The organism is Streptomyces sp. NPDC001717 (assembly GCF_042892775.1).
Classification (GTDB): domain Bacteria; phylum Actinomycetota; class Actinomycetes; order Streptomycetales; family Streptomycetaceae; genus Streptomyces.
On record NZ_JBIAUK010000015.1, the window covers coordinates 112,676 to 168,365 of the forward strand.

Annotated in this window: 53 protein-coding genes (2 of these 53 cut by a window edge); 32 read left to right on the top strand and 21 right to left on the bottom strand. The window is 73.2% G+C overall.

The annotated features are described in order from the left end of the window. From ACFYZL_RS23830 to ACFYZL_RS23875, 10 genes are all read left to right on the top strand, one after another. Positions 1 to 608, top strand: partial view of a riboflavin synthase gene (locus ACFYZL_RS23830; protein ID WP_384746375.1) — the 3' portion only. Its footprint begins 4 nt before the window's first position; 608 of the gene's 612 nt are visible here — the last part of the coding sequence; its start codon lies off the left edge, out of view; it ends in the stop codon at positions 606 to 608. After that, the gene (locus ACFYZL_RS23835; protein ID WP_384746374.1) at positions 605 to 1,258 is read left to right on the top strand and encodes a nicotinamide riboside transporter PnuC; all 654 of its coding nucleotides are present in this window, start codon (positions 605 to 607) and stop codon (positions 1,256 to 1,258) included. The genes ACFYZL_RS23830 and ACFYZL_RS23835 overlap by 4 nt, the downstream gene beginning before the upstream one ends. Continuing rightward, positions 1,255 to 2,544 carry a bifunctional 3,4-dihydroxy-2-butanone-4-phosphate synthase/GTP cyclohydrolase II gene (locus tag ACFYZL_RS23840; protein ID WP_384746373.1) on the top strand — a complete coding sequence of 430 codons (1,290 nt, stop codon included), beginning with the start codon at positions 1,255 to 1,257 and terminating at the stop codon, positions 2,542 to 2,544. The genes ACFYZL_RS23835 and ACFYZL_RS23840 overlap by 4 nt, the downstream gene beginning before the upstream one ends. Before the next feature lie 51 nt (positions 2,545 to 2,595). Then, positions 2,596 to 3,081, top strand: coding sequence for a 6,7-dimethyl-8-ribityllumazine synthase (ribH, locus tag ACFYZL_RS23845; RefSeq protein ID WP_007262951.1), 486 nt, complete (start codon positions 2,596 to 2,598; stop codon positions 3,079 to 3,081). A 58-nt stretch (positions 3,082 to 3,139) separates the two neighbouring features. After that, positions 3,140 to 3,421 carry a phosphoribosyl-ATP diphosphatase gene (locus ACFYZL_RS23850; protein WP_365172582.1) on the top strand — a complete coding sequence of 94 codons (282 nt, stop codon included), beginning with the start codon at positions 3,140 to 3,142 and terminating at the stop codon, positions 3,419 to 3,421. 56 nt (positions 3,422 to 3,477) lie between these two features. Next, complete coding sequence (gene hisG / locus ACFYZL_RS23855) at positions 3,478 to 4,326, top strand: ATP phosphoribosyltransferase (RefSeq protein ID WP_384589234.1); 849 nt, start codon at positions 3,478 to 3,480, stop codon at positions 4,324 to 4,326. Between the two features lie 57 nt (positions 4,327 to 4,383). After that, positions 4,384 to 4,848 (top strand): PH domain-containing protein, encoded by a 465-nt coding sequence (locus ACFYZL_RS23860; RefSeq protein ID WP_384746372.1) that lies wholly within the window; start codon positions 4,384 to 4,386, stop codon positions 4,846 to 4,848. 200 nt (positions 4,849 to 5,048) lie between these two features. Then, positions 5,049 to 6,518, top strand: coding sequence for a hemolysin family protein (locus ACFYZL_RS23865; RefSeq protein ID WP_384746371.1), 1,470 nt, complete (start codon positions 5,049 to 5,051; stop codon positions 6,516 to 6,518). Beyond that, a complete protein-coding gene (locus ACFYZL_RS23870) occupies positions 6,515 to 7,588 on the top strand; it encodes a hemolysin family protein (RefSeq protein WP_384746370.1) in 1,074 nt (357 codons plus the stop codon). Before ACFYZL_RS23865 ends, ACFYZL_RS23870 begins: the two co-directional genes overlap by 4 nt. 93 nt (positions 7,589 to 7,681) lie before the next feature. After that, positions 7,682 to 8,059 (top strand): hypothetical protein, encoded by a 378-nt coding sequence (locus ACFYZL_RS23875; protein WP_384746369.1) that lies wholly within the window; start codon positions 7,682 to 7,684, stop codon positions 8,057 to 8,059. 87 nt (positions 8,060 to 8,146) lie between these two features. Here the strand turns inward: ACFYZL_RS23875 and ACFYZL_RS23880 are convergent, their stop codons facing one another. Next, positions 8,147 to 10,063 (bottom strand): AAA family ATPase, encoded by a 1,917-nt coding sequence (locus ACFYZL_RS23880; RefSeq protein WP_388681480.1) that lies wholly within the window; start codon positions 10,061 to 10,063, stop codon positions 8,147 to 8,149. A gap of 368 nt (positions 10,064 to 10,431) precedes the next feature. Further along, positions 10,432 to 11,109, bottom strand: coding sequence for a uridine kinase (locus ACFYZL_RS23885; protein WP_388681483.1), 678 nt, complete (start codon positions 11,107 to 11,109; stop codon positions 10,432 to 10,434). 120 nt (positions 11,110 to 11,229) lie between these two features. On the opposite strand from ACFYZL_RS23885, the gene ACFYZL_RS23890 reads away from it, so the two are divergent. The 3 genes from ACFYZL_RS23890 to ACFYZL_RS23900 all read left to right on the top strand — a co-directional run bounded on the left by ACFYZL_RS23890 (position 11,230) and on the right by ACFYZL_RS23900 (position 13,470). Further along, positions 11,230 to 12,603, top strand: a complete 1,374-nt coding sequence (locus ACFYZL_RS23890) for a peptidase C39 family protein (RefSeq protein WP_384746366.1) — start codon at positions 11,230 to 11,232, stop codon at positions 12,601 to 12,603. 84 nt (positions 12,604 to 12,687) lie between these two features. Next, on the top strand, positions 12,688 to 13,122 hold the full coding sequence (locus ACFYZL_RS23895; protein WP_384746365.1) for an SPW repeat protein: 435 nt from the start codon (positions 12,688 to 12,690) through the stop codon (positions 13,120 to 13,122). A gap of 195 nt (positions 13,123 to 13,317) precedes the next feature. Next, the gene (locus ACFYZL_RS23900) at positions 13,318 to 13,470 is read left to right on the top strand and encodes an SCO1431 family membrane protein (protein ID WP_384746364.1); all 153 of its coding nucleotides are present in this window, start codon (positions 13,318 to 13,320) and stop codon (positions 13,468 to 13,470) included. 15 nt (positions 13,471 to 13,485) lie between these two features. On the opposite strand, the gene ACFYZL_RS23905 is transcribed toward ACFYZL_RS23900, so the two are convergent. Together ACFYZL_RS23905 and ACFYZL_RS23910 are read right to left on the bottom strand one after the other, a co-directional pair. Continuing rightward, the gene (locus ACFYZL_RS23905) at positions 13,486 to 14,475 is read right to left on the bottom strand and encodes a DUF6114 domain-containing protein (RefSeq protein ID WP_388681486.1); all 990 of its coding nucleotides are present in this window, start codon (positions 14,473 to 14,475) and stop codon (positions 13,486 to 13,488) included. Continuing rightward, positions 14,466 to 15,110 carry a DUF6230 family protein gene (locus ACFYZL_RS23910; protein WP_384746397.1) on the bottom strand — a complete coding sequence of 215 codons (645 nt, stop codon included), beginning with the start codon at positions 15,108 to 15,110 and terminating at the stop codon, positions 14,466 to 14,468. The genes ACFYZL_RS23905 and ACFYZL_RS23910 overlap by 10 nt, the downstream gene beginning before the upstream one ends. Positions 15,111 to 15,198: 88 nt before the next feature. Here ACFYZL_RS23910 and ACFYZL_RS23915 point away from each other — a divergent pair, with 88 nt between their 5' ends. The 5 genes from ACFYZL_RS23915 to ACFYZL_RS23935 all read left to right on the top strand — a co-directional run bounded on the left by ACFYZL_RS23915 (position 15,199) and on the right by ACFYZL_RS23935 (position 21,749). Then, positions 15,199 to 15,867: a TetR/AcrR family transcriptional regulator gene (locus ACFYZL_RS23915; RefSeq protein WP_384746362.1), complete on the top strand. Its 669-nt coding sequence runs from the start codon at positions 15,199 to 15,201 to the stop codon at positions 15,865 to 15,867. Positions 15,868 to 16,057: 190 nt separating this feature from the next. Then, positions 16,058 to 17,230: an acyl-CoA dehydrogenase family protein gene (locus ACFYZL_RS23920; protein ID WP_384581224.1), complete on the top strand. Its 1,173-nt coding sequence runs from the start codon at positions 16,058 to 16,060 to the stop codon at positions 17,228 to 17,230. 7 nt (positions 17,231 to 17,237) lie between these two features. Beyond that, a complete protein-coding gene (locus ACFYZL_RS23925) occupies positions 17,238 to 17,636 on the top strand; it encodes a GNAT family N-acetyltransferase (RefSeq protein WP_384746361.1) in 399 nt (132 codons plus the stop codon). Positions 17,637 to 19,423: 1,787 nt separating this feature from the next. Continuing rightward, complete coding sequence (locus ACFYZL_RS23930) at positions 19,424 to 20,557, top strand: hypothetical protein (RefSeq protein ID WP_388681491.1); 1,134 nt, start codon at positions 19,424 to 19,426, stop codon at positions 20,555 to 20,557. A gap of 100 nt (positions 20,558 to 20,657) precedes the next feature. Next, complete coding sequence (locus ACFYZL_RS23935) at positions 20,658 to 21,749, top strand: phosphotransferase family protein (protein ID WP_384585772.1); 1,092 nt, start codon at positions 20,658 to 20,660, stop codon at positions 21,747 to 21,749. Between the two features lie 63 nt (positions 21,750 to 21,812). Here the strand turns inward: ACFYZL_RS23935 and ACFYZL_RS23940 are convergent, their stop codons facing one another. Continuing rightward, complete coding sequence (locus ACFYZL_RS23940) at positions 21,813 to 22,271, bottom strand: hypothetical protein (protein ID WP_384757839.1); 459 nt, start codon at positions 22,269 to 22,271, stop codon at positions 21,813 to 21,815. A 217-nt stretch (positions 22,272 to 22,488) separates the two neighbouring features. On the opposite strand from ACFYZL_RS23940, the gene ACFYZL_RS23945 reads away from it, so the two are divergent. From ACFYZL_RS23945 to fxsA, 4 genes are all read left to right on the top strand, one after another. Beyond that, a complete protein-coding gene (locus ACFYZL_RS23945) occupies positions 22,489 to 22,929 on the top strand; it encodes an Lrp/AsnC family transcriptional regulator (RefSeq protein WP_328303565.1) in 441 nt (146 codons plus the stop codon). 138 nt (positions 22,930 to 23,067) lie between these two features. Continuing rightward, positions 23,068 to 24,696 (top strand): amidohydrolase, encoded by a 1,629-nt coding sequence (locus tag ACFYZL_RS23950; RefSeq protein WP_388681494.1) that lies wholly within the window; start codon positions 23,068 to 23,070, stop codon positions 24,694 to 24,696. Between the two features lie 301 nt (positions 24,697 to 24,997). Beyond that, on the top strand, positions 24,998 to 25,807 hold the full coding sequence (locus ACFYZL_RS23955) for a polyprenol monophosphomannose synthase (RefSeq protein WP_384585778.1): 810 nt from the start codon (positions 24,998 to 25,000) through the stop codon (positions 25,805 to 25,807). A 115-nt stretch (positions 25,808 to 25,922) separates the two neighbouring features. Then, complete coding sequence (fxsA, locus tag ACFYZL_RS23960; RefSeq protein WP_384757833.1) at positions 25,923 to 26,519, top strand: FxsA family membrane protein; 597 nt, start codon at positions 25,923 to 25,925, stop codon at positions 26,517 to 26,519. A 141-nt stretch (positions 26,520 to 26,660) separates the two neighbouring features. Here the strand turns inward: fxsA and ACFYZL_RS23965 are convergent, their stop codons facing one another. The 3 genes from ACFYZL_RS23965 to ACFYZL_RS23975 all read right to left on the bottom strand — a co-directional run bounded on the left by ACFYZL_RS23965 (position 26,661) and on the right by ACFYZL_RS23975 (position 29,578). Next, positions 26,661 to 27,035, bottom strand: coding sequence for an RNA polymerase-binding protein RbpA (locus ACFYZL_RS23965; RefSeq protein WP_007262928.1), 375 nt, complete (start codon positions 27,033 to 27,035; stop codon positions 26,661 to 26,663). 312 nt (positions 27,036 to 27,347) lie between these two features. After that, positions 27,348 to 28,739 (bottom strand): MFS transporter, encoded by a 1,392-nt coding sequence (locus ACFYZL_RS23970; protein ID WP_384757613.1) that lies wholly within the window; start codon positions 28,737 to 28,739, stop codon positions 27,348 to 27,350. 68 nt (positions 28,740 to 28,807) lie between these two features. Further along, positions 28,808 to 29,578: a glycerophosphodiester phosphodiesterase gene (locus ACFYZL_RS23975; protein WP_384757610.1), complete on the bottom strand. Its 771-nt coding sequence runs from the start codon at positions 29,576 to 29,578 to the stop codon at positions 28,808 to 28,810. 192 nt (positions 29,579 to 29,770) lie between these two features. Here ACFYZL_RS23975 and ACFYZL_RS23980 point away from each other — a divergent pair, with 192 nt between their 5' ends. Then, on the top strand, positions 29,771 to 31,273 hold the full coding sequence (locus ACFYZL_RS23980; RefSeq protein ID WP_384757607.1) for a PLP-dependent aminotransferase family protein: 1,503 nt from the start codon (positions 29,771 to 29,773) through the stop codon (positions 31,271 to 31,273). 12 nt (positions 31,274 to 31,285) lie between these two features. Here ACFYZL_RS23980 and ACFYZL_RS23985 read toward each other — a convergent pair whose 3' ends face one another. After that, positions 31,286 to 32,917 carry a hypothetical protein gene (locus ACFYZL_RS23985; protein ID WP_384757604.1) on the bottom strand — a complete coding sequence of 544 codons (1,632 nt, stop codon included), beginning with the start codon at positions 32,915 to 32,917 and terminating at the stop codon, positions 31,286 to 31,288. Positions 32,918 to 32,986: 69 nt separating this feature from the next. Continuing rightward, complete coding sequence (locus ACFYZL_RS23990; RefSeq protein WP_136210723.1) at positions 32,987 to 33,181, bottom strand: hypothetical protein; 195 nt, start codon at positions 33,179 to 33,181, stop codon at positions 32,987 to 32,989. Positions 33,182 to 33,484: 303 nt separating this feature from the next. On the opposite strand from ACFYZL_RS23990, the gene ACFYZL_RS23995 reads away from it, so the two are divergent. Both ACFYZL_RS23995 and ACFYZL_RS24000 read left to right on the top strand, forming a co-directional pair. Next, the gene (locus ACFYZL_RS23995) at positions 33,485 to 33,901 is read left to right on the top strand and encodes an ankyrin repeat domain-containing protein (RefSeq protein WP_384757600.1); all 417 of its coding nucleotides are present in this window, start codon (positions 33,485 to 33,487) and stop codon (positions 33,899 to 33,901) included. A 320-nt stretch (positions 33,902 to 34,221) separates the two neighbouring features. Continuing rightward, positions 34,222 to 35,619: a HEAT repeat domain-containing protein gene (locus ACFYZL_RS24000; protein ID WP_384757597.1), complete on the top strand. Its 1,398-nt coding sequence runs from the start codon at positions 34,222 to 34,224 to the stop codon at positions 35,617 to 35,619. A 179-nt stretch (positions 35,620 to 35,798) separates the two neighbouring features. Here ACFYZL_RS24000 and ACFYZL_RS24005 read toward each other — a convergent pair whose 3' ends face one another. From ACFYZL_RS24005 to ACFYZL_RS24025, 5 genes are all read right to left on the bottom strand, one after another. Then, positions 35,799 to 36,821, bottom strand: coding sequence for a hypothetical protein (locus tag ACFYZL_RS24005; RefSeq protein ID WP_384757750.1), 1,023 nt, complete (start codon positions 36,819 to 36,821; stop codon positions 35,799 to 35,801). Beyond that, complete coding sequence (locus ACFYZL_RS24010; RefSeq protein ID WP_388681508.1) at positions 36,818 to 37,396, bottom strand: RNA polymerase sigma factor; 579 nt, start codon at positions 37,394 to 37,396, stop codon at positions 36,818 to 36,820. Before ACFYZL_RS24010 ends, ACFYZL_RS24005 begins: the two co-directional genes overlap by 4 nt. A gap of 73 nt (positions 37,397 to 37,469) precedes the next feature. Further along, a complete protein-coding gene (locus ACFYZL_RS24015; RefSeq protein ID WP_384757744.1) occupies positions 37,470 to 38,336 on the bottom strand; it encodes a biotin-dependent carboxyltransferase family protein in 867 nt (288 codons plus the stop codon). Further along, positions 38,333 to 38,950 (bottom strand): allophanate hydrolase subunit 1, encoded by a 618-nt coding sequence (locus tag ACFYZL_RS24020; RefSeq protein WP_384757741.1) that lies wholly within the window; start codon positions 38,948 to 38,950, stop codon positions 38,333 to 38,335. Before ACFYZL_RS24020 ends, ACFYZL_RS24015 begins: the two co-directional genes overlap by 4 nt. After that, complete coding sequence (locus ACFYZL_RS24025; protein WP_384757751.1) at positions 38,947 to 39,714, bottom strand: LamB/YcsF family protein; 768 nt, start codon at positions 39,712 to 39,714, stop codon at positions 38,947 to 38,949. The genes ACFYZL_RS24020 and ACFYZL_RS24025 overlap by 4 nt, the downstream gene beginning before the upstream one ends. A 225-nt stretch (positions 39,715 to 39,939) precedes the next feature. Here ACFYZL_RS24025 and ACFYZL_RS24030 point away from each other — a divergent pair, with 225 nt between their 5' ends. Continuing rightward, the gene (locus ACFYZL_RS24030) at positions 39,940 to 41,445 is read left to right on the top strand and encodes a hypothetical protein (RefSeq protein WP_388681512.1); all 1,506 of its coding nucleotides are present in this window, start codon (positions 39,940 to 39,942) and stop codon (positions 41,443 to 41,445) included. Between the two features lie 190 nt (positions 41,446 to 41,635). On the opposite strand, the gene ACFYZL_RS24035 is transcribed toward ACFYZL_RS24030, so the two are convergent. Then, entirely contained in the window at positions 41,636 to 41,767 is a 132-nt protein-coding gene (locus ACFYZL_RS24035; protein WP_384757735.1) for a hypothetical protein, read from the bottom strand. Here ACFYZL_RS24035 and ACFYZL_RS24040 point away from each other — a divergent pair. Together ACFYZL_RS24040 and ACFYZL_RS24045 are read left to right on the top strand one after the other, a co-directional pair. Beyond that, a complete protein-coding gene (locus tag ACFYZL_RS24040) occupies positions 41,756 to 42,679 on the top strand; it encodes a hypothetical protein (RefSeq protein ID WP_384757732.1) in 924 nt (307 codons plus the stop codon). The two genes, ACFYZL_RS24035 and ACFYZL_RS24040, sit on opposite strands and share 12 nt — an antisense overlap. A gap of 55 nt (positions 42,680 to 42,734) precedes the next feature. Next, positions 42,735 to 47,462, top strand: coding sequence for a hypothetical protein (locus tag ACFYZL_RS24045; RefSeq protein WP_388681516.1), 4,728 nt, complete (start codon positions 42,735 to 42,737; stop codon positions 47,460 to 47,462). A 185-nt stretch (positions 47,463 to 47,647) separates the two neighbouring features. Here ACFYZL_RS24045 and ACFYZL_RS24050 read toward each other — a convergent pair whose 3' ends face one another. Next, positions 47,648 to 48,121, bottom strand: a complete 474-nt coding sequence (locus tag ACFYZL_RS24050; RefSeq protein WP_384752933.1) for a hypothetical protein — start codon at positions 48,119 to 48,121, stop codon at positions 47,648 to 47,650. Between the two features lie 379 nt (positions 48,122 to 48,500). On the opposite strand from ACFYZL_RS24050, the gene ACFYZL_RS24055 reads away from it, so the two are divergent. Genes ACFYZL_RS24055 through ACFYZL_RS24070 form a run of 4 tightly spaced genes read left to right on the top strand, consistent with a single transcriptional unit; the run spans position 48,501 to position 52,779 of the window. Then, positions 48,501 to 51,245: a nitrate- and nitrite sensing domain-containing protein gene (locus ACFYZL_RS24055; RefSeq protein WP_384752927.1), complete on the top strand. Its 2,745-nt coding sequence runs from the start codon at positions 48,501 to 48,503 to the stop codon at positions 51,243 to 51,245. Then, positions 51,242 to 51,679 (top strand): roadblock/LC7 domain-containing protein, encoded by a 438-nt coding sequence (locus ACFYZL_RS24060; protein ID WP_384585812.1) that lies wholly within the window; start codon positions 51,242 to 51,244, stop codon positions 51,677 to 51,679. The genes ACFYZL_RS24055 and ACFYZL_RS24060 overlap by 4 nt, the downstream gene beginning before the upstream one ends. 10 nt (positions 51,680 to 51,689) lie before the next feature. Continuing rightward, positions 51,690 to 52,169, top strand: a complete 480-nt coding sequence (locus tag ACFYZL_RS24065) for a DUF742 domain-containing protein (protein WP_384752924.1) — start codon at positions 51,690 to 51,692, stop codon at positions 52,167 to 52,169. Then, a complete protein-coding gene (locus tag ACFYZL_RS24070; RefSeq protein WP_384752922.1) occupies positions 52,150 to 52,779 on the top strand; it encodes an ATP/GTP-binding protein in 630 nt (209 codons plus the stop codon). Before ACFYZL_RS24065 ends, ACFYZL_RS24070 begins: the two co-directional genes overlap by 20 nt. Positions 52,780 to 53,049: 270 nt before the next feature. Here the strand turns inward: ACFYZL_RS24070 and ACFYZL_RS24075 are convergent, their stop codons facing one another. The 4 genes from ACFYZL_RS24075 to ACFYZL_RS24090 all read right to left on the bottom strand — a co-directional run. Beyond that, entirely contained in the window at positions 53,050 to 54,243 is a 1,194-nt protein-coding gene (locus tag ACFYZL_RS24075; protein WP_384752920.1) for a lipid-transfer protein, read from the bottom strand. After that, positions 54,240 to 54,695 carry a Zn-ribbon domain-containing OB-fold protein gene (locus ACFYZL_RS24080; protein ID WP_388681522.1) on the bottom strand — a complete coding sequence of 152 codons (456 nt, stop codon included), beginning with the start codon at positions 54,693 to 54,695 and terminating at the stop codon, positions 54,240 to 54,242. Before ACFYZL_RS24080 ends, ACFYZL_RS24075 begins: the two co-directional genes overlap by 4 nt. 63 nt (positions 54,696 to 54,758) lie before the next feature. Beyond that, positions 54,759 to 55,097 (bottom strand): Mpo1-like protein, encoded by a 339-nt coding sequence (locus ACFYZL_RS24085; RefSeq protein WP_384585822.1) that lies wholly within the window; start codon positions 55,095 to 55,097, stop codon positions 54,759 to 54,761. A gap of 13 nt (positions 55,098 to 55,110) precedes the next feature. Next, positions 55,111 to 55,690, bottom strand: the 3' portion of a protein-coding gene (locus tag ACFYZL_RS24090; protein WP_388681525.1) for a M15 family metallopeptidase. It continues 110 nt past the right edge of the window; only the last 580 of its 690 coding nucleotides appear in the window; its start codon lies off the right edge, out of view; the stop codon is at positions 55,111 to 55,113.

The window sequence follows — 55,690 nt, forward strand, 5'->3', positions numbered from 1 at the left end:
TCACCGGAATCGTCGAAGAACTGGGCGAAGTCGTCGCCGTCGAGGAGCTCCAGGAAGCCTCCCGCTTCCGCCTGCGCGGCCCCGTCGTCACCGAGGACGCCAAGCACGGCGACTCCATCGCCGTCAACGGCGTCTGCCTGACGGTCGTGGAGACCGGCGACGGCGAGTTCACCGCCGACGTCATGCAGGAGACCCTCAACCGCTCCAGCCTCGGCGCCCTGACCAAGGGCTCCCGGGTCAACCTGGAACGCCCGATGGCACTCGGCGGACGGCTCGGCGGCCACCTGGTCCAGGGGCACGTGGACGGCACCGGCGAAATCCTCTCCCGGACGCCGTCGGAGCACTGGGAGATCGTCAAGGTCGCCCTCCCCGCGAACCTCTCGCGCTACGTCGTCGAGAAGGGCTCCATCACGGTCGACGGCGTCAGCCTCACCGTGGTCGAGGCCGCCGCCGACTGGTTCACCATCAGCCTCATCCCCACCACCCTCGCGCTGACCACCCTGGGCATCAAGCAGCCCGGCGACCCGGTCAACCTCGAGGTCGACGTCCTGGCGAAGTACGTCGAGCGGCTGCTCGGCAAGGACAAGGACCAGGAGGCCGGCCGATGAACGCCGTGGATTGGCTGAACTCGGAGGCCTTCACCGCCTTCGACCAGCACATCAAGTGGTCCGACATGATCGGCAACACGATCGGTCTGATCGCCCTCGCCCTCGGCTGGCGGCGCTCCATATGGACCTGGCCCGCCCAGTTCCTCTCGGGCGTCATCCTCTTCGTCGCCTTCGCCGCCGGTCACCTGTCCGGCAGCGCCGGCAAGCAGGTCGTCGTCATGCTCGTCGCCGCCTGGGGCTGGACGCAGTGGAGCCGGGGCCGGCAGCAGGCGCAGGACGGCACGATCGCCGTCCGCTTCGCGACCTGGCGCGAGCGCGGCGTCCTCGTCGGCGCAGCGGCCGTCGGCACCGTCGCCGTGGCCCTGCTCTTCACCGCCTACCCGGCGCTGTCCTGGGACCCCTGGCCCGACGCGTACATCTTCGTCGGCACCGTCGTCGCGATGTACGCCCAGTCCCGCGGCATGGTCGAGTTCTGGTTCGCCTGGCTCCTCGTCGACGTGGTCGGCGTGCCCCTGAACTTCGCCAACGGATACGCCTTCTCCGGCTTCGTCTACGTCATCTACGGCGCGCTCGTCCTGTGGGGCATGCGCGACTGGTGGCTCCGCTCTCGCACCGCCCCCGCCCCGGCCCTGGAAGGAGCAACGGCATGACCAGCCTCAAGCCCGTGCCCGACATCCCCGAAGAGACCTTCCGCCTCGACCCCGTCGAGCAGGCCATCCGCGACATCGCGGCGGGCCGCCCGGTCGTCGTCGTCGACGACGAGGACCGCGAGAACGAGGGCGACCTCGTCATCGCCGCCGAGAAGGCCACCCCCGAGATCATCGCCTTCATGATGAGCGAGTGCCGCGGCCTGATCTGCGCCCCCATGGAGGGCGACGAGCTGGAGCGCCTCGAACTGCCGCAGATGGTCCAGCACAACACCGAGTCGATGAAGACCGCCTTCACCGTCTCCGTCGACGCGAGCGCCGCCCACGGCGTCACCACCGGCATCTCGGCAGCCGACCGCGCCACCACCCTGCGGCTCCTCGCCGACGGCGTCAGTGGCCCCGGCGACTTCGTCCGCCCCGGCCACATCTTCCCGCTGCGCGCCAAGCCCGGCGGCGTCCTGGTCCGCAACGGCCACACCGAGGCCGCCGTCGACCTCGCCCGCCTCGCGGGCCTGCGCCCGGCCGGCGCCATCGTGGAGATCGCCGGCGAGGACGGCGTCATGCTGCGCCTGCCCGAGCTGATCCCCTTCGCCCGCAAGCACGGTCTGACGATCATCTCCATCGAGGACCTGATCGCCTACCGCCGCTCCGCCGAGCCGACCGTGCGCCGCGAGGCCGAGGTCAGCCTGCCGACCTCCTTCGGCGAGTTCACCGCGTACGGCTACCGCTCCACCGTCGACGGGGTCGAGCACGTCGCCCTCGTCCACGGCGCGATCGGCGACGGCGAGGACGTCCTGGTCCGCATGCACTCCGAGTGCCTGACCGGCGACATCTTCTCCTCCCAGCGCTGCGACTGCGGCCCGCAGCTGCACGCCTCCATGGAGCGGATCCAGGCCGAGGGCCGCGGGATCGTCGTCTACCTGCGCGGCCACGAGGGCCGCGGCATCGGACTGCTGTCCAAGCTGCGCGCGTACGAGCTCCAGGAACGCGGCCGCGACACCCTCGACGCCAACCTCGAACTGGGCCTGCCCGCCGACGCCCGCGACTACGGCTCCGGTGCGCAGATCCTCGCCGACCTCGGAGTCCGCAGCGTCCGCCTGCTGACCAACAACCCCGACAAGGCCGACGCCCTCGTCCGGCACGGCATCACGGTCACCGACCGGGAGTCCATGCCGGTGGAGGCGGGCGAGCACAACCTGCGGTACCTGCGCACCAAGCGGGACCGGATGGGCCACGACCTGCCCTGGCTGGACGCGGCAGTGCCCGTGTCCACCTGCGGCAACCAGTAAGAACGCACCACCACCCGTACGTACATCCACGAACCACCGAGGAGCAGAGCTGTGAGCGGCAAGGGCGCACCCGAACTGAGCGTGAAGAACTGCGGAGACCTCCGAGTCGCCGTGATCGCGGCCCAGTGGCACGAGAAGGTCATGGACGGACTGGTCGACGGCGCCCTGCGGGCCCTGCACGAGCTGGGCATCGACGAGCCCACCCTGCTGCGCGTCCCCGGCAGCTTCGAGCTCCCGGTCGTCGCCAAGGTGCTCGCGGGCCGCGGCTACGATGCCATCGTCGCCCTCGGCGTGGTCATCCGCGGCGGCACCCCGCACTTCGACTACGTCTGCCAGGGCGTCACCCAGGGCCTGGTGCAGGTGTCGATCGACACCGGAGTCCCCGTCGGCTTCGGCGTACTGACCTGCGACAACGACGAGCAGGCGCTGGACCGCGCCGGACTCGAAGGGTCGAACGAGGACAAGGGGCACGAAGCGGTCACCGCCGCCGTCTCCACCGCCATGACCCTGCGGACCGTCAGCGAACCCTGGCGGTAGTCCACGGAGTGAACCCTGGCGCCGGGGGCGCCGGGTGAACCCGTACTCTAAGGGCATCATGGCGAACAAACCCCCTAAGAGCTTCGAAGAGCTCTTCACCGAGCTCCAGCTCAAGGCCGCCAACGGCGACCCGAGCACCTCCCGTACCGCCGAGCTCGTCGGCAAGGGCGTCCATGCCATCGGCAAGAAGGTCGTCGAAGAGGCCGCCGAGGTCTGGATGGCCGCGGAGTACGAGAGCAAGGACGCCGCCGCCGAGGAGATCTCCCAGCTGCTCTACCACGTCCAGGTGATGATGGTGGCGCGCGGGATCTCCCTCGACGACGTCTACGCGCACCTCTGAGCCAGGCACGCACACCCCGCCCGCACCCACGTATCCCACGCACCAAAGGAAGCCCCATGCTGCGCATCGCCGTCCCCAACAAGGGTTCACTCTCCGGACCGGCGTCGGCGATGCTCCATGAGGCCGGCTACCGCCAGCGCAAGGAGTCCAAGGAGCTCGTGGTCGTCGACCCCGAGAACGGCGTGGAGTTCTTCTACCTCCGCCCCAAGGACATCGCGATCTACGTCTCCTCGGGCAAGCTCGACATCGGCATCACCGGCCGTGACCTGCTGCTCGACTCCGGCGCCAGTGCCGAGGAGATCCTGCCGCTGAACTTCGGCCGGTCCACCTTCCGCTACGCCACCAAGCCCGGCACCGCGAAGGGCCCCGAGGACTTCCACGGGATGACGATCGCGACCTCGTACGAGGGAATCGTCGCCAAGCACCTCGCCGAGAAGGGCATCGACGCCTCCGTCGTCCACCTCGACGGCGCGGTCGAGACCGCCATCCAGCTCGGCGTCGCCCAGATCATCGCGGACGTCGTCGAGACCGGCACCAGCCTGCGCAACGCCGGCCTGGAGGTCATCGGCGAGCCGATCATGACCTCCGAGGCCGTGGTGATCCGCGGCAACGGCACCGACCCGGAGAACCCGCAGGCCCAGCAGTTCCTGCGGCGCCTCCAGGGCGTCCTGGTGGCCCGCAGCTACGTGATGATGGACTACGACTGCCGCGCCGAGCACCTGGAGCGCGCCGTCGCCCTCACGCCGGGTCTGGAGTCGCCGACCGTCTCCCCGCTGCACAACGAGGGCTGGGTCGCGGTCCGCGCCATGGTCCCCGCCAAGGAAGCCCAGCGCATCATGGACGACCTGTACGAGCTCGGCGCGCGCGCGATCCTCACCACCTCGATCCACGCCTGCCGGCTCTGACGGCACGGCACCGCACCGCACCGCGATCCCGTAATTCCAGAAGGCGCTGAAGCACACATGAGCGAGCCCGTCGCCCAGCCCGTACCGCCCGTCCTGCCGGTCACCTTTCGGCCCAACCGCACCCGGGCGGTGCTGCTGAGCGTCGGGCTCGTCATGTTCACCACCATCTCGGCCATCGCCGTCCTGCTGGAGAAGCTCGGCCCGGGGGAGCGGATCAGCTTCGTCTTCACCGCCGCGCTGCTGAGCTCCGTACTGCTCCTGCTCAGCCGCCCCAAGGTGGTCGCCGACGAAGCCGGCGTCACCGTCGTCAACCTGACGACCAAGCGCCGCCTGGAGTGGGCGCAGATCCTGCGCGTCAACCTCCGCCCCGGCGACCCGTGGGTGTTCCTCGACCTCAGCGACGGCACCAGCCTGCCCGTCCTCGGCATCCAGCCCGGGGTGGCCAAGGCCAAGGCCATCGGCGACGCCCGCGCCCTGCGCGCCCTCGCCGAGACGCGCGGAACCGGTACAAACGACCACTGAGCGCACGAAGGCTCGTCGCTGCGTCCCATTGCGGCCAGGATCTCAATGACTACCCTGGTGGCGGGGCGCAGCCGTGCGCTCCGACACCGGCCCCGGGACCCCGGGCCCGCCGGTCACCTGCGACTTGAGGAGTGACTCCCTCCAGCAATGGACGGATCGTCCGGTAGTACCCGCGCCGCCCTCCCCACGGAGGCGGCGGCATGACCATCCCGCTACTCCTGCTCGTGGCGGCATTCGCCCTGATCCTCGCCAACGGTTTCTTCGTGGCGGCCGAGTTCGGCCTCGTCACCGTCGAGAAGCCCGAGGCCGAGCGCGCCGCAGCCGAAGGCGACCGCCGTGCCCGCACGGTGGTCGAGTCCCTGCGGGAGCTGTCCTTCCAGCTCTCCGGCACCCAGCTCGGCATCACCATCACCTCCCTCGTGGTCGGCATGCTCGCCGAGCCCGCCCTCGCCGCACTGCTGTCGGGGCCGCTCGGAGCGACCGGCCTGCCCAAGGGAGCCGTCTCCGGCGTCGCCGTCGTCATCGGCATGCTGCTCGCCTCCGCCGTCCAGATGGTCGTCGGCGAGCTCGTCCCGAAGAACTGGGCGGTCTCCCGACCGCTCCAGGTCGCACGGTTCGTCGCGGGTCCCCAGAACACCTTCTCCCGCGCCTTCCGGCCGGTCATCGCCGGCCTCAACGCCGTCGCCAACCGGCTCGTACGGGCGCTGGGCGTGGAGCCCGCCGAGGAGATGGCCTCCGCCCGCACCCCGGGCGAACTGGTCTCCCTGGTACGCCATTCGGCCCAGGCCGGCGCCCTCGAACAGGACACCGCCGACCTCTTCGTACGGACCCTGTCGCTGGGCGAGCTCACGGCCCAGCACGTCATGACCCCCCGGGTGAAGGTCAGCGCCCTCCAGCACACCGCCACCGCGGCCGACGTGCTCAACCTGACCCGGGCCACGGGCCTGTCCCGCTTCCCGGTCTACCGCGAGCGCATCGACGAGATCACCGGCGTGGTCCACCTCAAGGACGCCCTCGCCGTGCCCGAGGCCGACCGCGCCCGCACCGTCGTCGCGCGGATCTGTGTCGCCCCGCTCCTGGTACCGGGCTCCCTGCCCGTGCAGCCGCTGCTCGAAAGGCTGCGCAGCGAGCAGCCCATGGCCGTGGTCGTCGACGAGTACGGCGGCACGGCCGGCGTGGTCACCCTGGAGGACATCGTCGAGGAACTCGTCGGAGAGGTCCGCGACGAGCACGACCTCGCCGAGGACGACAGCCCCGAACTGGCCGCCGTACCCGCCGAGGACGGCCGCCCCTCCTGGGAGGCCGACGGCAGCTGCCGGGTCCAGACCCTGCGCCGCATAGGCCTGGAGGTTCCCGAAGGCCCGTACGAGACCGTCGCCGGACTCGTCGCCGACCTCCTCGGCCGGATCCCCGCCCCCGGGGACCGTGCCGAGCTCCCCGGCTGGAAGCTGTCCGTCCGTCAGGTCGGCCGCAACCGCGCCGAACGCGTGCGGATGGTCCGCGTCCTGCCGGCGCCCGCGCCGGCGGGCCAGGCGGGTCGGCCCCACCCGGCCGGATCCGCCCCGGCGGTCCCCGCCGACCGGACCGCGGGAGTCGGGGCCGGGCGCACCGACCTGGCCGCCGCCTACGCGGGCGGTCAGCCCGCCGAGACGGAGGCGGTCGCCCGGTGAACGCGCTCCAGCTCCTCTTCGCGCTGCTCCTGGTGCTCGCCAACGGCTTCTTCGTCGGCGCCGAGTTCGCGCTCGTCTCCGTACGGCGCAGCCAGATCGAGCCCCTCGCGGCCGACTCCAAGCGGGCCCGTCAGGTCCTCCACGGGCTGGAGAACCTGCCCCGCATGATGGCCGCCGCGCAGTTCGGCATCACGGTGTGCTCGCTCACCCTCGGCGCGGTCGCCGAACCCACCGTGGCCCGGCTGCTGGAGCCCGTCTTCCACGCCGTCCACGTCCCGCAGGGCCTGATCCACCCCCTCGGCTACGCGTTCGCGCTCGCCGCGGTGGTCTTCCTGCACCTGGTCATCGGCGAGATGGTGCCGAAGAACCTGGCGATGGCCGCCCCGGAGAAGACCGCGCTCTGGTTCAGCCCGGGTCTGGTCGCCTTCGCGCGGCTCTGCGGCCCGGTCACGACCGCGCTGGGGGCCTGCGCCGCACTCGTCCTGCGGTGGTTCGGCGTCGAGCCGAAGGACGAGGTCGAGGCCGTCTACACCAGCGCCCAGCTCGGCCGGCTCGTCGAGGACTCCCGGCAGGCCGGGCTCCTCGAACCGGGCGAGCAGGAACGCCTGGAGGACGCCCTCGAACTGGGCAGCCGTCAGGTCACCGACGTCCTCCTGCCCCCGGGCAGGCTGGTCACGGTCGGCCCCTCGGCCACCCCGCGCCAGATCGAGCAGCTGACGGTCCGCACCGGCTACTCCCGCTTCCCCGTCCGCGCCGACAGCGGCGCCTTCATGGGCTACCTGCACGTCAAGGACGTACTGGACCTGGAGGAACGGGAACGGGCCGTGCCGCAGCGGGTCTGGCGCAGGATGACCACCCTGTGCTCGACGCTCCCGCTGGACGACGCGCTCAGCGTCATGCGCCGCGACGCCACCCACCTGGCCCAGGTGGCCGACCCGTCCGGTCGGGTCCTCGGCCTGGTCGCCCTGGAGGACGTCCTGGAGATGCTGGTGGGCGAGGTCCGCGACCCGGCCCACCGCGTTCCGGCCGGCCGCCCGGGACTCCGCCCGGAGGGGGCGCTGACCGGCTGACGCCCTGCCCGAACCCGCCGTCCCCCCAGTGGGGCCGGCGGGTTCGGCGTACGGGTGCCGGGGTACGGACCGTACGGGGGAGGGGGTGGTCGGATGTCCGCCGAGCACGGCGAGACGGCCGCGAGGATGGTGGCCCTGCTGAGCGAGGACCCGGAGGTGGCCTCCCCGGTGGCCCGCCGGCTCCGCGCGCTGCTGCACGACCGGCTTGCGGAACAGGGCCTGGCCTTCCTGGCCGCCTTCGATCGCGATCCCTCCGAACCGGAAGCGGCCGACCGGCTCACGGCGGCGCTCCTCAATCTGACCGAGGCGGATCCGGCGTTCGCGGCAGAGGCCGACGCCCTGCTGCGGGGCCGCCTGGACAGCCAGGAGAACGAGGCGTGGGTCCTCTGGATCGCGATCCCCCTGGCCGTCCTCTGGCTGGTCATCAGCGCCATCGCGGCGTTCTCCGGAGAACCCCCGGAGATACCGTAGGGCTGCCGATCCCGGCCCCGCCGGCGCCCGGGGCGCGGGGTCCGGGCGGAGCCCCGGGAGCCCCGCGCGGCGGCACGCCCCCGCCCGCTACAGCGCCTCCGGCCGCTCCTGCGGCCCCCGCCCCGACAGCACCTCCCCGTACGCCTGCATCAGGTCCGGCAGCCGCAGCGTCGCCAGGTCGTCCCGCGACGGCTCCCCCGAGAAGCCCGCCAGCCGCAGGTCACGGTAGGCGCAGCTCTTCTCGTACAGCGTCCGCAGGAACCGCCCGTTGCCGAGCTCGTCGATCCACCCCTGCTCCACCACGTGCCCGCTGATGCTGCGCAGTTCCTCCAGCGCCTCCTCGTCCCAGCGGTCCCCGTTCGCCTCCGCCAGCACCCCGCCGATCGCGGTCAGCTCCAGCGGCCGGTAGCTCGGGAAGTCCACCCGCGTCGTGAACCGCGAGGACAGCCCCGGATTGGCGGCGAGCAGCCGGTCCATCCCGGCCGGATAGCCCGCCAGGATCACCACCAGGTGGTCCCGGTTGTCCTCGGCCCGCTTCAGCAGCACCTGGAGGGCCTCGTCGCCGTACGCGTCGCCCTTGCTGTAGCCCGAGTTGGACAGCGAGTACGCCTCGTCCACGAACAGCACCCCGCCGATCGCCGAGTCGATCAGCTCGTTCGCCTTCACGGCCGTCTGCCCGAGGAACTCGCCCACCAGGTCGGCCCGTTGCGCCTCCACCAGATGGTCGCCGCCCAGCAGCCCCAGCGCGTAGAAGACCCGGCCCAGGATCCGGGCCACCGTGGTCTTGCCCGTGCCCGAGGGGCCCGAGAAGACGAAGTGCCGCTTCGGCGGCTGCACCGGCAGTCCCTGGCCCGCCCGCAGCCGCGCCATGTGCAACTGCGCCGAGAGCGCCTTCACCTGACGCTTCACCGGCTCCAGGCCCACCATCCGCTCCAGCTCCGCCAGAGCCTGCGCGAGTGCCTCCGGGTCGGCCGGACCGGCCGGAAGCCCCCCGGGCGCGCCCTGCGCGGGGACCGGCACCTTGCGCCGGGTACCCTCCACCCGGCTCCCGGGCGGCGCCGGCGGAACCAGCGGGTCCGGGCCGGCGGCCTGCCCGTCTGGAGCGACGTCCTGGACGGGCCCCCCGCCCAGAGCCACCTTCGCGTAGCCTCCGCCCGCCGGGGACGGGCCGTGCCCGCCGGAGCCGCCGTACGCGGCGTACCCGGCCGTGCCCGCCAGATCGGCCATGCCGTCGGTGTCGTCGCCGTCCTCGATCGCCGTCAGCCGGGCCGCGGTGTCCATGAAGGCGGGATCCACCCGGTGCACGGCCCGGTACAGCGGCAGCGCGGCCGCGCTGCGCCCGGTGCCCTCGTGCGCCCGCGCCAGCCAGTACCGCAGCTCCTTGCGCTGAGGCTGCTCGCTGCGACAGCGCATCAGCGCCGCCGACAGCAGCGGCTCCGCCTGCCCGTACATCTCCAGCCGGACCCGCGCCATCCCGCCGAACAGCCCCGCCTCGATGCCGAGCAGCGGATCGTCCACCAGCGGCTCGGTGTTGCGTACCAGCAGCTCCCAGTCCTTGACCAGGTACGCCCGGCACGCGTGCAGGAAGCGCACCTGCGGATCGGTGTCCACCGGGGGCAGTGCGGCCAGCGCCTGGTCGAGTTCGGGGACGTGCCGGCCGTCCAGCCAGTGCGAGGCGTGGGCCAGCAGCAGGTCCCGCCGGCTCTCCAGCACCGGCTGCACCCACCAGCCCAGCCAGTACCAGGAGTTCAGCGTCCGCCGGTGGCGGGCCCGCTGCTCGCCGAAGCGGTCCCGGTGCGCGTACATGCGCAATAACGCGTTCGTGGTGTCGACCCTCAGTGCGTGCAACCCCAGCCAGGCGTCGGCCATCGTGGGATCGAGCCGTACGGCCGTCCGGAACTCCTCCTCGGCCTGCGGATAGGCGCCCATGGTGCAGGCGTCGACCCCGCGCAGCCAGGCGAGTTCGGCCGGGGCGTGCGCGCTGCCCGGCGTGCCGAAATCCATCACGTCCCCCACAAGCCTGTCCTCGTGGTGCGCGGCAACCCCCGCTTCGAGCGCGCGAGTTGTGCCGGTGCCCCGACTGGCGTCGCTGAAATCAGGGCTGCATCGTACCTGCGGTTTCGCACCTTACGTAGGGTGCGACGGGCCCGGGTCGTGTGTGCGCCCCCGGTGGGCCCGGTGACTCAGGGTGAAGGAGCTGTGTCGATGCGTCCCGGCCGGAGGCAGAACGAAGCCCCCGATCACGGGGGAACGATCGGGGGCTTCGTGTCCGCGTCGGCCGGTGAAGGCCTCGCATTGAGAACGTAAGGCCGTCGCGGGCCCCAGGTCAAGCAGGTCGCAAGAGGCCCGCCGGAGCCTATTTCCAGGGCCGCTCAGGCCCGGGGGAGTCCGTCACCTTCGGTGACGAAAGCGGCCGTTCGCGGGGTCGCAGGGGTCCCGGAAGACCACTCGTATCCCGTACCGCTCTGGCGTACCAGGGTGTCGGCGAAGGGGCGCGAAGGGTCGTCCGAGAAGTGCGCGAGCTCGGCGCGCTCCCATCGGTCCCAGAAATCGGAGAGTTCACGCCCGTCCCTGTCCCGCCCACGCCCCCAGGACGTCGCACGCGGGGTCTCCATCCACAGCAGCCGCGCCAGATGCGGGCGCAGCACCCGCCGGCCGGCCCCGACCCCCTCGACCACGAGCACCGGCACGGGCTCCAGCACCCGCTGCGGCCCGAAGCGGCGCTCCACCCAGTCGTACGGAGCCCAGTGCGCGGGCCGGCCCGCGGCCAGCGGCTCCAGCACCTGGGCCCGCAGCCGCTCCTGCCAGCCGAAGAGCTCCTCGTGCGTGGCCACGTCGTCCAGGTGCAGTACGGGAGCCCCCAGCGCCTCCGCGAGCAGTCCCGCGAAGGTGCTCTTGCCGGAACCGGCGTGCCCGTCGATCCCGATCAGCCGCACGGGGCCGAGGGAGGGCGGCAGCGCGGCGAGCTCCCGCGCGAGCGGTTCGAGTGATTCGAGCGGTTCGAGCGGCCGGTGGGACCGGTGCGACGGTTCTGACGGGTGCGACTCCACCCGACCAGCCTAGGTGCCGACCCGGGACCGCCGACACGGCCCGCCGCTTCGGCCCGTCGGCGCCGGGAACTGGAAGGGTGAAGCCCAGCCACGCACCGACCACCCCAGGGGGAGCCCGCGATGCCCGCATCCACACCGCGCAGGGCCGTACTCGTCGCCGCACTCGCGGTCGCCACCGCGGCCACCGCCGCCACCGTCCCCGGCGGCAGCGCCGAGGCCGCGGCGGCCCCTTCGGCCCCACCCGCCCCGCAGGCCTCGGGCCGTACCGTCGACAACCGCTTCTGGTACTCGTACGCGCACTGGCTGTCCGGGACCCACCAGGGCACCACCGCCGTCGGCGGAGCCCGGCCCGGACTGGAGATCGCGACGCCCGTCGGCCGCACCGAGTACGCCGACCCGCACACCGGCAAGAAGAGCACCTGGGAGTACGCCGCCTGGACCTCGCCCGTGCACCGCTCCGCCGTGCCCGCCACCGAGGCCATCGCCTCCTGGAACGCCCGCACCCCCGCGGGCACCTGGATCCAGGCCGAGCTGCGCGGCACCTACGGCGACGGCAGGTCCACCCCCTGGTACGTCATGGCCCGCTGGGCCTCCGGAGACCGCGACATCCGCCGCACCTCCGTCGACGGCCAGACCGACGGCCGCTCCACCGTCTGGACCGACACCCTGGCCGTGGACGCCCCCGCGAGCGGCCTGCGCATCACCGACTGGCGGCTGCGCCTGACCCTGTACCGCAAGCCCGGCGCCGACCGGGGGCCGACGGTGTGGCTCGCCGGAGCGATGCTCTCCGACGTACCGGACCGCTTCACCGTCCCCGCCTCCACCCCGTCGGGGAAGGGCCACGAGCTGAAGGTCCCGCGCTACTCGCAGGAGATCCACGCCGGTCAGTACCCCGAGTACGACAACGGCGGCGAGGCCTGGTGCAGCCCCACCTCCTCCCAGATGATCATCGAGTACTGGGGCGGCAAGGCCGGCGCCACCGCCCTGAGCTGGGTCAACCCGAAGTACGCCGACCCGCAGGTCTGCCACGCCGCCCGCTCCACCTACGACGCCGCCTACAAGGGGTGCGGGAACTGGCCCTTCAACGCGGCCTACGCGGCCACCTACCGAGGCCTCGCCGGCGTCGTCACCCGCCTGAGCTCCCTGACCGAGCTGGAAACCCTCGTCCGGGCCGGCATTCCGGTCATCACCTCCCAGTCGTTCACCGCCGACGAGCTCACGGGCGCCGGCTACGGCACCGCGGGGCACCTGATGACCGTCATCGGCTTCACCGCCGCCGGGGACGTGATCGCCAACGACCCCAACTCGCGCGACAACGCCTCCGTCCGCCGCGTCTACAAGCGCCGCCAGTTCGAGAACATCTGGCTGCGCACCAAGCGGCTGGGCGCCACCGGCAAGGTCGCCTCGGGCAGCGGGGGCGTCTGCTACCTCTACGCCCCGGCCGCCCCGGACGCGGCGCGGCTGGGGGCCCTGCGGGCGGTCGGAGTGCTGTGAGTTCCCCCGTTTGAGCAGGTCGCACAAGCGGAACATAATGGAGTAAATGGCACATAAAGGCTTCTCAATAGGAGGCGGCCGGCCATGACCACCCATCCGAGCATCGAACACCACCCCGACCTCGCCGAGATGCGCTCTCGGTTCGAGCGGGTGACCAGCACCCCCGCGGCGCAGGCCGTCGAGGCGCTCGCCCTGATCACGGGCCTGTACCTGGCCGCGTCGCCGTGGATCGCCGGGTTCAGCATCCTGACCCCGCTGGCCGTCAACAACCTGATCGCCGGCCTGGCCTTCTGCCTGTGCATGGGCGGTCTGGGCTCCGCGTACGAGCGCACCCACGCGATGGCGTGGACGGCGGTCGCGATCGGAGCGTGGACGATCATCGCCCCATGGGCCGTCGCCGGGCCGATGGACTTCACCCGCACGATCGTCAACAACGTGATCACCGGCGGCGTCGCCCTGTGCCTCGGCCTCGCCATGGCCGGCATGGCCGGTCGCAACGAGACCCGCACCCGCGGCTGACCGCGACACCGGAGGAACGGGAAGAGGAACAGGAAGGCGACCCACGCCGGACCGAAGGACGCGCCGGGCCCCGACCGAACAGGCCGGGGCCCGGTGGCACGTCTCCCCTCCGGCCGCGCGAGCCCCGTGTGACCTGCGCCTCCAGTGACCATCGTCTCTACCGCGAAAGCCGCGAACGCCGGCACATTGGACGGCATGACCACAGAAGCCGCCCCCCTCACCGCCCGCGCCCGGAGCCTCGTCCGCACCGGAGGCCCCAAGGACGGACCCGCCTGGCTGGAGCACGTCCTCGGCTGGACCCTCGTGGTCGTCGTCGCCATGTTCGTCACCCAGGTCGGCTGGCTGTAACCACCCGCACCGGGTTCACGAGGCGTCCAACCGGAGCCCGTCGGTGACGATCACGTCCGAGGTGACCAGAGCCTGCTCGGCCGTCACCTGGGTCATGAAGACGAACGGCGGGATCACCGGCGGCGCCGGCAGCCCCCGGGGGCTGAAGGTGACGCACAGCAGCCCCTCGATGCAGCCGCTGAACTTCGTCAGGTACAGGGTCACGTTGCCCCGCAGGTCGAGGGAGTCGGCCGCCAGCCCGTACTCCTCCCCGCCGTCGCGGGCGCGCAGCCGGTAGTCCCGCAGCGAGGCCGCGCGCATCCGCAGCACCAGCACCTCGAGCGGCCCGTCCACCGTGGGCACCTCGGTGACCCCCGCCAGCGTGAAGCCCTGCGGCGCGAACCGCGAGGTCGTCACCGTCGGGGGAGTCCGCGCGGCCCGTGGAACCTCTCCCGCCGCGGCGGCCTTCGCCTGCGGGGCGCCCGTGGCCAGGGCCGCGAGCAGCACCACGGGCAGGGCGGCGGCCAACGTCCGCGGCCCGCTGCCGGCCGGCCCGGGGGCGTGCGCACCTTCCTCGTCCGCCCCTTCCTCGTCCGTCCCCTCCTCGTCGGCCCTCTCGTCCGCCTCCTCGTCGGGCCGCGGCGTCCAGCCGAACGCCAGTGCGCTCCCCGCGATGCCGAGCAGCATCCCTACCAGGAACCCGCCCAGGTTCGTGGCGACGAACGACAGCACCGACAGCAACAGGGCGTGCAGGGAGACGTACGCCCGCGCCCCCGGCAGGAACCACAGGAACAGCGCCGCCAGGATCAGCGCGACGCCGATCCCGATGGCCGCGATCCCGCCCAGCCCCAGGCTGACCAGCACCGTCAGCGGGGAGAGCGGGACCAGCAGCAGCTCGGTCCCACCCAGCAGCACCAGCAGCCCGCCCCAGAACGGCCGGGTCCGGCGCCAGGTGCGCAGCCGCCGGCGCTGCTCCGGCAGCGGCAGCAGCCGGGCCGGCCACCCGCGCGGCGGGCTCAGAAGCACTTCTTGCCGTCCAGGCCGACGCTCAGGCTCAGGCCCTTGAGCCTGAAGTTCCCGCCGGTCGCCGACCAGGCGTGCGACTTCACGCCCACGACCTCGATGTTCCCGGCCTGCAGGCCGAACTTCCCCGCGGGCCCCCGGACCCCGTCGACCTGGTCGAGGGTCGAGGCGTCCCGGCCGATCTCCGCCGTACCGAAGGTGGCGTCGCCGTTCAGGTCCTCGCCGTCGATCACCAGGCTGGTCGCAGTGACGTCCCCGGCCGGGCCGCCCGCCGTCAGTCTGAAGACCACCTTGCCGACGGGGGTGTCGACCTCGGCGGACTGACAGATGTCGGAGAGCGTGGCCTCGCCGATGCCGAGCAGCGCCACCGGATGCCCCTTGCCGTCGACGGAACGGTCCGTCTGCACGTAGGAGGCCAGGCCCTTGCTGCTGAGTTTCGACGAGGCGACCTGGAAACTCGTCCCCGAGACGGCGAAGGAGGCGGCGAGCGCGCCCTGCGCCATGATCATGCCCATCACGCCCACGGCCGCGACTGCGGGCACGGCGACGAGCGCCGACTTCTTCCAGTGGACCCGGCCCTCGCGGAGCGCTCTTCCGCCCGCGCCTTTGCCCTTGCCGCCCTTGCCGCCCTTGCTCATGATCGTTCCTCCCGTACGTCGTCCGGTGCGCAGGGGAAGTGCTGCCATACTTCAGGCATCTTGTGGCAGTTCGAGGCTAGGGCTGAATTTGAATAATAGTCAACAGCGCGGAACGACCGAGCGATCGCAGGTACGCAGGGCCGAACTCATGGCCATCGGGCGGAAGTTGTTTGCCGGCACCTCGTACGACGCGCTCTCCATGGACGACATCGCCAAGCACGCGGGCGTCGCCAAGGGGCTGATCTACTACTACTTCAAGAGCAAGCGCGGCTACTACCTGGCCATCGTCGAGGACTCCGTCGCCGAACTGGTCGCCCGCGCGAGCGGCGAGACCGACCTGCCCAACGCCGAACGCGTCCGCCGCACCATCGACGGCTACCTGCACTACGCCGAACACCACCACGCCGCCTACCGCACCATCGTCACCGGCGGCGTCGGCTCCGACGCCGAGGTCCTCGCCATCCGCGACGCCGTCCGCGAGGAACTCGTCGCCACCATCGCCGAAGGCGCCTACGGGCACCGCACGCTCCCGCCGATCGCCCGGCTCGCCCTCGTCGGCTGGCTCTCCGGCGTCGAGGGCATCACCCTGGAATGGATCGGCGGGCCGGGCGTCGGCACGCCGTCGACCGACGCCCCCGCACGGCCCGGCAGGGACGAGCTCGGAGCGCTGCTGGCGCGCCAGCTGCGCGCGACGCTGACGGTGATCGAGGAGTTCGTCCCGGAGTGTCCGGCACCTCCCGCCCCCGACGTGCCGTGAGCGCAGCCCGGTGATCTTGCCCCGGTGACGGGAAGCCCCTGATCGGGCATACTCAAGCCGCCACAGCCGCTGAACAGCCCATTCCGTGATCCGGGACGGGCGGCACCGGCTGTAAGAGCACCGAGACCCGGTGGCGCGCACCACACCCAGCGCGTCGCCGCCGTGCCCGACGAGGGAGGAGAGCGCCGCCATGACCGACCGCGCCCCGCAGCCGGTGGACCGTCAGCTGCCCACTGAGGAGTCCCGGGACCTCCTCGCGCTCGTACGAGAGATCGCGCAGCGGGAGATCCGTCCCAAGGCCGCCGAGGAGGAGGACTCCGGGCGGTTCCCGCGGGAGGTCTTCACCCTCCTGTCCGACGCGGGCCTGCTCGGCCTCCCGTACGCCGGTGAGTACGGCGGCGGCGAGCAGCCGTACGAGGTCTACCTCCAGGTGCTGGAGGAGCTGGCCGCGGCCCGCCTGACCGTCGGCCTCGGCGTCAGCGTGCACTCCCTGGCCTGCCACGGCCTCGCCGGCTACGGCACCAAGGAGCAGCAGGGCGCCCACCTGCCCGCGATGCTCGGCGGCGGCCTGCTCGGCGCCTACTGCCTCTCCGAGCCCGCCGCGGGCTCCGACGCCGCCTCGCTGAGCACCAAGGCGGTGCGCGACGGCGACGACTGGATCATCACCGGCACCAAGGCCTGGATCACCCACGGCGGCGTCGCCGACTTCTACACCGTCCTCGCCCGCACCGGCGTCGAGGGCCCCAAGGGCATCACCGCCTTCCTGGTGCCGGGCGACGCGGAGGGCCTGACGGCCGCCGTCCCCGAGAAGAAGATGGGCATGAAGGGCTCGCCCACCGCCCAGCTGCACTTCGACGGCGTACGGGTCCCGGACGCGCGCCGCATCGGCGAGGAGGGGCAGGGCTTCTCCATCGCCCTGGCCGCCCTGGACGCCGGCCGCCTCGGCATCGCGGCCTGCGCCATAGGCGTCGCCCAGGCGGCGCTCGACGAGGCCCTGACGTACGCCCTCGACCGCAAGCAGTTCGGGCACCCGATCGCGGACTTCCAGGGGCTGCGCTTCATGCTGGCCGACATGGCCACCAAGATCGAGGCGGGCCGGGCCCTCTACCTCGCGGCGGCACGCCTGCGCGACGCGGGCAAGCCGTTCTCCCGGCAGGCGGCGATGGCCAAGCTGTTCTGCACCGACGCCGCGATGGCCGTCACCACGGACGCGGTCCAGATCCTGGGCGGCTACGGCTACACGGCGGACTTCCCCGTCGAGCGGCTGATGCGCGAGGCGAAGGTGCTCCAGATCGTGGAGGGCACGAACCAGATCCAGCGCATGGTCATCGCCCGCCACCTGGCGGGCCCGGAGACCCGGTAGCCGAGCGGTGGGGGACCTCGCGGCGACCGAGCTCGCGGTACGGCCGGCGCTCGCCGACGCCGAGCTGAACGCCCTGTTCGCCGCGGCGTGGCCGGGGCACGGGGAGGTCTCCTTCGCCCCGGTCCTGGAGCGCAGTCTGGCCTGGGTCACCGCCCGCCGTGAGGGCCGTCTCGTGGGATACGTCAACGTGGCCTGGGACGGCGGCGTGCACGCCTTCGTCCTGGACACCACCGTGCATCCGGACGAGCGGCGCCGCGGACTCGGGGTGCGGCTCGTGCGGGCCGCGGCCGAGGCGGCGCGGGAGCGCGGGGCGCAGTGGCTGCACGTGGACTTCGAGCCCCACCTGGAGCCCTTCTACGAGCAGTGCGGCTTCCGCCCGACGGCGGCCGGGCTGCTCGCGCTCTGAGCCGGCCGTCGGGCCGGATCGCTCAGCCGCCGAAGAGCGGGCCGTTCGGCCAGATGGGCGCGGACGCGACGCGCGACCACTCGGGATCCCGCCGCCCGGGCACGGTCCGTCCGTCCGCCGTCCAGCGGGCGACGAGAGCGCTGTAGATGGGCGGATCGGGGTGGCGCTGGCGGGGCCCGAGCTGAACCGATTCTTCGTAACCGGGCGGTGTCGGCCGCCGACGGCGTCCCGCCCGGGGCATGGAAGTCTCAACCGTGGTCATGCCCGGGCAACGCGACACCGCGCCCACGGGTAATCCCCTCCAAGCCCCGGGTATCCGTTCGAGGCGTCCCCGGAACGCCGCGCGAGGGCGGACCTGCCGCCTCCTCGGGGGCGTTGCAAATGGTCGGGCGCGGGCGGGCGGGGGTGGGGCGATTTCGGTGCCCCGGTCGGTCGGGGCCGGGAAGGGTTGGGGCTTTCCCGTCGGTCCCATAGTCCTTCCGCGTCGGGCCGCCCTGTCAAGGGCGCTCCTCCTTCGTCGTCGCGTCGCTGCGCGATCGCCTGCGGCGACCCTTGACAGACCGACCCGCCACGGAAAGACAAGGACCAACGGGAAACCCCCAAAAGAACGGGCCGGGAGGAACAGCAACAACCAGCCGGGACGGGGATGTCCGACCCGGCTCCGCGCCGGCAGGCTCCCAAATGTCGACCACAAGAGCCCCAGCCGCAGGAAGGGCGCCCCAGATCGCTACGCGCTCCTCATTTCTCAGCTTCTGCGGTCCGTCTGGGGCTGATCTCGCCCCAGATCGCTACGCGCTCCGCGTTGACGGCGTCCGACGGCTGCTTGGGGCTGGACATAGGCCGCCCAAGGCCTCGATTCCTCTTCCATGACCGCGTCCGACGGTCGTCGAGGGGGAAGACGGAGCCAAACAGCGACTATTTCAACCTGTAGTGCAGTCAGGGCAGGCGAGCAGCCAAAACGCTTGAGGTTATGCCCTAATTCATGCGATATGGGTGTGGGTTTTTGGTGTCCATCGTGCTCTCCCGCGGGTACCCGTCGGCTGGGGCGGATATCTGGTGCGAATTCGGGTCTATCAGCCTCAGACGGGGGTTGGTCGCGGTCGTCGGGAAGCGCGTAGCGATCGTGGGCGGCTTATGTCCAGCCCAAAGCGACCGCCGGCGCCGTCAAAGAGAAGCGCGTAGCGATCTGACGCGTGACCAGCCCCAGACGGACCGCAGACGCCGAGAAATGAGGAGCGCGTAGCGATGTGACGCGCCCTTCCCCCCGCCGAGCCTCTTGTGGTCGACATGTGGGGGAGTGGGCCGCTGGGCCGGAGCCGGGTCGGACATTTCTGCTCCGCCCGGTCGTTTCCGTTCCTCCCGGCCCGTTCTTTTGGGGGTTTCCCGTTGGTCCTTGTCTTTCCGTGGCGGGTCGGTCTGTCAAGGGTCGCCGAAGGCGATCGCGCAGCGACGCGACCGCAGGGAGCGCCCTTGACGGGGCGGCCCGACGCGGAAGGACAGTGGGACCGACGGGAAACCCCCAAGACTTCTCTGGCTGCCGATCGACCGGGGCGCCGACCACCCCCACCCCCGATCCCGGCTTCGTGCGGCCCCTCGACCCCTCGGGGTTCCCCCCACGGCGTGCAGTGCCGACATGTCAGAGCGTGCCAGAAGGCTGGCCCACATCCCACTTTCTGACGTACCGTCATATCCGCTTGAGTCGCACTCCACTGCACCCGCACTCCACTGCACCCGCACTCCACCGTGCCCCCACCCCGCAAGTCCCCACCCCGCCCAGGAGGTTCGCCATGCCCGCCGACCGGCCCATCGGACTGGACGAGTACCCGATCCACCAGGCCCCGCTGTCGATGAAGCACGTCGTCAGCGGCGACCGGAACGCCTACGACCGCTGCATCTTCCACGTCTTCGACCACGCCGGCCGTGCCGTTCTGATCCTCGGCCTCGGGGTGTACCCCAACACCGGCGTCATCGACGCCTACGCCACCCTCCGCATCGGCGACGAACTGCTCGCCGTCCGGGCCTCCGACGCGCTCACCGACGATCGGATGAACCTCGCCGTCGGCCCCCTCTCCATCACGGTCGACGTCCCGCTCAAGCAGCTCACGCTGCGCTGCGCCGCCGATCCGGACGACCCGGACGGGCTCTCGTACGACCTCACCTGGACCGCCGAGTTCCCCGCCGTCTGGGAGCCCCACCACACGCAGCGGCGCGGCGGCCGGCTCATCCTCGAAGGCCGCCGGTTCGTCCAGGCCGGCAATGTCACCGGCACCATCCGTGCCAAGGGCGAGGAGTTCACCGTCACCCCCGGGGAGTGGACCGGTACGCGGGACCGGAGTTGGGGCGTGCGCCCGATACCCGGAGAGGAGGGCGGGCGCGCCGCCGAGGAGTACAGGCCCGAGGGCTTCCACTGGCTCTGGATCCCGGTCCGCTTCGAGGACCGCTTCGTCATGGTCATCGCCCAGGAGGACGCCGACGGATACCGGGCGCTGAACGAAGCCGTACTGGTCTTCCCCGAGGACAGCGGCCGTCACGACGTCCAACTCGGCTGGCCGCAGACCGAGATACGTTACCGCCCCGGCAGCCGGCACCCCGAGAGCGCGGTGGTCCACCTCACCGATCCGGCCCGCAAGCCGCTCGAACTCGGCGTGGAGATCCTCAACTCCTCCCCGCTCGCCGTCGGCGCGGGCTATCCGCCCGCCGGGGACTGGCAGCACGGCAGCTGGCAGGGCCGGGGCTGGACCGACCGCCGCGTCTACGACCTCTCCGACCCGAGCGCGCACCCGATGGCCGCCTTCGGGGTCACCGACCACTCGGCGCGCTTCGTCCTGGACGGACAGGTCGGGTACGGCATCTTCGAGCACGGCAGCTTCGGGCGCCACGACCCGAGCGGCTTCGCCGACTACTCGTCCGTCGCCCAGTAGGAGCAGGGACCGAAGCAGGGTCGGAAGCACGATCCGCATCAGAACAGGGATCGGCATCAGAACAGGGATCGGCATCAGAACAGGGAAGGGGCCCACCGCCATGGCAACCGCTCCACGTCCGCGCACCTCCACCCGCGAGCCCGAAGAGCTCGGCCGGCGCCTCGCCGCCTGGCTGGACACCCGGCTCCCCGGTGCGAAGGTCACCAACGTCTCCGTCCCCGGCTCCAACGGCATGTCCAGCGAGACCCTGCTCTTCGACATAGAGCACCCCGACACCCCGCTCCGCGCCTGCGCGCTGCGGCTCGCCGCGGATCCGGCCGCCTACACCGTCTTCCCGTCGTACGACATGCCGCGCCAGCACCGCGTGATGAGCCTGGTCGCGCGGCACACGGACCTGCCCGTCCCGTCCGTGCAGTGGCTGGAGGAGGACCCGGGGCCGCTGGGGGCGCCGTTCTTCGTGATGGCCCGCGCCGAGGGGCGGGTCCCACCCGACGTCATGCCGTACACCTACGAGGGCAACTGGCTGCACGCCGCGACCGACGCCGAGCGCGCCGTGCTCCAGGAGGCCAGCATCTCGCTGCTGGCCCGCCTGCACGACCAGTTCCCCGCCAAGGAGGCGGAGTTCCTGCTCCCCGAGGGCGAGGGCAGCCCGCTGCGCCGTCACGTCGACGCCCAACGCGCCTACTACTCCTGGGTGGTGGAGGGTCTGGCCCCCTCGCCGCTCATCGAGCGGGCGTTCGCCCGCCTGGAGGAGATCTGGCCGCAGGACGAGGGTCCGGCGGTGCTGAACTGGGGCGACGCCCGCATCGGCAACGTCGTCTACGACGGGTTCACGCCGGCGGCCGTCCTGGACTGGGAGATGGCGGCGTACGCGCCGCGCGAGGTGGACCTCGGCTGGACGGTCTACCTCCACCGGTTCTTCCAGGACCTCACCGTGGGCTTCGGCCAGCCCGGCCTCCCGGACTTCCTGCGCCGTGAGGACCTGGAGCGCAGGTACGCCGAGCTCACCGGGCACACGCCGCGGGACATGGAGTTCCACACCCTCTACGCGGCCCTGCGGCACGGGATCGTGATGCTGCGCATCGCCTACCGGCAGGCGCACTTCGGCGAGGTCGAGATCCCGGAGAACCCGGACGGCCTGATCCTGCACCATGCCAGTCTGGCCGCCATGGTGCAGGGAACGTACTGGTAGAGCCGACGCGGCGGCCGCGGGCGGCAGACCGCGGACAGTGGCGCGCTCGGGGGGCCGGGACCGTCAGGCCGCCTGCGCGTGCTGCTGCTGCGTCTGCGGCGGAATCGGCCGCACCAGCCGGACGGGACGGGAGCCCGGACCGCCGACGTGCGAGAACGGCTGCGTCCGCCAGTCCAGCCCCTGGGGCAGGTCCAGGAGGACGACGGACTCGAACTCCTGCACCTCCGACGGCTGGAACACGCCGACGGTGGACAGCGCCTCGGCGGCGGGCCGTCCGGTGCCCGCGCACACCGTGAGCCCGAAGGGGTTCCACGGGGTCAGGCACAGCGCGTGCTGCGGCAGGTACTCCTCGTCCGCGACGAGGGCGATCGACTGGCCGCAGTCGGGGCAGATCGCGTGGCGGATCTCGAACCCCTCGCCGTCTTCGAGGTATTCGGCGTCTTCGGAGAACGCGCCCTCCTCGCCGTCGACCTGTTCGAGGGGCTCCGGTTCGATGCGGCCGGCGCGCGTGGTGTTCAGCATGGATGTACTCCCCCTTGGGTGGGCCGGGCGGGCAGGTTCTTCGGCCACGGCCACAGCAAGCACTTCCCGCCACGCGGCACGAGTAACCACGACACGACCCCGTACGCCTGCATGACCCTGTGGCCTTCGTCACATGCCCGCCGCAGATGCCTCCAGTGGGTGGACAGCACTGGGCCAGGAGCACCCTTGGGCCTTAGGTTGAGCGGCTATGAGCGCAATGGAGGAGCTGGACCGCCAGATCGTTGATCTGCTCGTGCGGGACGGGCGGATGAGTTACACGGATCTGGGCAAGGCCACCGGACTGTCCACGTCGGCAGTCCATCAGCGAGTACGCCGCCTGGAACAGCGCGGGGTGATCCGCGGCTACGCGGCGGTCGTCGACCCCGAGGCCGTCGGCCTGCCGTTGACGGCCTTCATCTCGGTCAAGCCGTTCGACCCGAGCGCCCCGGACGACATCGCGGAGCGGCTGTCCGGCGTTCCCGAGATCGAGGCCTGCCACAGCGTCGCGGGCGACGAGAACTACATCCTCAAGGTCCGGGTGGCGACCCCCCTGGAACTTGAGGACCTCCTGGGCCGCCTGCGGGCCCTCGCGCACGTCTCGACGCGTACGACCGTGGTCCTCTCCACCCCGTACGAGGCCCGCCCGCCCCGCGTCTAGTGCCGAGGCCGGGGACCTCTTCCGCCCCACTCACCCACGCCCCGCCCGTGCGGGTGGGTGGGTGAGGAAACGGCGGCGCGGGCACCCGCCGCGCACCCGCGTCCGGCCGGGGCCGGCGGAGGGGCGAGACTGTTCCCCATGACTGACCGCACCGCCAACTCCGCCGACGCCGCCGGAGCAGCCCCCCGTACCGTCCTCCTGCGCGGGGGCGAGGTACACAGCCCCGCGGATCCCTTCGCCACCGCGATGGTCGTCGAGCAGGGCCGTGTGGCCTGGGTCGGCTCCGAGGGCGCGGCCGACGCCTTCGCCCAGGGTGTGGACGAGGTCGTCGACCTCGACGGCGCGCTCGTCACGCCCGCCTTCACCGACGCGCACGTCCACGCCACCTCCGCGGGGCTCGCCCTCACCGGGCTGGACCTGACCGGCGCCCGGTCGCTCGCCGCCGCACTGGACCTCGTACGGGCGTACGCCGCGAGCCGCCCCGCCGACCGGGTGCTCCTCGGGCACGGCTGGGACGCCGCCCGCTGGCCCGAGCGCCGGGCCCCGCGCCGGGCCGAGCTCGACGGGGCGGCCGGGGGCCGCCCCCTCTACCTCAGCCGCATCGACGTCCACTCGGCCGTGGTCACCACCGCCCTGCTCGACCTCGTCCCCGGCGTGCGGCCCACCGGCGACGAGCCGCTGACCCGCGACGACCACCACGCCGTACGGCGGGCCGCCCTCGCCGCCGTCACCCCGGCGCAGCGGGCGGAGGCCCAGGCGGCCGCCCTCGATCGGGCCGCGTCCCTCGGCATCGGCTCCCTCCACGAGTGCGGCGGGCCCGACATCTCCTCCGCCGAGGACTTCACGGCCCTGCTCGCCCTGGCCGCCGAGCGGCCCGGCCCGCGCGTCTTCGGGTACTGGGCCGACCGGGACCTGGACCTGGCCAAGGAGCTCGGGGCGGTCGGTGCCGCCGGTGACCTCTTCGTGGACGGGGCCCTCGGTTCGCACACCGCCTGCCTGCACGCCGCGTACGCCGACGCCCCGCACACCGGTACCGGATACCTGGACGCCGTCGAGGTGGCCGAGCACGTCGCCGCCTGCACCGAAGCGGGCCTCCAGGCCGGTTTCCACGCCATCGGGGACGCCGCGATCACCGCCGTGGTCGAAGGGGTCCGGGCGGCTGCCGAGAAGGTCGGCCTGGCCCGTGTCCGCGCCGCCCGGCACCGGGTCGAGCACGCCGAGATGATGACCCCGGCCACCATCGCCGCCTTCGCGGAGCTCGGTCTGACCGCCTCCGTGCAGCCCGCCTTCGACGCGGCCTGGGGCGGCGAGGACGGCATGTACGCCGACCGCCTCGGGGCCGAGCGCGCCCGCACCCTGAACCCGTACGCGGCCATGCTCAAGGCGGGCGTCCCGCTGGCCTTCGGCTCGGACGCTCCGGTGACCCCGCTCGACCCGTGGGGCACCGTGCGCGCGGCCGCCTTCCACCGGACGCCCGAGCACCGGATCTCCGTGCGGGCCGCCTTCACCGCCCACACCCGGGGCGGCTGGCGGGCGCTGGGCCGCGACGACGCGGGGGTGCTGGTTCCCGGCGCCCCGGCCGACTACGCCGTCTGGCAGAACGCCGAACTGGTCGTGCAGGCCCCCGACGACCGGGTCGCCCGCTGGTCCACGGACCCCCGTTCCGGGACCCCCGGGCTCCCCGACCTGACCCCCGGATCGGAACTGCCGGTGTGCCTGGCCACCGTGGTCGGCGGACGGGAAGTATTCGTACGCCCACAGGGGTGATGCGGCGGGCCTCGGTTCGGTACGGGCGGTCCGACCCGGATAGGTTCGGCCGGGTCCACCACAAGGACGTCCGTGCCGGACGGAGCCGTCTGCTCAGCGCGCCCGCGCCTCGGGGGCGAGGGAAGGTTTCGCCGGTCGGGGGTCCCGCCCACTCCGAAGGAGCCCGGGGGAGGGTGGTCCCGGTTCGGGGCCGCGCGGTCCAGTAGACAACGGTCACGGCGGCCCGCAGCCGGCGGGAGTCTGACCGGCCCGAAGGACCGCGTGCCCCGATCACTGTTCTAGAGTCGTTTCCTGCGACCAGATGTACAGGACGTGCGCGAGCACAAAAGGGGACCCAGTGAGCGACGGCGGACAGCGGACCTACGGACCGCTCGGTACGGCCTTGGTGATCATTCCGACCTACAACGAGGCGGAGAACATCGGGCTGATCGTCGGCCGCGTCCGCGCGGCGGTGCCCGAGGCCCACATCCTGGTCGCGGACGACAACAGCCCCGACGGCACCGGCAAGCTCGCCGACGAACTGGCGGCCGGCGACGACCACGTGCACGTGCTGCACCGCAAGGGCAAGGAGGGGCTGGGCGCCGCCTACCTCGCGGGATTCGTCTGGGCCCTGGAAGAGGGATACGGCGTCATCGTCGAGATGGACGCCGACGGCTCGCACCAGCCGGAGGAGCTGCCCCGCCTGCTCACCGCGCTGACCGGCGCCGACCTGGTCCTCGGCTCCCGCTGGGTGCCGGGCGGCCGCGTCGTGAACTGGCCCAAGAGCCGGGAGTTCCTCTCGCGCGGCGGTTCCACGTACTCCCGGCTGATGCTGGACGTCCCGATCCGGGACGTGACGGGCGGCTACCGCGCCTTCCGCCGCGAGACCCTGGAGGGGCTGGGCCTGGACGAGGTGGCCTCCGCCGGTTACTGCTTCCAGGTCGACCTGGCCCGCAGGGCCGTGCAGAAGGGTTTCCGCGTGGTGGAGGTCCCCATCACCTTCGTCGAGCGCGAGTTCGGCGACAGCAAGATGAGCAAGGACATCGTGGTGGAGGCCCTGTGGCGCGTCACACAGTGGGGCGTGAAGGCGCAGGCGGCCAAGCTCCTCGGCAAGGGGCACCCGAAGGCCTGACCGGCCGGCCCCGACCTGCCCGGTCCTGACGGGCCCGGCCCTGACCTGCCCCTAGGGGATGTCCGGTACCTCCGGCTGAGGACACTTTTACACCGGCCCAGGCACACTGGACGGTATGACGACCGGCACTGGATCCCTGCGGACGGGCACTTCGACGTCCCCTCGGCGGCGCTCACCCGCCCGTACGTTCCTCCCCCTGGCGGTGGCCGCCTGGCTGATCCTGGAGATCTGGCTGCTCAGCCTGGTCGCGCAGGCCGGCGGCGGCCTGGCCGTGGCCGCGTTGCTCGCGGCCGGGATGGTCCTCGGCGCGGTGGTCGTCAAGCGGGCCGGGCGGCGCGCCTTCAAGAACCTGGCCGGCACCTTCCAGCAGGCACAGCAGGGGCAGCAGCCCACCCCCCAGCAGCCGGGCCAGGGCAATGCCCTCACCATGGCCGCGGGACTGCTCCTGATGATGCCCGGCCTGATATCGGACGCGGCCGGCCTGCTCCTCCTGCTGCCGCCCGTCCGCTCCTTCGTCGCGCGCAGGGCGACCCGTTCCCTGGAGCGCAGGATGACCTCGGCGCAGGCCGGCAGCTTCGGCGACGCCTTCCAGCAGGCCCGCATCCACTACCCCGACGGCAAGATCGTCCAGGGCGAGGTCATCCGCGAGGACCGGCCCGGCGACCGGGGCCAGGGGCCTGACACCACCTACCGACCGCCGATCGCCCCGTAGAGGGCCGGTGAACCGGTGGTGAGCCGGTGAGCCGGGCGAGAAGGTGAGCCGGTGCGAAAGCGAGACGACGGAACGCCGAGGGGCCCGCCACACGACGTGTGGCGGGCCCCTCGGCGTTTTCCTTGGTACAGCGCCCGCAGACTACGCGGACTTGCGGCTGTCCCGCGGATGCACGGCAATGTTCATGGCGCCGGAACGAAGGACCGCAAGCCTCTCGGCCAGCACTTCCTCCAGCTCCTCGCGGGTGCGCCGCTCCATGAGCATGTCCCAGTGCGTTCGCGCGGGCTTGCCCTTCTTCTCTTCGGGCCCGTCCCCGTCCACCAGGAGTGCCATGGCGCCGCACGCCTTGCACTCCCACTCCGGCGGAATTTCTGCCTCAACCGAGAACGGCATCTCAAATCGATGTCCGTTCTGGCATGCGTACTCCACCGCCTGGCGCGGGGCCAGATCGATGCCGCGGTCCGTCTCGTAGCTGGTAACCACGAGGCGCGTACCGCGGAGAGCTCGCTCACTCATGAATCGTGCCTCCCGGGCTTGTCGCCCACAGGACAGGTGTCGCTGTCGTCGTCATCCGGTCAACGTCCGGTCGGCGGTATTGATTCCCGATCCGGGTCATGCGTCGCCCGTCGTGCCGCCCCTTGTTGTACCCACCAATGCCCGTTTTGTCACATCTGGCAGCAGATGTCACCCAACGTCCACGCTTCTTGAGCGCGCAGTAACGGTCCGCCTGGCAGGCCAAAGGCGTACACTACCGGCCCTTTGCTTCAACGTCTAAATTCGTTCGGAATTCGTTCGTGGATACGGGCCGGGCGCGCTCGCGGAACCCTCTCAGATCCGCTCGGGTACAGGATTGCCTGCCGCCTCCACCGCGCGCCGCACCGGCACCCTCGCGAGCAGCACGAAACCCAGTGCGAAGAAGACCACCAGCGAGATGATCGCGTACCGGTAGCTGCCCGTGAGCTGGTACGTCAGGCCGAAGACGAGGGGGCCGACCCAGCTCAGCCCGCGGTCGCTCATCTCGTACGCCGAGAAGTACTCGGCCTCCTTGCCCGCCGGCACCAGGTGCGAGAAGAGCGAGCGCGACAGCGCCTGGCTGCCGCCGAGCACCAGTCCGATCATCGCGGCGAGTGCGAAGAACCACACCGGGGTCCGCGCCGGGAGGAAATAGCCGGCCGCCAGCGTGAGCGCCCACGCCGCCAGTGAGCCCAGGATCGTCCGCTTCGCGCCGTAGGTGACCGCGAGCCGGCCCATGGCCAGCGCACCGGCCACCGCGAGGATCTGCACCAGCAGCACCGCCCCGATCAGGGTGGACTGGTCCAGCTTCAGCTCCTCCGAGCCGTAGATGGAGGCCTGGGAGATCACCGTCTGCACGCCGTCGTTGTAGATCAGGTACGCGAGCAGGAAGGACAGGGTCAGCGGGTAGCGCCGCATGTCCTTCAGGGTGGCGACGAGCTGCTTCCAGCCGCTGACCGCCGGAGCCTCGCCGGGCTCGCGGACCACCCTCCGGTCCCGCAGCCGGCGCAGCGGGATCAGCGCGAACGCACCCCACCAGAGTCCCGCGGAGGCCAGGCAGATCCGTACCGCCATGCCCTCGGTGAGGCCGAAGGAGTCGTGGCCCATGTAGAGCACCAGGTTCACCACGAGCATCAGGGAGCCCGCGGTGTAGCCGAAAGCCCAGCCGCGCGAGGAGACGGTGTCGCGCTCGTCCGGGGTGGAGATCTGCGGCAGATAGGCGTTGTACAGCACCATCGAGATGGACAGCGCGGCGTTCGCCACGACCAGCAGGAAGCCGCCGAGCAGATAGCGCTCACCGCCCAGGAAGAACATCCCGGTCGTCGCCGCGGCGCCCGTGTAGGCCGCCACGGCCAGCATCGGCTTCTTGCGTCCGCTCCGGTCGGCGATCGCACCCACCAGCGGCATGAGCAGCACGGCGAGGATCACCGAGGCCGAGACCGCGTACGCGAAGAAGGAGCCGGCCCGCACCGGGACGCCCAGCGGGTGGACGAAGCCCTCGGCGTCGGCGGCGGCCCGGGCGATCGAGGTCAGGTAGGGCCCGAGGAACACCGTGAGCACGCTCGCCGAGTACACCGACACGGCGAAGTCGTAGAAGTACCAGCCGCGCTGCTCGCGCTTGCGCGCGGCCGCGTCGGCCGTCGCCGTGGTGCCCGATCTGCCGTCGTCGGCCCCGGATTCCGCTTCGTCCTCGGTCTGCGCACTCATTCGGTGCCCCCTCGCTGGTCCCCGTACCGCACGGTCCGCCGGAGCCCGCTCGGGCACCTCGGGCCGTGTCAGGCCCAGGCCCCGCGCTCGTCCAGCACCGTGCGCAAGATGTCGATCCGGTCGGTCATGATGCCATCGACTCCCAGGTCCAGGAGAGCCTCCATGCGTTCCGGTTCGTTCACGGTCCACACGTGCACCTGGAGTCCCCGTTCGTGCGCGGTGCGTACGAACCTGCGGTCGACCACGCGGATGCCGGCCTGGGTCTCCGGTACCTGCGCCGCCACCGCCCCCACCCGCAGCGCCGCCGGGATGGCGAACGAGCGCAGCCGCAGGCCGAGCACCCCGCGCACGCCGTAGGAGGTCGCCAGCCGGGGGCCGGCGATCTTCGCGGCCCGGGCCACCCTGCTCTCGGAGAAGGAGCCCACGCACACCCGGTCCCAGACGCCCTTGCGCGCGATCAGGTTGACCAGCGGGTGGAGGGCCGACTCGGCCTTGATGTCTACGTTCCAGCGGGCGTCCGGGAACTCCTCCAGCAGGTCCTCGAAAAGGGCGAGGGGCTCGGTGCCCCCCACCCGGGCCTCGCCGATCCGCTTCCAGGGCAGCTCGGCGATCCGGCCCGTCCCGTCGGTGACCCGGTCCAGCGTGGAGTCGTGGAAGGCGACGAGTTTCCCGTCGGCGCTGGCGTGCACATCGGTCTCGAAGTAGCGGTAGCCCGCGTCGGCGGCCCGACGGAAGGCGGCGGCGGTGTTCTCCAGCCCGTCCGCGGCACCTCCCCGGTGGGCGAAGGGGATCGGAGCCGGGTGGTCCAGATACGGATGGCGAAGGCGTACGTGCGTCACGCGCGCAGTATCCCCCGCGCGGACCGCGCCGCGGTGACCGGAAGCCTTCGCGCAGTCGAAGATCGGTGTCGGGCAGGCCCTCCCCTGGTGCGGGTGGACTGGCACGTGACAGGCTGGACCCGCAGTTCCCAATCCAATCCCGACCCCGGCGCCGCCCGCCCGGGGCCAATCCGACGAAGGTGGACCGGACGCATGGCCGAATGGACCTCGGCGGTCGGCGCCGCGCAGCTCGCCCGCCTGATCACCTCGCAGCAGGAGCGGCCCGCCGTGCCGGGCGCCCGCAAGCTGCCCGCGTACCGCACCCTCGCCGACGGGATCCGGCTGCTCGTCCTGGAAGGCCGCGTTCCGGTCGCCGCCCGGCTGCCCGCCGAGCGGGAACTGGCCGGCTCCCTCTCCCTGAGCCGCACCACCGTCGCCGCCGCGTACGAGGCCCTGCGCGGGGAGGGGTTCCTGGAGTCCCGCCGGGGCGCCGGGAGCTGGACCTCCGTCCCGGCCGGGAACCCGCTGCCCGCCCGCGGGCTGGAGCCGCTGCCGCCCGAATCGCTCGGCTCCATGATCGATCTCGGCTGCGCGGCCCTCCCGGCGCCCGAGCCGTGGCTGACCAAGGCCGTCCAGGGCGCCCTGGAGGAGCTGCCGCCGTACGCGCACACCCACGGGGACTACCCGGCGGGGCTGCCCGCGCTGCGGCGGATGCTCGCCGACCGCTACAGCGAGCAGGGCATCCCCACCATGCCCGAGCAGATCATGGTCACCACCGGGGCGATGGGCGCCATCGACGCCATCTGCAGCCTCTTCGCCGGGCGCGGGGAGCGGATCGCCGTCGAGTCCCCGTCCTACGCGAACATCCTCCAGCTGATGCGCGCCGCCGGGGCCCGCCTCGTGCCCGTGGCCATGGCCGAGGGACTGGCCGGCTGGGACATGGACGTCTGGCGCCAGGTGCTGCGCGACTCGGCCCCCCGCCTCGCGTACGTGGTCGCCGACTTCCACAACCCGACCGGGGCGCTGGCCTCCGAGGAGCAGCGCCGGGCGATGGTGGAGGCGGCCCGGGCGGCCGGCACCGTACTGGTCGCCGACGAGACGATGCTGGAACTCAAGCTGGAGCCCGGTCTGGAGATGCCCCGCCCGGTCTGCTCCTTCGACCCGGCCGGCTCCACCGTGGTCACCGTCGGCTCGGCGAGCAAGGCCTTCTGGGCGGGCATGCGGATCGGCTGGGTCCGCGCGGCCCCCGACGTCATCCGCAGCCTGGTGGCCGCCCGCGCCTACGCCGACCTGGGCACTCCGGTGCTGGAACAGCTCGCGGTGAACTGGCTGATGCGGACCGACGGCTGGCAGGAGGCCGTGGACATCCGCCGCGCGCAGGCCCGCGAGAACCGCGACGCCCTGGTGGCGGCGGTCCGCCGGGAGCTGCCCGACTGGGAGTTCGAGATCCCGCAGGGCGGGCTGACCCTGTGGGCCCGCGCGGGCGGGCTCTCCGGCTCCCGGCTGGCCGAGGTGGGGGAGCGGGTCGGCGTACGGGTCCCCTCGGGCCCGCGCTTCGGCGTCGACGGGGCCTTCGAGGGGTACGTACGGCTGCCCTTCACGGTGGGCGGCCCGGTGGCCGAGGAGGCCGCCGGGCGCCTGGCCGCGGCGGCCCGCCTGGTCGGCACGGGCGCGGCCGGCGGCACCGCGGAACCCCCGCGCACGTTCGTCGCCTAGTGCGGCCCGGGGTCAGGGTGCCTCGGCCGCCACTTCCGGGATCTCCGCGGTGTCGACGGCCGGGCCCTGCTGCGCGGGCGGCTGCGCCCGGACCGCCTTCGTCAGCGTGACCCGGGCCCCGTCCGCGCCCTGCTCCGAGCGGCGTTCGGGGAGGAGCGCCAGCACCGCCTGGCGGTACGCCGGGTGCGTGGCGTCGTCGTACGGGTCCGGGGTGGAGGGCACCTGGAGCCGGTGGACGGGGCCCGTGCCGAGCCGGGCGTACCCGCGTCCCGGCGGCATCTCCGCGGGCGGCGTGGTGTGCGGCGGCAGGCCCAGCACGTCGGCGATCTGCTGGATCGCGGCGGGCCCGAGCACGATCCGGGCCCGGGTGTGCTGCCAGACGGCGTCGTTCAGCAGTTCCAGGTGATCGAAGTGTTCGGCCACCGCCACCGTGACGTGCGCGGCCCGGCCGTGCCGCAGCGGCACCTGGAGTCGGGCCAGCGGATCGGGGAGCCCTTCGGCGGCGGCGAGGTGGGTCGGCACGCTCGGCTGGTCCAGCAGGATCCACAGGGGACGCCGGGTGTCCTCGGGGGCGGGACGGCCCGCCTCACGGGCGCGGTGGGTGGCCACCAGCCGCCGCTCCGTCTCCTGGGCGGCCCATTCCAGGGTGGCCAGCGCCCCGGTGGGCCCGGACTCCACGGCGAGGACGCCGTCGCGGCCGGAGAGGCAGGCGAACTCGCCGCTGCCGCCGCCGTCGATGATCAGTACGTCGCCGCCGTGGCGCAGGGCCTGTACGGCGATCGAGCGCAGCAGGCTGGTCGTGCCGCTGCCGGGCCGGCCCACGGCCAGCAGGTGGGGCTCGGTGGAGCGGGGGCCGGTCCGCCAGATCACCGGCGGCACGTCGCGGGGCTCGTCCCCGTCCAGGACGGGCAGGGTGCGCTGCACGCCGCCGGAGTCGGTGAAGCCGAGGACGGTCTCCCCGGGGGAGGTCACGAAGGGCTGGGCGGCGATGCCCGTCGGCAGCGCCGCCAGCACGCGCAGGTCGAGCTGGTTGCCCTCCTCGTCCCAGTCGAAGAGATACTCCCGACCGCGCCCGGACTTGGCGTGCAGCAGTGCCTCGATCCGGGCCCGCGAGGCGGCCTCGCCATCGGTGAAGTAGGCCGGGTAGCGGATGTGGAGCCGGGTGACGCGACCCGCCTCGTCGAACTCGTAGCCGCTGAAGGCCTTGTCCCACTCCCCGCCGTGGGCGAAGAGCGGACTGGGGTCCTCCGGGATGGAGAAGTACGGCACGAGTGCTTCGTAGAGGGAGCCGAGCCGTTCGGTCTCGGCCTCGCTGGGCCCGGTCTTCACCGGATTGCGGTCGCGTCCCCGCCAGGCCGCCGCCGCCATGAGGGTGATCAGGGCGAGGAGCGGGCCGTAGGGGACGAGCGCGACCACGAGAACGCAGGCGGCTCCCAGGAACAGTGCGGGACCGCGCTTGTCCTTGGGGGTCTCGGCCCATTTGCGCCGCCCGGCCGAGGCCAGGATGCGCAGGCCGCGTCCGATGACGAGGAGCGGGTGGAGGACGTCCGTGGCACTGTCGGCGGCCGTGCGAGCGAAGTCGCGGCCCCGGACCAGCGACGCGGTGCCGCCCTTGAGGATGCGGGGAAGTGGGCGCCGGGCCACGGGCGTCTCCTGGAGTTGTCGTGTGACGTGTGTTTCGGGTGTGGCTGGTGAATCGGTGCGGTGGCCGGGCTAGAGCTTGATCCCGCCGAGCAGGCTCGCGAGGCTCGCCGTGGACGCCGTGATGCTCGGGGCGATGGCGGAACCGGCGAGGAAGAAGCCGAAGAGGGAGCAGACGAACGCGTGCGTCAGCTTCATCCCGTCCTTCTTGAAGAACAGGAAGGCGATGATGCCTAGCAGGACGACGCCCGAGATGGACAAGACCATGAGAGGTTCTCCTGGTGGGTGGGGACAGTCACCATCAGTTGTCCCAGGCTCACAGGAAGTATCAATGCGACAAAAGGTGCATACGGGTGAATCTGCGGGTTTTTCACTTGACCGGCTCATCCCGGCTGGCGCGTCCGGGACGAATGGGGTCGAGGGTGATCATTGCCTCGCCCCGAGCCGTACACGTGCAGGTCCGGGCGCTACTCTGACGATTCACCCGTACGGACGCAGTGCCGTGCGCCCCCCTGCCCGCACGGCCCGGGGAAGCTTCAAGCCAGCAGCGAGTGAAAGGCGGTACGCACCATGAGCGAGCACACCGAAGGCGCCTCCCCCGACGCGCCCGACGAGGACGTCATCGAACTGGCCGGCAAGATCTTCGACCTCGCCCGTCAGGGTGAGGCCGCGCAGCTCACCGCCTACCTCGAAGCGGGCGTCCCGGCGAACCTCACCAACGACCGCGGCGACACCCTCGTCATGCTCGCCGCCTACCACGGCCACGCCGAGACCGTCACGACCCTGCTGGCCCGCGGAGCCGAGGCCGACCGGGCCAACGACCGCGGCCAGACCCCGCTCGCCGGCGCCGTGTTCAAGGGCGAGGAGGACGTCATCCGCGCGCTGCTCGCCGGCGGGGCCGACCCGAACGCCGGAACCCCCTCCGCCGTGGACACGGCGCGCATGTTCGGCAAGGCCGACCTGCTGGAACTCTTCGGAGCCGAGTAGTCCGCTTTTTGCCGCGCGGGGAGCGGGTACGGACCTCACGGGTTGATCACGGCAGCCGTAAATGTGGTCGCGGCGCACAAACCGGCTGGGTCATCATGGCGTCGGATTCGATTCGCGAGCACGGGGGACGGGCAGGACGGCATGACGCGAAGGGTGTCCCGGCCGAGTCCGGCCGCCATGGTCACGAAGCACCGACGAGAGTGAGAAGACAATGGTCTGCATCGAGCGGAACACGACGGCGAACGCCCTCACATGCTGTTACGCGGCTCTGTGAATCACGATTCCCGGTTGCGTCCCCAGCTTGATTTGAGGCCATTCCCATGTTCGAACCAGTCATAGCGCCGAGCGGTACCCTGCTCGGGCTCCTCCAGCGCGGCCGCGGCGACGGCACGCTGCACGCGCTCGCGGCGCCCAGGGCCGAGGCCCTCGCGGCCCTGAACCAGTGCGTGCTCAGCGATCCGCGACAGGACTGGCAGGTCGAGAACCGCTCTCTGTACTACGCCAGGCTCTACCTGGATCTCGACGGACCCCTCGCCGAGATCGAGAGCCACCTCTTCAGCGCCGACGACCTCGTCGACGACGAGGACCACAGGACCGGCCTCGCCCTGTCCGTGCTCGGCCACCTGGCCTCGTACGGCCGTGACGACGCGCTCATGCTGCTGCGCCGTTACGCCGCCTCCGGGGCGAACTGGGCCTGGGCACTCGACGAGCTCGCGCTGCGCGACGACGACGAAGGACTGCGCTCCCTCGGGGCGTCCGTCCTCGCCCGCTTCCCCGCCACGGCGGAGGGCGAGGCGCGGCTGGCCGCCGCCGTCCGCGACGCGTACGAGCCCAGGCCGTGGTGCCTGTGGGAGGAGTCGCCGCTGTACGGGGACCGCTTGCGCGCCGCCCGTCAGCAGGGCTCCTTCGACCGCTGGCAGCGACAGATGACCCCCAGCGGGCCCCGGCCGGGCTGGGGCGTCCAGGCGGTCTTCGAATGGGCCGCCGACGGCCTGCGCCGCGGTACGCCGCTGCACGTGCCCGCGGCGCGCTGCCTGGCCGCCGTGGCCCAGCCCGAGGACCGCCCCGCCGTCTTCGAGGCCGCCGCCGGCCGGCAGGGCGAGGCCGCCCGGGCCACCGCCCTGCACCACCTGGTCCTCGCCGAGCCGGAGAACCCGGCCGTACTGGACCTCATCGAAGCCGCCGCGGACGAACCGGCCGTGGCCGCCTACGAGCGCATGTGCGGCCCCGAGGCCGTCGAACGGGCCCGGCGCTGGGTCCACCGCCCCGACGCCCTCGGAGCGGCGGCAGGGGCCGTCCTGGCCGCCCGTGGCGACGCCGAGGACGCCGGACTGGTCCTGGGCGCCCTCCGCTCCACCGTCCGGGGCTCGGGCCCCGACTCCCAGCGGCTCTTCGCCCTGGTGGACGGCGCCGGCCGGCTCGCCATCGGCTGCGCGGCCCCCGTGCTGCGCCACGTCTACCGCGAGACCTCCTCGTCCCACCTGCGCGGCCGCGCCGCCCAGGCCCTGGCCAGCACGGACCCCACCTTCGCGGCGGGCTTCGCCGTCGAATGCCTGTGGGACTGCGAGGAGACCACCCGCGAGGTGGCCGCCCGCCACGCCGAGACCGCGGACGCCCGCGTGGCCCCCCGGCTGCGCCGCCTGGCGGCGGATCCCGCCGAGGAAGAGGACGTACAGTCCGCGGTCCGCGACCGCATCACCCCCGAGTCCGCGGTGTAGCACCCCGAGAGACGACCCCCTCCGCGCCCGGGCCCCGTCGAGGGGCCCGGGCGCAGTGCGTGCGGGCCCGCCGCCGCCCGCGTAGCTCCGGGCCCGGGCCGCCGCCGGCCCGCGGACACGATCCCGCCCCTTCCTCCGCCGGAGCGGGGGAAGGCGGGATCCTCTCGCCGCGCCCGCCCCTACTGCGGCGGCGTGCCCCCGTTCTCCTCCTCGCGGTCGAGCGAGGCGTCGATCTCGCAGGGCGTGACCTTCGAGGTCGGCTTCACCCCGGCCGCGGTCCGAACCGGTGACCCGGGGGACTTCCCGAACACGAGGGTGTACCCCGGAGGGACCGTCTTCGAGTTGATCTTCAGCTTGTCCCGCTCCGGCCGGCGCAGCTCCGCCTCGGGGTCTGCCTGGAGACCGCGGTAACCGCCGCTCGGGTGCGTGCACTCCGAGGCCGGCAGAGACTCCGTCACCGCGACGCTCACCCCCTGCTCCCGGAGCCGCTCCACCACCGCGGGCAGTTCGTCGACCGTGGGCAGGGGAATGCGGATCGTGCCGGCGGGCTCGCCCGAGGGGTAGGCGGGGCCGGCCTTGAGGATCTCCTCCAGGCCCTCCCTCTCGTCGACGCCGCACGACGGGACCTTGGAGGTCTCCACCACGCCGATGGTGATGTCCGGGTAGCCGTTCAGGAAGTGCTCCGGCTGGGTGATGACGAGCGAGTGGCCCGGCGGAACCGTTTTCGCGTCGACTTTCAGAAAGTACCCCTGGTCATCGTTCTGGATGATGTTCGTCGCGGGTGGGCGCTTGTCCTTCAGCCCGCGGTACCTCTCGACGGGCTCGGAGCACTGGGACGGCGCTCGCAGCGGGACCAGCACGGCCGGGACCCCCGCCTCCGTCAGCGCGTCCACCAACTGCCGCACCTCGTAGGGATCCGGCGGCATCACCCGGAGGGAGCCGTCCGGGTTCTTCCGGATCCTGGGCAGGCCCGTGTCCGACGGGCTCGGCGTCACGGTGGGACCGACCGCCGGCCGGCTGCCGTCACGGCTGCTGCCGGGCACCGCCATCACCGCGACGACGACGGCCGTCGCCACCCCCACGGCCAGCGGGATGCCGTACCGGCGGGCGCGGGAGGGGGCGGGAGTCGGCGGGGCCTCCGGCAGACGGGCCAGCAGTGCCGCCTTCAGGCGCTCCTCGAACGCGTGGGGCCTGCTGCTCATCGGACTGCCTCCAGCGTGGGATCGGGCCGGTTCGCGGAAGCCGGCGCGCGCAGTGCGCGGCGCGCCCGGTGCAGGCGTACGCGGATCGTCGCCTGGGTGACGCCGAGGGCCTGGGCGGCCTCGGCCGGGGTGAGTTCGTCGAGTACGACGAGGTCCAGCGCGGCCCGCAGCGGCTCGGAGAGCGCGGCGTGACGCCCGGCCACGTCGCGGAAGGCCCGCTGGGCGTCGATCCGCTCCTCCAGGGCGGCGACGTCCTCGTCGTCGAGGAGGCGGCGGCCGCTCAGCCGTGCCAGGGCTCCGCTCTCGCGGGCGAGGCCCCGGGCGTGGCCCGACAGGACGTTGCGGGCTATGCCGAACAGCCAGGCCACCGGAGCTCCCCTGTGGCGCCGGTAGCCGCCCGCCGATCCCATCGCGGCGAGGAAGATGTCCGCGGTCAGGTCGGCGGCCAGGTGAGGGTCGGCGACCCGACGGGTGACGAAGCCGAGCACCGCGTCGATGTGTTCCTCGTGGAACGCCCCGAACCCCTCGGGCGTGGTGAGATCCGGCGGGCCGGTCTCGTGTCGTGGGCTGTGCACCCGGTTCCTCCCCTGAGCGGGGGACCCGATCGGCCCCCTCACCCGGTACTTGACCGGAGCCCCCGCGAACGTTTCATCGGGACCGGACGAACCTCACGGGCACCCCCGGACGGGCCTGGGCCGCCGCGTCCAGGGCAGGGCCCGGTGGGACCACGCCCACCACCGGGTAGCCGCCCGTCACCGGATGGTCGGCCAGGAAGACCACCGGCAGGCCGTCCGGCGGGACCTGCACCGCCCCCAGCACCATCCCCTCGCTCGGCAGCTCGCCGGCCCGCGCCCGCACCAGGGGGGAACCGGCCTCCGTGCGCAGCCCGATCCGGTTGGACATCGCCGACACCCGGAACACCGCCCGCCACAGCCCGGCGACCGAGCCCTCGGTGAACCAGTCGGCCCGCGGCCCCGGCCGCAGTGGCAACAACAGCTCCGAAGGGGCCCCCGGCAGCCCGCAGACGTCCGCGCCGACCGCGGGTGCCGGGCCCGCCGCGCCCACCGGCAGCACGGTCCCCGCCGTCAGCACCGGTGGGCCCAGCCCCGACAGCAGGTCCGCCGAGCGGCTGCCCAGGACCGGTGCGACGGCCAGCCCGCCCCGCACCGCGACGTAGCTGCGCAGCCCGGACTCCGCCCGACCCACCTCCAGCTCCGCCCCCGGCGCCAGCCGCACCGGCGCCCCCCAGGCCACCGGGCGGCCGTCGACCCGTACGGAACACGGCGCGCCCGTCACCGCCACCGTCGTCGCGGCCAGGGCCCGCAGCGCGACCCCGTCCAGGGTGGTCTCCAGCGCGGCCGCGTCCGCCGGGTTGCCCAGCAGCCGGTTGGCCAGCGCGTGCGCGGCCGTGTCCAGCGCGCCCGAGCGGGGGACGCCCAGGTGAGCGTGGCCCGGACGGCCCCGGTCCTGGACCGTGGTCAACGCCCCCGGCCGGATCACCAGCAGCCCGCTCATCCGTCCACCTCCGCGAACCGCACCCGTACCCCCGGCGCGAACAGGGCCGCCGGATCCCGCTCCGGGTCCCAGAGCACCGCCTCCGTGGAGCCGATCAGCTGCCAGCCGCCGGGGGAGGAGCGCGGGTACACCCCCGCGTACTCGCCGGCCAGCGCCAGCGAGCCCGCCGGGACGGACGGCCGGGGCGTGTCCCTCCGGGGCAGGTGGAACCGTTCCGGCAGCCCCGTCAGATAGCCGAAGCCCGGGGCGAACCCGCAGAAGGCCACCCGGAACTCGGTGGCCCCGACGATGCCCGGCACCTCCCCGGGAGCCACCCCCCACAGCCGGGCCACCTCCGCCAGGTCCGGCCCGTCGAACCGCACCTCCACCGTGACCAGCGGGCCCTGCGAGGGCGCGAGCGGCGGCACCTCCCAGCGTGCGATCCGGGCGCCGAGCGCGGCCGGATCCCGTACGCCGTCCACCAGCACGGTCCGCGCTGCGGGAACGACCTCCCGCACGGGCCCCAGCTCACCCGCCTCCCGGCGGCGCAGCAGCTCGGCGTGGAGCGCGGCGACCTCCGCCGCCGAATCCAGCTCGATCAACAGCGCCCCGCCGCCCACCACCAGGCTCCTCACGCGAAGGCCTCCACCCGCACCCCGGCCGCGCCCAGCGCGTCGCGGACCCGCAGGGCCAGCACGGCGGCCCCGGGAGTGTCCCCGTGCAGGCACAGCGAGCGGGCCGCCACGGGCACCGGGGAGCCGTCGGCGGCCCGTACCGTCCCCTCGGCCGCCATCCGTACGGCCCGCTCCACCACGGCGTCCGGGTCGTGGAGCACCGCCCCCGGCTCGCCGCGCGGCACCAGCGTCCCGGCGGGCGTGTAGGCGCGGTCGGCGAAGGCCTCGGCCACGGGCGTCAGCCCGGCCTCCTCGGCGGCCGCGAGCAGCAGCGACCCGGGCAGCCCCAACACGGGCGGGCCCCCGGTCGCCCCGGCCCCGGCGGCGAGCCGGACCCCGGCGACCACGGCGGCCGCCTGGTCGGCGTCGTACACGGTGCGGTTGTAGAGCGCACCGTGCGGTTTCACGTACGACACCCGGGAGCCGGCCGCCCGCGCGAACACCTCCAGCGCCCCGATCTGGTAGGCCACCTCGTCGGCGAGCTCGCCGGGCGGCACGTCCATGGAGCGCCTGCCGAAGCCGGCCAGGTCGCGGTAGGAGACCTGAGCGCCGATCCGTACGCCCCGGGCCGCGGCCAGCTCGCAGACCCGGCGCATGATGGACGGGTCCCCGGCGTGGAAGCCGCAGGCGACGTTGGCGCTCGTCACGACGGACAGCAGGGCCTCGTCGTCGGTGAGCGTCCAGCGCCCGAAACCCTCGCCGAGATCGGCGTTGAGGTCGATCACGCCGGCGGATGCGATCATGGAAGCCATGCGCCGAGGGTAGAGCAGGCCACCCGGCGGGCAGCCCCGGACGATCCGATCGAGCCGATCGAGCCGATCGAGCCGATCGAGCGAACCGGCGGAACGATCCGCAGCGGCGGAACGATCCGAACGAGCGGAACGATCAGAACGATCCGGCCGAACCCCCGCGTTTGGGATGTTGTCAGGGTCAGCGCCTAGTCTTTGTCCGTGACTCTCCCAGCCCCGGCGAAGACCCTTCCGTCCCCGGCGCCGGGCCCGGCCGCCGACGAGGGCCTGGCCCGGCGACTGCGCGCCCTCGCCTGCACCGCCCCGCTCCACGACCTCGACGTGCGCAAGGCCAATCTGGCCGGCGAGTACGGGGTCTACGCCATGGCCGAGGTGGCGCTCTCCGCGATCGACCTGGTCACGCTGAACATGGACTTCGACACCGGCGCCGACCACGAGCAGATAGTGGCCCGCCTGCTGCCGCGCGTCGCCGCCCAGGCCCCGGCCCGCCCGGCGGCCGAGCACGAGCGGGTGGCCCGCTGGGTGCTGGAGAACCTGATCAACGTCGGCAGCGTCGACCGCGGTTTCCGCGCGATCTACGGCACCTTCGGCGCGGACGGCGTCTACGTGCGCCGCGACTACGACTTCAAGCTGATCGAAGAGGTCCCCGGCCACGGCGGCGCGGTCTACCTGCGCACGACGGACGAGGCGGTCAACGTACTCGTCGGCGCCCTCGACACCGATGTCACCAGCGCCCAGATCGCCGCCGAGGTGAAGCTGGAGGTGCTGATCAGCCGCGGCCGGCTGGCCGACGCCCAACTCGCCGCCGAGCAGGCCCGGTACCGGACCGTGCAGTACGCCGAGACCCTGCGCCGCACGCTGGACGCGACGCGGCGCAACGTCCGGGCGGTGGACTGGCTCCAGTCCGTGCCCGACATGATCGAGGAGGCCCTCGACCACGTCGCCGACCGCTACCGCCACGAGAACGCGATCCTCACCAACATCCGCAAGGCGCGCGACGAGGCGGAGGAACCCGAGAACAAGCGGCGCGCCGCCGAGCTCGTCGACATCGTCAAGGACTGCATCCGCCGCCACACCCAGCTCCAGTCCCGGCTGCTGGACGCGGGCCCGCTCTTCCGCGCCGAGCAGGACCGCCAGGCCTTCGCGGCGCCCGCACCGCGCTCGGGGATCGACCTGTACGGGCAGCTCGTCGCCCCGATCCTGCCGCTTCCGGTCTCCGGGGCCCGCCGGGTCACCGACGCCTTCTTCGCCTCCGGGGCCGGTCTGCGCACCCCCGTCTCCGTACGGGTCGCCGACCTCGTCGACATCCTGCTGACCCCGCCCGTCGAGCGGGAGCACCTCGGCCTGGAGATGCCCGAGCCCGACCTGATCGCCACTCCGGACGACAGCCGCTTCAGCGAGGAGCAGCTCGCCGCCGCGACGCGGCTCCTGGACCTGCCGCACGACGCGCCGCGCCGGCTGTCCGGCCTGCTGGCGGAGGCCCGCCGCAGCGACCCGGACCTGCCGTACCTGGTGGCCCTGCTGGCCGTCCACGCGGCGAGCCCCGCCGTCGGCACGGCGTACCGCCAGGGCGAGGAGCGGCTGCTCTTCGCCGTCGACGACGGCACCCAGCTGGACGACCCCGAGTTCGGTGGCGCCGACCTCATCGTGGGCACGGCCCTCCTGGACGCCGCCGGCATGGCCGCCGACCGCACGGAGGCGGCGTGACGACCACCGCCGCCCGGTGCGCAGGCACGGCGGGTCGGACGGGCCGGCCGGTGTCCTGCCGCCGTACGCTCCCGGTTCAGCCGGCCCCGGCCGGTTTCCGGCGGCCCGCGTTGTCCGCCGTGCACGGAGCCCCGTGTCGCACCGGCCCGTCCGGTGCCGCCCGAGCCGCCGCGCGCCGCGTCGCTCCGCGTCAGCGGATCCGTACCGCACCGGCTCCCGGGGCGGAGCCCGCACGGCGGCCCGCCCCCATGGGCACGACCCGTACCGCCATCACCACCCGCACCACCCGCACCGCCGAGGAGACGTACCAGTGAGCGACCACCACGCCGAGCACACCGCGTGGAGCGAGCGGCACACCGGGTGGAACGAGCCCGATGCGCCGCCGGCCCCTGTCGCGCCCTCGGCCGGCGCCACGGTGACCCCGGCCGACGCCGCCGACGCGGCCCGCCTCGTCGCCTTCGGGCTGCAGCCCAAGCTGCTGCCCGCCCGCGACGCCGAGTACGCCGAACTGCTGCGCCGCTACCGCGAGGACACCGCCTTCGGCCGGCTCGCGGACGCCGTCGCCACCGGCCTCGGCCTCGTCGTCCTGGAGGTGTCCACGCGCGCCGGCATGGCGGTCGCCGCGGGCGAGGACTCCGTCTTCGCCGTCCGCATGGGCGACTACGCCCGCCGCACCGCCGCCGACTCCGCCGACCGCTTCCTGCACGGCCTCGCCCACCTCGCCGTCGCCGCCCTCGCCTTCCCCCGTCCCGAGGACCTCGCCGACGACGCGTACATCGGCCGCATCACCGTCAACGGGGTCGACGCCTTCGTACGGCAGACCTGCCGGCGCCTCGAAGAGCGCGCCGAGGAGCTCGGCGAGAACACCGACCCGGCCTCCGACGCCCCCGGCCTGGAGGCAGCCTGGCGGGTCTACACCCGCCGCAGCGCGACCGGCGCCACCAAGGACGCCCGCCGCCTCGCCGGCTCCACCACCGGCATCGTCGGCAAGGCCGCCGCCTTCCTGACCGACTCCGGCTTCCTCCAGCGCACCGGCGACGAGGCCGGCGGCACCTACCGCACCACCCCCCGCTACCAGCTCCAGGTCCGCGACATGGCGGGCAGCGCGGCCATGGCCGAGCTCCTGGAACTCGGCGTGGTCCCGGTCAGCGACGGCTCCGCCACCCTCCTGCCGCCGCCCGAGGGCGACGACCTGGACCTGGCGGCCGACGCCGGCCTGCCGTTCCACGCCTGAGCCACCCGCCCCGTACGTACTGAGACCCACCGAGAAACAACGAGAGTCCGCCGCCATGTACGAGCTGTCCCGGATCCGCCTCTACTCCATCGGGCCCGCCGGCGCACGCTACGCCGACACCGTGCTCGACCTGCGCGGAGTCGGCGAGCCGGTGCCCCACCCGGCGCCGACGCAGGCGGAGTTCTTCGAGGACGAGCCCACCGGGCCGCCGCGCCGCCCCGCGCCCGCCGGCGTGCTGTTCCTGGAGAACGGCGGCGGCAAGTCGGTCCTGCTCAAGCTGATCTTCTCGGTGATGCTCCCCGGCCACCGCAACACCCTCGGCGGCGCCAGCTCCGGCGTGCTGCGCAAGTTCCTGCTCGCCGACGACTGCGGCCACGTGGCCCTGGAATGGCAGCACACCCAGACCGGCGAATGCGTGGTCGTCGGGAAGGTCAGCGAATGGCGCGGCCGCCAGGTCTCCAACGACCCCCGCAAGTTCGCCGAGGCCTGGTACTCCTTCCGCCCCGGCCCCGGCCTCAGCCTCGACAACCTGCCCGTCGCCGAGGCCACCACGGTGCGCCCGCCCGTCGAAGGGGCCTCCGGCGCCCAGGGCCGCCGCCGCACCATGAAGGGCTTCCGCGACGCCCTCACCGAGGCCGGCAAGGCGTACCCGCACCTGGAGGTCTCCTGGGAGGAGATCCACGACCGCTGGAACGAGCACCTCACCGAGCTCGGCCTCGACCCCGAACTCTTCCGCTACCAGCGCGAGATGAACGCCGACGAGGGCGAGGCCGCCGGCCTCTTCGCGGTCAAGAAGGACTCCGACTTCACCGACCTGCTGCTGCGGGCCGTCACCGACACCCGCGACACCGACGGCCTCGCCGACCTCGTCCACGGCTTCGGCAACAAGCTGGGCCGCCGCGCCGAGCTGATGGCCGAACGCGACTTCACCGCCGGCTCGGTGGACCTGCTCACCCGCATCGTCGAGGCCGCCGAGACCCGCACCCGGCTGCGCGACGTCCACGCCGGCGCCGAACGCCGTACGCGCACCCTCGCCCGGCGGCTCTCCGCCCGCGCCGCCGAGGAACGCGGCCGGGCCTCCGAACTCGCCCAGCGGGTCACCGGCGCCGCCCACGAGGTCACCGCCGCCGAGTCCGCCCGCGCCCGCAGCGCCGCGGTCTCCGCCGAACTTGCCTACCGGCACGCCTCGCTGGCCCTCACCGTCGCCGACAAGGCCGCCGCCGCCCAGCGCCGCGAACTCCTCGAAGCCCGCACCCTGCACTCCGCGTGGCAGGCCGCCGAGAGCGTGCTGCGCCACCGCGCCGCCGCCGACCGTTCCGCCCGGGTCGCCGCCGCGATCCTGGAGGCCGAACGGGACGCGGCCCCGGCGCTGGCCGCCCGCGCCACCGCCGCCGCCGAGCTGGTACGGGCCCTGCACACCGCCGCCGAACAGGGCGAGCGGGCCGCGAACGAGGAGGAGGAGCGTTCCGCCGAGCTCCAGGCCGTCGGCGAGGCCGCCCACCGTGACGCCACCGCCGCCGCCACCGCCGCACAGCGCGCCCGCAGCGAGGCCGAACACCTCCGCTCGCGGCTCGGCGAGGTCGAGCAGGAGACCGCCGAGGCCGTCCGCGCCGGCTGGCTCGACGACTCCGCCCCCGACGCCGACCCGGCCCGCGCGGCCCTCGCCGCGGCCGACGCCGAGAAGACCGCGGTGGCCGCCTGGGACGAGTCCCGCGAGGCCGCCCGCACCGCCGGCGAAGCCGCCCGGGAGGCCGCCGCCGCGGAATCCCGCGCCGAACTCACCGCCGCCCGCGCGGCGGACGCCGCCGACGCGGCCGAGGCCGCCCACGCCGCCGAACACCGGGCCGCGGCCTCCCTCGCCGAATCGCCCCGCCTGACCGAACTCCTCGGCCTCCCGGACGCAGCCGGCCATGCCCCGTCCGACGGCCTCGGAAGCCAGGGGTCCGGCGGCGTGGCCGCGCCCGCCGCCCCACAGGGCACCGAGCCGGGCGCGGCCTCGACCGGCTCCGCCCAGGGCGGACCGCACGGCACCGGCGCGGCCCAGCCCGACTCCCGTACGCCCGGACGGCTGTCGGCCGAGGACCTCGACCGGAACGCCGAGGACCTCCACCGCCTGCTCACCGACGGGGTCGCCTCCGCCGAACGCCACCTGTTCGAACTCCGCACCGCCGCCGCCGACGACGCCCGCATCCTCGGCGCCCTCGGCGACGGAGGGCTGCTGCCGCCCGGCCCCGACGTCCTCGCCACCGTCGAGTACCTCGGCGAACACGGCATCCCGGCCCTGCCCGGCTGGCGCTACCTCGCCCAGTCCGTGGACCCGGCCGACCACGCCGCCGTCCTCGCCGCCCGCCCCGAACTCGTCGACGGCGTCGTCATCACCGACCCCGACACCCACGGCCGGGCCCGCGAGGTCCTCTCCGCCGCGGCCCTGCTGCCCCGCTCCACCGTCGCCGTCGGCACCGCCGCCGCCCTGCTGGCACCCGTACCGCCCGCCGACGGCACCGACACCGGCGTCTTCCTCGTCCCGCCGAACCCGGCCATGCACGACGAGCACGCCGCCGACGAGGAGCGCCAGGCGCTGCGCGCCCGCGCCACCGCCCGCGACACCGAGATCCGCGACCTCGCCGCCCGGCTGTCCGGCGACCGTGAACTCGCCGCGCGCCTCGCCTCCTGGCGCACCGGCTGCCCGCCAGGCCGGCTCGCCGAGCTCGCTCGCCAGGCCGAGGCCGCCCGGGCGTTCGCCGAGGAGACCGACGCCGAACTCGCGGAGGCCCGTACCGTACGCGCCGAGGCCGACGAGGCCGCCGCCGACGCCACCCGCGTCCGCGACGAGCGCCAGGACACCGCCCAGCGCGCCCGCCGCGCCGCCGACGCCCTCGCGGGCCTCGCCTTCCGCCTGCGCGAGCGCGCCGGCTGGCAGGCCCGGCTCCGCGAACTCGCCGACGAAGCCGCCGAGTCCGAGGCCCGCGCCGAGGTCTGCCTGGACCGCGCCCGCGCCGCGGACGAGGACCGCCGCGCCGCCCAGCGCGCCGCCGACGACGCCCGCCGCACCGCCCGCGCCCTGCGGGCGGAACGCGCCGAGATCGCCGGCGCCCCCGACCCCCTCCCCGAGGACGACGGCTCCCGCAAGGCGCCCCTCCCCGACCTGCGCGAGGCCTACCGCGCAGCCTCGCAGCTCTACGAGAAGGTGGGCGTCGGCGCAGACCTGCGGGCCGAACAGGCCCGCGCCGAGAGCGACGAGAGCGCCGCCCTCGCCGAGCTCGACCGCCTCACCAACAAGGTCCGCACCCGCGCCGCCCAGCTCCTCGAAGGCACCGACGGCGCCGACGGCCCCTCCCGCCAGGCGGCGGCTGCCCGCGCCGAGGCCCTCGTACAGATGCTGGAGTCCCGGGCGTCCGCCGCCAGCGAGCAGCTGGGCCGGCTGCGCGGCGAGGCCGAACGGCACGCCCCGGCCGACGGCGAGGCGCACACCGACCTCCCCGACGAGCTCGTCCCCGAGGACGTCGAACAGGCGGTGGCCCTGCTGCGCACCGCCACCGCCCAGCACGCCGCCCACAGCGCGGCGGTGGAGTCCGCCCGGGCCGCCCACGCGGACCTGCTGCGCGCCCACCGCACCGCCGAGGACGGCGCCGGCGGCTTCGACGAGACCGCCGCCCTCCTGCGGGACCTGCTGCGCGACCACGCCCACCAGGACGACGAGCAGGAACCGGCCCCTCACCCCGGCACCCTGGAGGAGGCCCGCCAGTCGGCCGCCGAGACCCGCCGATCCCTGCGCGGCTGCGCGGCCGAGCTCTCGGCCGCCGAGGCCGCGGTGCGCGAGGCGAGCGACATCCTGGTCCGGCACGCCAACGCCACCCGCTACGAGCAGGTGCGCACCCCCGCCCGCCAGCAGATCCGCGAACTGCCCGCGTCCGCGCTGCCCGAGCACGCGGCGGCCTGGGCCGCTGCCTTCGCACCCCGGCTCCGCGTCCTCACGGACGAGCTGGCGCAGCTGGAACGCAACCGCGACAGCATCGTCGACCGCCTGCGGGGCCTCGTCGAATCGGCCCTGGCCACCCTCCGCTCCGCCCAGCGGCTGTCACAGCTCCCCGAAGGCCTCGGGGAATGGTCGGGCCAGGAGTTCCTGCGGATCCGCTTCGAGGAGCCCGACCAGGCCACCCTCACCGAGCGGCTCGGCGAGGTGATCGACGAGGCGACCCGCTCGGCGCTGAAGAAGAACAGCGCCGCCTCCTTCGGCGAAGGCCGCCGCGACGGCATGTCCCTGCTGCTGCGGGGCGTCCAGGCGGCTCTCGAACCCAAGGGCATCGCGGTCGAGATCCTCAAGCCGGACGCCGTCCTGCGGGCCGAACGCGTCCCGGTCGGTCAGATGGGCGACGTCTTCTCCGGCGGCCAGCTGCTCACCGCCGCCATCGCGCTCTACTGCACCATGGCGGCCCTCCGCAGCAACGACCGCGGCCGCGACAAGCACCGCCACGCGGGCACGCTGTTCCTCGACAACCCGATCGGCCGCGCCAACGCCACGTACCTGCTGGAGCTCCAGCGGGCTGTCTCGGACGCCCTCGGCGTCCAGCTCCTGTACACCACGGGCCTGTTCGACACCACGGCCCTCGCGGAGTTCCCCCTCGTGATCCGGCTGCGCAACGACGCGGACCTGAGGGCGGGCCTGAAGTACATCAGCGTGGAGGAACACCTCCGCCCGGGCCTGCCCCAGCAGTCCCCGGAGTCGGAGCCGATCCACGGCGAGATCACGGCCACCCGCATGTTCCGCCGCACCTCTTCCTGACGCACCGCCGGCACGCCTCGCCGCCGGCACGCCTCGCCGCCGGCACGCCTCGCCGCCGGGGCGCCCCCCGTCCGGGGGTCCCCCGGACGGAGTCCGGGGACGGAGAAAGGGCGGGGCGGGGAGCAGCTGCACGCAGCGGCCCCGCACCCGCCACTCGCGTCCGCACGGGCACCCGTAGCTCGGCCCTACCGGCGCCCAGAGGCCGCCAAGGGACCGTCCTCCCGGGGTATGCGACCCCGCCCGCCCGGCTCACGCGCGTCCCCGCCTCCCCGGCGGCCGCGGGCCGTGCTGTTCGGTGCCGAGAGGACCCCGTGGCGCTGGTTCCACGCCTGCCGGGTGATCCATACGTCCAGCACGCTCCACGTGGCCACGATCGTCCCCACGACCGCGCCGATCGCCATCGGGAAGGCCGGCCAGGCGCCGGCCAGCGTGAGGTAGAAGGCGATCGTGGCCAGGATCAGCGTCACGGCCACGATCAGCACCGCCCGTACCGCGGAAGCCCGCACGGGATCCGGCAGCCGGCGCCGCCGGGCCGGCTCCTCCACCCACAATCCGCGGCGCACGCCTTCGACCCCGGCCCCGCCGTCGTCCTCGTATCCGTTCACGGTCCGCTCACTCCCCACCCGGCGGGCGGCGTCGTCCTTCGTCCCCACCGCCATGCCTACCCACGCCGTCAACGCGTCCACCCGTCCACCCCAACCCCACGCCACCCGCATCGTCCACTCGGTCAGACGTTCGGCGCGTCCCGGAGATTCCCGAATCCCGGACGTATCCACCCGCCCCGAAGATCGCGGAACGAACAATTCCAGCCATCCATCATGTCGCGGGAACCGAGGCCCCACCAGGTGTCATCTGTCACAAATCGGGCTGCACTTGACCGGAGGTATCGGACAACTCGTGATCTTCGTGCGGGCGTTCGGCCGAAAACGTCCGGACACGCCTTCGAAGCAACGCTTCGTCAGTAGTAGGCTCGCGCCGTTTAAATGACGGAACACCGACCCCGACCAACGGGGTTGCGCTGGGGAGGCTGGGGAGGCCATGCGCTTTCGCGGGAAATCCATCCGCCGGAAGATCGTGGCGTTGCTGCTGGTGCCGCTCATCTCCCTGACCGCCCTCTGGAGCTTCGCCACGGTCATCACCGGCCGTGAAGCCATCCAACTCTTCGACGTGGCCTACGTCATCGACAAGGTCGGCCTACCCGTCGAGGACACCGCCCGGGTCATCCAGAAGGAACGCCGACAGTCCCTCGTCCTGCTCGGGGACCCCCGGGCGGCCGGGGCGATAGCCGAGCTGGCCAAGAGCCGCGCCGCCACCGACGAGGCCGTCGAGCGGATCAGCGCCAGCGCCCGTGACCCCAAGGTCACGGACGAGCTGAGTCCGCAGAGCGCCCGACAGTTGCACAACATCGTCGAGGCCCTCCACGGCATCGGTTCCGTGCGCCGCTCCATCGACCAGAACTCGGTCGACCCCACGCAGGGCCTCGAGCTCTACAACCGGCTCATCGACCCCTGCTACGACTTCCTGATGAACCTCCACGGCCTGGACGACGTGGAGGTCGACAAGGAAGGGCGCGCGCTCGTCGGCATCAGCCGCGCCCGCGAGCTGTTCTCCCGCGAGGACGCCGTCATGGCCTCCGCCCTCATCGCCCGCAATGTCGAGGGCACGAGCATCCGCCAGGTCTCCGACCTCGTCGCGAACCGCAAACTGCTCTACGAGTTCAACCTCGTGACGCTGCCCGCCGAAGACCGGGAGCGGTACGAGCGGTTCTGGTCGAGCACCGACACCAAGGCCCTGCGCGACGCCGAGGAACGCTTCATCACCGCCGGCGTCGGCAAGAACCCGCGCAGCGCCAGCCCCGCCCAGTGGGACGAGCTCGCGGCCAAGGCCCTCGCCGACCTCGGAGCCATGAACAACGAGGCCGGCGAGCGCTATCAGCAGCGCATCGAGCCGGTCGCCATGGACGTCATGACCCAGGCCGCCGTCGCCACCGTCCTCGGCTTCATCGCGCTGATCGTGTCGCTCGTCCTCTCCGTCCGCATCGGCCGCGACCTCATCCGCGACCTGTCCCGCCTGCGCAAGGACGCCCACGAGGCGTCCGGCGTGCGGCTGCCGAGCGTCATGCGCCGCCTCGCCGCCGGCGAGCACGTCGACGTGGAGACCGAGTCTCCCCACCTGGAGTACGAGAAGGACGAGGTCGGCCAGGTCGGCCAGGCCCTCAACAGCCTCCAGCGCGCCGCCGTCGAGGCCGCCGTCAAGCAGGCCGAGCTCCGCCGCGGCGTCTCCGAGGTCTTCGTCAACCTGGCCCGCCGCAACCAGGTGCTGCTGCACCGTCAGCTGACGCTCCTCGACACCATGGAGCGCCGCACCGAGGACTCCGAAGAGCTGGCCGACCTCTTCCGCCTCGACCACATGACCACCCGCATGCGCCGCCACGCCGAAGGCCTGGTGATCCTCTCCGGCGCCGCACCCTCCCGCCAGTGGCGCAAGCCCGTCCAGCTGATGGACGTCGTACGGGCCGCCGTCGCCGAGGTCGAGGACTACGAACGCATCGAGGTCCGCCGCCTCAGCCGGCTGGGCATCGTCGGCCCGGCCGTCGCCGACGTCACCCACCTCATCGCCGAACTCCTGGAGAACGCCACCGTGTTCTCGCCGCCGCACACCGCGGTCCAGGTACTCGGCGAGCGCGTGGCCAACGGCTTCACCCTGGAGATCCACGACCGCGGCCTCGGCATGACCCCGGAGGCCCTGCTCGACGCCAACCTCCGGCTTTCCGAGACCCCCGAATTCGAACTCTCCGACACCGACCGCCTCGGCCTCTTCGTCGTCAGCCGCCTCGCCCAGCGCCACAGCGTCAAGATCGTGCTCCAGCCCAGCCCGTACGGAGGCACCACCGCGGTGGTCTTCCTCCCGTCGGCCCTGCTGACCGAGGCCCCCGAGACCAACGGCACCGGCGTGCGCCTGGACGGCCCGGCCAAGGTCGCCTCCGAACGGCCCGGCCCCGCCGCGATCGGCCGCGGGAAGACCGGCGGCCGCAAGCCGGCCACCGCCGAACTGCGCGGACCGGTCGAGCTGGAGGCCCCCCTCGACCCGAACGGGGTCGATGCCCTCGACGGCGTCCTGGACGAGACCATCGCCACCGGCATAGCCGGCCTCGCCGGAGTCGGCGGCCGTCCCGCCATGGCCACCCTCGACGACGAGACCCCGCCGGGCGGCACCCCCCGCAGCGCCCTCCTGGGCCTGCGCCCCGCCGACCGGCCGCACGCAGACCGGAACGGAACCCGTCAGGGCCGCGAGCCGCTCGCCCCCACCGGCCCGGTCCGGCTGGAGACCCAGCGTGCCGACGCCGCTCCGCGCCCCGACGGCCGCCGCTCTGCGGGAGCCGTGCCGCTGCCGCGCCGCCGCCCGGCCCCGACCCTGGTCGCCGAGCACGGCCGCCGGGTGGAACCCCGCGCGGTCCCCGGCACCGGTACCGGCACGGCCAAGCCCGCACAGGGCGCCGCACCCGCCACCGACGACGTCCTCGCCGGCGGTGGGCTGCCCCGCCGCGTCCGCCAGGCCAGCCTGGCACCACAGCTCAAGAACACCTCGGCACGGAAGCCCGCCGACAGCCCCGCCGAACCGGTTGACCACCGGGACGCGGACGACGTGCGTACGCGCATGTCCGCACTCCAGCGCGGCTGGATGGCGGGGCGCAACCAGCACGCACAGCAGCAGTCCGAGACCGGCGCCGGCACCTCCGCCGCCACCGGTCCCGCGAACGAGAACGAAGGGGACGGTCGATGACCGCACCGCAGACCGGCAACGACACCCGGGGCCGCGGCCCCGGCCCGCTCAACTGGCTTCTCGACGAGCTCGTCGACCGAGTCGGCTCGATCCGCAAGGCGGTCGTGCTCTCCGGCGACGGCCTGCCCACCGGCAGCTCCAACGACCTGACCCGCGAGGACAGCGAGCACCTGGCGGCCGTGGCCTCCGGCTTCCACAGCCTCGCCAAGGGCGTCGGCCGCCACTTCGACTCGGGCAAGGTCCGCCAGACCGTGGTCGAGCTCGACGAGGCCTTCCTCTTCGTGATGGCCGCCGGTGACGGCAGCTGTCTGGCCGTCCTCGCGGACGCCGACTCCGACGTCGGCCAGGTCGCCTACGAGATGACGCTCATGGTCAAGCGAGTCGGCGACCACCTGGCGACCGCCCCGCGCACCGGGCTGCCCGCCGGAGGGTGAGACGGACCGCATGAGCGAACCAGGCCACGACAGCCGGCACCATCCCGGCGACCGTACGGTCGACAGCGGCGACAGCGCCCCCGCGGTCGACCGGACCGACGCCCCCGATCCCGAGCACGACCACTGGTTCGACGACGAGGCGGGTCCGGTCGTGCGGCCGTACGCGATGACCCGCGGTCGGACCAGCCACGCGGGCCAGCACCGGCTGGACCTGATCGCGCTCGTCGTCGCCGAACCGGCGGCCGACGACCCGGTCTGGGACCTGACCCTGTCGCCGGAACACGCGCACATCCTCGGCCTGTGCCGTGACCGGCCCCAGTCGGTCGCCGAACTCGCGGCGGACGTCGACCTCGCGGTCGGGGTCGTACGCGTCCTCATCGGCGACCTGGTCGCCGACGAACTGGTCCACGTGACCAGGCCGGTACCCCCGGCCGAACTGCCCGATGAATCCATACTGCGTGAGGTGATCGATGGCCTTCGGGCGCTCTAGCCGCACCGGTGCCATGCATGCCGTGTCACCGGTCGAGCCGCTGACCCTGAAGATCCTGGTCGCGGGCGGTTTCGGGGTGGGCAAGACCACCCTGGTCAGTGCGGTGAGTGAGATCAGGCCCCTGCGGACCGAGGAACTGCTCTCCGAGCCGGGCATCGGCATCGACGACACCGGGGGAGTGGAGGGCAAGAAGACCACGACCGTGGCCATGGACTTCGGGCGCATCACGCTCCGGGAGGACCTCGTCCTGTACCTGTTCGGCACCCCGGGCCAGGACCGCTTCTGGTTCCTGTGGGACGAGCTCGCCCAGGGCTCGCTCGGTGCGATCGTCCTCGCGGACACCCGCCGGCTCGCCGACTGCTTCGCCGCGGTCGACTACTTCGAACGGCGCGAGATCCCGTTCGTCGTGGCGGTCAACTGCTTCGACGGCGCGGACCGCCACCCCGTGGTGACCGTGCGGCAGGCACTCGACCTCGACCCCGAGGTGCCGGTGCTGCTGTGCGACGCGCGTGACCGCGAGTCCGTGAAGGACGTACTGGTCGGAGTCGTGGAGCACGCGATGGCCCTGGCCCGCGCCCGCCGGCTGAGCCTCACGGACGCCGGCGCCTGACGTGGAGGCGGCCCGTACCCCCGCCGACTGGGGTACGGGCCGCAGCTCTCATGGGGGGTTCGCGGTCCCGGTCGCCGCGCGGGACTGTGGAGCGAGTGTGAACCCGCCACGGTCCACCGTCAAGCGTTGACGCAACCCGGATCCGAGCCACCCCTCCCACGCCACCCGAGCCGGGCCCCGAAGCGCCGTCCCCCGGGCCCACCCCTCACCCCCCGCCCCACGAGGCCGGACCCGCGCGGCCCGCAGCACCCCGCCGGGCCGGCCGCAGGCCTACCGTACGGCGACCACCGCCGAGCCGTGCCCGAACAGCCCCTGGTTCGCCGTGATGCCGGCCCGAGCCCCCGGCACCTGCCGCTCTCCGGCCGTACCGCGCAATTGCCACGTCAGCTCGCAGACCTGCGCGATGGCCTGCGCCGGCACCGCCTCGCCGAAGGAGGCCAGACCGCCGCTCGTGTTCACGGGGATCCGCCCGCCCAGCGCCGTCGCCCCTTCCCGGACGAGCTTCGCGCCCTCACCCTCCCCGCACAGCCCGATGTCCTCGTACCACTCCAGTTCGAGGGCGGTGGACAGGTCGTACACCTCCGCCAGCGAGAGGTCGTCCGGCCCGAGCCCCGCCTCCTCGTACGCGGCGCGCGCGATCGACGAGCGGAAGGAACCGGCCGCCGGCTCCACCGCCACCACCGAGTCCGTGGCGATGTCCGGCAGGTCCAGCACCGTCCGCGGATACGTGGGCGTCACCGTCGACACGGCCCGGATCCGCACCGGATCGCTCACGCCCCGCGCGCGGGCGAACTCCATGCTGCTCAGCACGAGCGCCGCGCCCCCGTCCGAGGTGGCACAGATGTCCAGCAGCCGCAGCGGATCGGCGACGATCGCCGAGGCCGCGACCTCCTCCGCGGTGACGGCCCGCCGGTAGCGGGCGTTCGGGTTGAGCACCCCGGCCGCCGCGTTCTTCACCTTGACCTGCGCGAAGTCCTCCGCGGTGTCCCCGTACACGGCCATCCGGCGGCGCGCGTACAGCGCGAAGTACGCCGGGTTCGTGGCGCCGAGCACCCGGAAGCGCAGCCAGTCCGGATCGTCCGGCCGGTCGCCCCCGGCCGGCGCGAAGAACCCCTTGGGCGCCGCGTCCGCACCCACCACGAGGACCACGTCGGCCAGCCCGGCCAGGATCTGCGACCGGGCGGCCCCGATCGCCTGCGCCCCGGACGCGCAGGCCGCGTACACGCTGGTCACGCGCGCGCCCTGCCAGCCCAGCGCCTGGGCGAAGGTCGCTCCGGCCACATAGCCCGGATACCCGGACCGCACGGTGTCGGCGCCGACGATCGACCCCACGTCCGTCCAGTCCAGCCCGGCGTCGTCCAGCGCCGCCCGCGCGGCGGCCCGCCCGTACTCGACGAAACTCCGGCCCCACTTGCCCCAGGGGTGCATCCCCGCCCCGAGGACGGCTACATCGGCGACGCTCATGCGGCCCCTCCCACCGGCTTGAACCGCCAGGTGGTCCACGTGGTGTCGGCGTCCTCGTTCAGTACGCCGCCCACCACCTCGACCTCCATCCCGACCGCCAGATCGGCGACGACGACCCCCGGCGCGGCCTGCCCCAGCACGACCATCCCCTCGGCCTCCAGCTCCACGGCGACGAGCGTGTACGGCTCCCAGGGCGCGTCCGGATCGGACACGTACGGGGCGGGCGGCCGGTACCGCCCGTCCGTGTAGGACCAGACCCTGCCGCGGGCGGACAGCGGCACCTCGGCGAGCTCCCCGCCGCCCGGGCAGCGGGGATTGCGGCAGTACGCGTCCTCGCGCGGGAAGAACACCGCCGTGCAGGCCGAGCAGCGGGTGCCGAGCAGCCGGAAGCCGCCGCCCGTCGCGTCCTCGGTGAACCACCCGGTCACAACGGGTGTGCGTGTGCGTGCCAAGACCCCTCCCATGCAGCAGAACTGACGCATCGTCAGAAGTTTGTCACGGCAGGGTCCGCGCGGTCACCGGTTCTGGGCGAGCCACTTCCGCGCGATCTCGCCCAGCTCCGCGTCCCGCCCCGCCAGCATCATCCGGATCATCTGCGCGTCCCCGCGGAGCGACCACAGGGGATGCCCGAAGGTGGCCGGGTTGTTCTTCTCGATCAGGAAGTGCGCGGGCCAGGCCGTCCCGTACCCCACGAGCGGCAGCGCCGCCAGGTACCGCCCGCGCCCGCGCGCCACCCCGTACGCGGTCAGGGCCAGCCCGGTGAGCGTGCCGGTGAGGTGGACCCAGCGGGTGGCGGCGCGGGAGTGCATGGCGACGTAGTACGGCCAGAATTCCTCGTACGAGCTGAAAGTCATGCGGGCACGGTACTCACGGCCGGACCGAGGCGACAGCGACGGGGAAGTCGAAATACGAGTCCGGGAAGGCCTCGGGCCGGTACGTGAAGTGCCACCACTCCTCGGGGAGGTTCACGAACCCCTCCTCGGCCAGCGCCCCCTCCAGCAACCGCCGGTTCGCGCGGGCGGCGTCCGTGACCCCCGCGGCATCCGTGTGCGACAGCGGATCGAAGAAGTCGAAGGGGGTGCCCATGTCCAACTCCCGGCCCGAAGCGAGCCCCTGCAAGGTCACGTCGACCGTACTCCCGCGGCTGTGCCCGGACTTCTCGGCGATGTACCCCTCGGGAATCAGCCGGTCACGCTCCACCCGTGGGTAGAACTCCGCCTTCCGCCCCCGGTCGCCCGGCCCGTCCGCCTGCCGCGCCCACCGTACGAACCGGTCCACCGCCCGCTGGGGCCGGTAGCAGTCGTACACCCGCAGCGAGTACCCCTGCCGCAGCAGTCCGCGCTGCGCCCGTCGCAAGGCCTCGGCGGCGGGCCGGGCCAGCAGGCAGGCCGGTTCCTCGTACCCGTCCACCACCGCGCCGGTGAAATTGTGCGCCCCCGCGTACCGC

Bases quoted from the DNA above. Each gene is read 5' to 3' on its own strand.
- ACFYZL_RS23930 (WP_388681491.1), top strand. From the start codon at position 19,424: ATGCCCGCCGACCGGCCCATCGGACTGGACGAGTACCCGATCCACCAG.
- ACFYZL_RS24075 (WP_384752920.1), bottom strand. From the start codon at position 54,243: ATGAGCGTCGCCGATGTAGCCGTCCTCGGGGCGGGGATGCACCCCTGG.
- ACFYZL_RS24005 (WP_384757750.1), bottom strand. From the start codon at position 36,821: ATGAGCAGCAGGCCCCACGCGTTCGAGGAGCGCCTGAAGGCGGCACTG.
- ACFYZL_RS23840 (WP_384746373.1), top strand. From the start codon at position 1,255: ATGACCAGCCTCAAGCCCGTGCCCGACATCCCCGAAGAGACCTTCCGC.
- ACFYZL_RS23890 (WP_384746366.1), top strand. From the start codon at position 11,230: ATGCCCGCATCCACACCGCGCAGGGCCGTACTCGTCGCCGCACTCGCG.
- ACFYZL_RS24055 (WP_384752927.1), top strand. From the start codon at position 48,501: ATGCGCTTTCGCGGGAAATCCATCCGCCGGAAGATCGTGGCGTTGCTG.
- ACFYZL_RS24060 (WP_384585812.1), top strand. From the start codon at position 51,242: ATGACCGCACCGCAGACCGGCAACGACACCCGGGGCCGCGGCCCCGGC.
- fxsA (WP_384757833.1), top strand. From the start codon at position 25,923: ATGACGACCGGCACTGGATCCCTGCGGACGGGCACTTCGACGTCCCCT.
- ACFYZL_RS23835 (WP_384746374.1), top strand. From the start codon at position 605: ATGAACGCCGTGGATTGGCTGAACTCGGAGGCCTTCACCGCCTTCGAC.
- ACFYZL_RS23945 (WP_328303565.1), top strand. From the start codon at position 22,489: ATGGAGGAGCTGGACCGCCAGATCGTTGATCTGCTCGTGCGGGACGGG.
- ACFYZL_RS23980 (WP_384757607.1), top strand. From the start codon at position 29,771: ATGGCCGAATGGACCTCGGCGGTCGGCGCCGCGCAGCTCGCCCGCCTG.
- ACFYZL_RS23920 (WP_384581224.1), top strand. From the start codon at position 16,058: ATGACCGACCGCGCCCCGCAGCCGGTGGACCGTCAGCTGCCCACTGAG.
- ACFYZL_RS23850 (WP_365172582.1), top strand. From the start codon at position 3,140: ATGGCGAACAAACCCCCTAAGAGCTTCGAAGAGCTCTTCACCGAGCTC.
- hisG (WP_384589234.1), top strand. From the start codon at position 3,478: ATGCTGCGCATCGCCGTCCCCAACAAGGGTTCACTCTCCGGACCGGCG.
- ACFYZL_RS24000 (WP_384757597.1), top strand. From the start codon at position 34,222: ATGTTCGAACCAGTCATAGCGCCGAGCGGTACCCTGCTCGGGCTCCTC.
- ACFYZL_RS23965 (WP_007262928.1), bottom strand. From the start codon at position 27,035: ATGAGTGAGCGAGCTCTCCGCGGTACGCGCCTCGTGGTTACCAGCTAC.
- ACFYZL_RS23940 (WP_384757839.1), bottom strand. From the start codon at position 22,271: ATGCTGAACACCACGCGCGCCGGCCGCATCGAACCGGAGCCCCTCGAA.
- ACFYZL_RS23900 (WP_384746364.1), top strand. From the start codon at position 13,318: ATGACCACAGAAGCCGCCCCCCTCACCGCCCGCGCCCGGAGCCTCGTC.
- ACFYZL_RS24050 (WP_384752933.1), bottom strand. From the start codon at position 48,121: ATGGCGGTGGGGACGAAGGACGACGCCGCCCGCCGGGTGGGGAGTGAG.
- ACFYZL_RS24045 (WP_388681516.1), top strand. From the start codon at position 42,735: ATGTACGAGCTGTCCCGGATCCGCCTCTACTCCATCGGGCCCGCCGGC.
- ACFYZL_RS23860 (WP_384746372.1), top strand. From the start codon at position 4,384: ATGAGCGAGCCCGTCGCCCAGCCCGTACCGCCCGTCCTGCCGGTCACC.
- ACFYZL_RS24015 (WP_384757744.1), bottom strand. From the start codon at position 38,336: ATGAGCGGGCTGCTGGTGATCCGGCCGGGGGCGTTGACCACGGTCCAG.
- ACFYZL_RS23970 (WP_384757613.1), bottom strand. From the start codon at position 28,739: ATGAGTGCGCAGACCGAGGACGAAGCGGAATCCGGGGCCGACGACGGC.
- ACFYZL_RS23955 (WP_384585778.1), top strand. From the start codon at position 24,998: ATGTACAGGACGTGCGCGAGCACAAAAGGGGACCCAGTGAGCGACGGC.
- ACFYZL_RS24070 (WP_384752922.1), top strand. From the start codon at position 52,150: ATGGCCTTCGGGCGCTCTAGCCGCACCGGTGCCATGCATGCCGTGTCA.
- ACFYZL_RS23910 (WP_384746397.1), bottom strand. From the start codon at position 15,110: ATGAGCAAGGGCGGCAAGGGCGGCAAGGGCAAAGGCGCGGGCGGAAGA.
- ACFYZL_RS23935 (WP_384585772.1), top strand. From the start codon at position 20,658: ATGGCAACCGCTCCACGTCCGCGCACCTCCACCCGCGAGCCCGAAGAG.
- ACFYZL_RS23865 (WP_384746371.1), top strand. From the start codon at position 5,049: ATGACCATCCCGCTACTCCTGCTCGTGGCGGCATTCGCCCTGATCCTC.
- ACFYZL_RS24065 (WP_384752924.1), top strand. From the start codon at position 51,690: ATGAGCGAACCAGGCCACGACAGCCGGCACCATCCCGGCGACCGTACG.
- ACFYZL_RS23895 (WP_384746365.1), top strand. From the start codon at position 12,688: ATGACCACCCATCCGAGCATCGAACACCACCCCGACCTCGCCGAGATG.
- ACFYZL_RS23950 (WP_388681494.1), top strand. From the start codon at position 23,068: ATGACTGACCGCACCGCCAACTCCGCCGACGCCGCCGGAGCAGCCCCC.
- ACFYZL_RS23995 (WP_384757600.1), top strand. From the start codon at position 33,485: ATGAGCGAGCACACCGAAGGCGCCTCCCCCGACGCGCCCGACGAGGAC.
- ACFYZL_RS23990 (WP_136210723.1), bottom strand. From the start codon at position 33,181: ATGGTCTTGTCCATCTCGGGCGTCGTCCTGCTAGGCATCATCGCCTTC.
- ACFYZL_RS23880 (WP_388681480.1), bottom strand. From the start codon at position 10,063: ATGGATTTCGGCACGCCGGGCAGCGCGCACGCCCCGGCCGAACTCGCC.
- ACFYZL_RS24085 (WP_384585822.1), bottom strand. From the start codon at position 55,097: ATGACTTTCAGCTCGTACGAGGAATTCTGGCCGTACTACGTCGCCATG.
- ACFYZL_RS23875 (WP_384746369.1), top strand. From the start codon at position 7,682: ATGTCCGCCGAGCACGGCGAGACGGCCGCGAGGATGGTGGCCCTGCTG.